Source organism: Nostoc sp. S13, from assembly GCF_029379315.1.
GTDB lineage: Bacteria > Cyanobacteriota > Cyanobacteriia > Cyanobacteriales > Nostocaceae > Nostoc.
In genome coordinates, this window is record NZ_JAQYWQ010000046.1 from 1 (window position 1) to 48196 (window position 48196).

The 48196-nt window shown below is 40.9% G+C and carries 40 protein-coding genes; 27 read left to right on the top strand and 13 right to left on the bottom strand.

Features of this window, described 5'->3' with window-relative positions; genetic code table 11:
• Window positions 1–200 precede the first annotated feature (200 nt).
• Window positions 201–908, bottom strand: a complete 708-nt coding sequence (gene rpe, locus PUQ00_RS15920) for a ribulose-phosphate 3-epimerase (protein ID WP_300418341.1) — start codon at window positions 906–908, stop codon at window positions 201–203.
• Between the two features lie 150 nt (window positions 909–1058).
• On the opposite strand from rpe, the gene PUQ00_RS15925 reads away from it, so the two are divergent.
• Window positions 1059–2654 (top strand): S8 family serine peptidase, encoded by a 1596-nt coding sequence (locus PUQ00_RS15925; RefSeq protein WP_300418344.1) that lies wholly within the window; start codon window positions 1059–1061, stop codon window positions 2652–2654.
• A gap of 10 nt (window positions 2655–2664) precedes the next feature.
• Here the strand turns inward: PUQ00_RS15925 and PUQ00_RS15930 are convergent, their stop codons facing one another.
• Window positions 2665–3840 (bottom strand): DUF1822 family protein, encoded by a 1176-nt coding sequence (locus PUQ00_RS15930; protein WP_300418444.1) that lies wholly within the window; start codon window positions 3838–3840, stop codon window positions 2665–2667.
• Between the two features lie 147 nt (window positions 3841–3987).
• Window positions 3988–5154: a sigma-70 family RNA polymerase sigma factor gene (locus tag PUQ00_RS15935; RefSeq protein ID WP_300418347.1), complete on the bottom strand. Its 1167-nt coding sequence runs from the start codon at window positions 5152–5154 to the stop codon at window positions 3988–3990.
• Between the two features lie 184 nt (window positions 5155–5338).
• On the opposite strand from PUQ00_RS15935, the gene PUQ00_RS15940 reads away from it, so the two are divergent.
• The 4 genes from PUQ00_RS15940 to PUQ00_RS15955 all read left to right on the top strand — a co-directional run bounded on the left by PUQ00_RS15940 (window position 5339) and on the right by PUQ00_RS15955 (window position 12987).
• Complete coding sequence (locus PUQ00_RS15940; RefSeq protein ID WP_300418350.1) at window positions 5339–5767, top strand: hypothetical protein; 429 nt, start codon at window positions 5339–5341, stop codon at window positions 5765–5767.
• 228 nt (window positions 5768–5995) lie between these two features.
• Entirely contained in the window at window positions 5996–6337 is a 342-nt protein-coding gene (locus tag PUQ00_RS15945) for a hypothetical protein (RefSeq protein ID WP_300418353.1), read from the top strand.
• Window positions 6338–6570: 233 nt separating this feature from the next.
• Window positions 6571–7755, top strand: coding sequence for a radical SAM protein (locus PUQ00_RS15950; RefSeq protein WP_300418356.1), 1185 nt, complete (start codon window positions 6571–6573; stop codon window positions 7753–7755).
• A 3-nt stretch (window positions 7756–7758) separates the two neighbouring features.
• Window positions 7759–12987, top strand: a complete 5229-nt coding sequence (locus tag PUQ00_RS15955) for a caspase family protein (RefSeq protein WP_300418359.1) — start codon at window positions 7759–7761, stop codon at window positions 12985–12987.
• Here PUQ00_RS15955 and PUQ00_RS15960 read toward each other — a convergent pair.
• Entirely contained in the window at window positions 12941–13282 is a 342-nt protein-coding gene (locus tag PUQ00_RS15960; protein ID WP_300418362.1) for a hypothetical protein, read from the bottom strand. The two genes, PUQ00_RS15955 and PUQ00_RS15960, sit on opposite strands and share 47 nt — an antisense overlap.
• 705 nt (window positions 13283–13987) lie before the next feature.
• Here PUQ00_RS15960 and PUQ00_RS15965 point away from each other — a divergent pair.
• The 3 genes from PUQ00_RS15965 (at window position 13988) to PUQ00_RS15975 (ending at window position 17419) form a co-directional block, all read left to right on the top strand.
• A complete protein-coding gene (locus tag PUQ00_RS15965) occupies window positions 13988–15793 on the top strand; it encodes an ATP-binding protein (protein WP_300418365.1) in 1806 nt (601 codons plus the stop codon).
• A gap of 301 nt (window positions 15794–16094) precedes the next feature.
• Window positions 16095–16973, top strand: a complete 879-nt coding sequence (locus PUQ00_RS15970; protein ID WP_300418368.1) for a phosphodiester glycosidase family protein — start codon at window positions 16095–16097, stop codon at window positions 16971–16973.
• Window positions 16974–17107: 134 nt separating this feature from the next.
• Window positions 17108–17419, top strand: a complete 312-nt coding sequence (locus PUQ00_RS15975) for a threonine dehydratase (RefSeq protein ID WP_300418371.1) — start codon at window positions 17108–17110, stop codon at window positions 17417–17419.
• A 550-nt stretch (window positions 17420–17969) separates the two neighbouring features.
• On the opposite strand, the gene PUQ00_RS15980 is transcribed toward PUQ00_RS15975, so the two are convergent.
• Entirely contained in the window at window positions 17970–18179 is a 210-nt protein-coding gene (locus PUQ00_RS15980) for a hypothetical protein (protein WP_292834571.1), read from the bottom strand.
• A 538-nt stretch (window positions 18180–18717) separates the two neighbouring features.
• On the opposite strand from PUQ00_RS15980, the gene PUQ00_RS15985 reads away from it, so the two are divergent.
• From PUQ00_RS15985 to PUQ00_RS15995, 3 genes are all read left to right on the top strand, one after another.
• Window positions 18718–19767: an adenosine deaminase gene (locus PUQ00_RS15985; protein ID WP_300418376.1), complete on the top strand. Its 1050-nt coding sequence runs from the start codon at window positions 18718–18720 to the stop codon at window positions 19765–19767.
• 574 nt (window positions 19768–20341) lie between these two features.
• Window positions 20342–22072, top strand: coding sequence for a DNA mismatch repair endonuclease MutL (gene mutL / locus PUQ00_RS15990; RefSeq protein ID WP_300418378.1), 1731 nt, complete (start codon window positions 20342–20344; stop codon window positions 22070–22072).
• Window positions 22073–22105: 33 nt separating this feature from the next.
• Window positions 22106–22390, top strand: a complete 285-nt coding sequence (locus PUQ00_RS15995; protein WP_335029471.1) for a hypothetical protein — start codon at window positions 22106–22108, stop codon at window positions 22388–22390.
• Window positions 22391–22451: 61 nt separating this feature from the next.
• Here the strand turns inward: PUQ00_RS15995 and PUQ00_RS16000 are convergent, their stop codons facing one another.
• Complete coding sequence (locus PUQ00_RS16000; RefSeq protein WP_300418380.1) at window positions 22452–22634, bottom strand: CsbD family protein; 183 nt, start codon at window positions 22632–22634, stop codon at window positions 22452–22454.
• Window positions 22635–23036: 402 nt separating this feature from the next.
• Between PUQ00_RS16000 and PUQ00_RS16005 the strand changes: the two genes are divergently transcribed.
• Window positions 23037–23924: a TIGR02587 family membrane protein gene (locus PUQ00_RS16005; protein ID WP_300418382.1), complete on the top strand. Its 888-nt coding sequence runs from the start codon at window positions 23037–23039 to the stop codon at window positions 23922–23924.
• On the top strand, window positions 23921–24319 hold the full coding sequence (locus PUQ00_RS16010) for a TIGR02588 family protein (RefSeq protein WP_300418384.1): 399 nt from the start codon (window positions 23921–23923) through the stop codon (window positions 24317–24319). The genes PUQ00_RS16005 and PUQ00_RS16010 overlap by 4 nt, the downstream gene beginning before the upstream one ends.
• Window positions 24320–24566: 247 nt before the next feature.
• Here the strand turns inward: PUQ00_RS16010 and PUQ00_RS16015 are convergent, their stop codons facing one another.
• The 4 genes from PUQ00_RS16015 to PUQ00_RS16030 form a co-directional block, all read right to left on the bottom strand.
• Window positions 24567–25334, bottom strand: coding sequence for a ChaB family protein (locus PUQ00_RS16015; protein ID WP_300418386.1), 768 nt, complete (start codon window positions 25332–25334; stop codon window positions 24567–24569).
• 150 nt (window positions 25335–25484) lie between these two features.
• Window positions 25485–26024, bottom strand: coding sequence for a Dps family protein (locus PUQ00_RS16020; RefSeq protein WP_300418388.1), 540 nt, complete (start codon window positions 26022–26024; stop codon window positions 25485–25487).
• A gap of 859 nt (window positions 26025–26883) precedes the next feature.
• Window positions 26884–27240, bottom strand: a complete 357-nt coding sequence (locus PUQ00_RS16025) for a hypothetical protein (protein WP_300418391.1) — start codon at window positions 27238–27240, stop codon at window positions 26884–26886.
• 535 nt (window positions 27241–27775) lie between these two features.
• Window positions 27776–28876, bottom strand: coding sequence for a glutamate--cysteine ligase (locus tag PUQ00_RS16030; RefSeq protein WP_300418393.1), 1101 nt, complete (start codon window positions 28874–28876; stop codon window positions 27776–27778).
• A gap of 225 nt (window positions 28877–29101) precedes the next feature.
• On the opposite strand from PUQ00_RS16030, the gene PUQ00_RS16035 reads away from it, so the two are divergent.
• On the top strand, window positions 29102–29779 hold the full coding sequence (locus tag PUQ00_RS16035) for a Mo-dependent nitrogenase C-terminal domain-containing protein (RefSeq protein ID WP_300418397.1): 678 nt from the start codon (window positions 29102–29104) through the stop codon (window positions 29777–29779).
• 75 nt (window positions 29780–29854) lie between these two features.
• Window positions 29855–30883, top strand: a complete 1029-nt coding sequence (gene obgE, locus PUQ00_RS16040) for a GTPase ObgE (protein ID WP_300418400.1) — start codon at window positions 29855–29857, stop codon at window positions 30881–30883.
• A gap of 119 nt (window positions 30884–31002) precedes the next feature.
• Here obgE and PUQ00_RS16045 read toward each other — a convergent pair whose 3' ends face one another.
• Window positions 31003–33714: a PAS domain S-box protein gene (locus PUQ00_RS16045; protein WP_300418403.1), complete on the bottom strand. Its 2712-nt coding sequence runs from the start codon at window positions 33712–33714 to the stop codon at window positions 31003–31005.
• Between the two features lie 394 nt (window positions 33715–34108).
• Between PUQ00_RS16045 and PUQ00_RS16050 the strand changes: the two genes are divergently transcribed.
• The 3 genes from PUQ00_RS16050 (at window position 34109) to PUQ00_RS16060 (ending at window position 35995) form a co-directional block, all read left to right on the top strand.
• A complete protein-coding gene (locus tag PUQ00_RS16050) occupies window positions 34109–34714 on the top strand; it encodes a VWA domain-containing protein (protein WP_300418405.1) in 606 nt (201 codons plus the stop codon).
• A gap of 251 nt (window positions 34715–34965) precedes the next feature.
• On the top strand, window positions 34966–35571 hold the full coding sequence (locus PUQ00_RS16055; protein ID WP_300418408.1) for a VWA domain-containing protein: 606 nt from the start codon (window positions 34966–34968) through the stop codon (window positions 35569–35571).
• Between the two features lie 28 nt (window positions 35572–35599).
• Entirely contained in the window at window positions 35600–35995 is a 396-nt protein-coding gene (locus tag PUQ00_RS16060) for a hypothetical protein (RefSeq protein WP_300418410.1), read from the top strand.
• Window positions 35996–36241: 246 nt separating this feature from the next.
• Here PUQ00_RS16060 and PUQ00_RS16065 read toward each other — a convergent pair whose 3' ends face one another.
• Together PUQ00_RS16065 and PUQ00_RS16070 are read right to left on the bottom strand one after the other, a co-directional pair.
• Window positions 36242–36589: a helix-turn-helix domain-containing protein gene (locus tag PUQ00_RS16065; RefSeq protein ID WP_300418413.1), complete on the bottom strand. Its 348-nt coding sequence runs from the start codon at window positions 36587–36589 to the stop codon at window positions 36242–36244.
• A gap of 441 nt (window positions 36590–37030) precedes the next feature.
• Window positions 37031–37648: a LuxR C-terminal-related transcriptional regulator gene (locus tag PUQ00_RS16070; protein ID WP_300418415.1), complete on the bottom strand. Its 618-nt coding sequence runs from the start codon at window positions 37646–37648 to the stop codon at window positions 37031–37033.
• A gap of 1264 nt (window positions 37649–38912) precedes the next feature.
• On the opposite strand from PUQ00_RS16070, the gene PUQ00_RS16075 reads away from it, so the two are divergent.
• The 9 genes from PUQ00_RS16075 to PUQ00_RS16115 all read left to right on the top strand — a co-directional run bounded on the left by PUQ00_RS16075 (window position 38913) and on the right by PUQ00_RS16115 (window position 47917).
• Window positions 38913–39332: an AraC family transcriptional regulator gene (locus PUQ00_RS16075; protein WP_300418418.1), complete on the top strand. Its 420-nt coding sequence runs from the start codon at window positions 38913–38915 to the stop codon at window positions 39330–39332.
• 180 nt (window positions 39333–39512) lie between these two features.
• A complete protein-coding gene (locus PUQ00_RS16080; RefSeq protein ID WP_300418421.1) occupies window positions 39513–40925 on the top strand; it encodes a cache and HAMP domain-containing protein in 1413 nt (470 codons plus the stop codon).
• Window positions 40926–41023: 98 nt separating this feature from the next.
• Window positions 41024–41812, top strand: a complete 789-nt coding sequence (locus PUQ00_RS16085) for a MinD/ParA family protein (protein WP_300418424.1) — start codon at window positions 41024–41026, stop codon at window positions 41810–41812.
• Between the two features lie 41 nt (window positions 41813–41853).
• On the top strand, window positions 41854–43047 hold the full coding sequence (locus tag PUQ00_RS16090; protein WP_300418427.1) for a hypothetical protein: 1194 nt from the start codon (window positions 41854–41856) through the stop codon (window positions 43045–43047).
• A 123-nt stretch (window positions 43048–43170) separates the two neighbouring features.
• On the top strand, window positions 43171–44265 hold the full coding sequence (locus PUQ00_RS16095) for a cyclic nucleotide-binding domain-containing protein (protein WP_300418430.1): 1095 nt from the start codon (window positions 43171–43173) through the stop codon (window positions 44263–44265).
• A gap of 126 nt (window positions 44266–44391) precedes the next feature.
• Window positions 44392–44553: a hypothetical protein gene (locus PUQ00_RS16100; protein ID WP_300418432.1), complete on the top strand. Its 162-nt coding sequence runs from the start codon at window positions 44392–44394 to the stop codon at window positions 44551–44553.
• A 57-nt stretch (window positions 44554–44610) separates the two neighbouring features.
• Window positions 44611–45138 (top strand): hypothetical protein, encoded by a 528-nt coding sequence (locus PUQ00_RS16105; protein WP_300418435.1) that lies wholly within the window; start codon window positions 44611–44613, stop codon window positions 45136–45138.
• A gap of 394 nt (window positions 45139–45532) precedes the next feature.
• A complete protein-coding gene (locus PUQ00_RS16110) occupies window positions 45533–46969 on the top strand; it encodes an MBL fold metallo-hydrolase (protein ID WP_300418438.1) in 1437 nt (478 codons plus the stop codon).
• 213 nt (window positions 46970–47182) lie between these two features.
• On the top strand, window positions 47183–47917 hold the full coding sequence (locus tag PUQ00_RS16115) for a class I SAM-dependent methyltransferase (protein WP_300418441.1): 735 nt from the start codon (window positions 47183–47185) through the stop codon (window positions 47915–47917).
• Window positions 47918–48196: the final 279 nt, after the last annotated feature.

Consider the following 48196-nt stretch of genomic DNA (forward strand, 5'->3'; position numbering starts at 1 on the left):
GTCCGCGTTCGCGCAGCGTCTCGCAGAGAGCGTCTTGATTCTGACTCCTGAATTCTGACTTCTGAATTCTTCTTCAAATAGCAACTACTGGAAGTTCAAAACTTGAATAGCTTCCAGTTTTTTTATTTATATGTAAATAAAAATCAGGTGAGCAATTTGCCCACCTGATTTTTGTGGAGTATAGTTAATCTAAAAATGAATTAAACCTTGGCTAATTCTGGGGAAGGACGCTTGCTATTGCGAATTTCTGTAATCGCCTCAGCATAATCTTTAGCGTTAAATACAGCTGAACCGGCGACAACTGCATTAGCTCCCGCTTCCAAAACTTGCCAGGTATTATTTGCCTTGAGTCCTCCATCCACTTCAATCCAAGGGTCAAGACCACGTTCATCACACATTTGACGCAGCTTGCGGATTTTGGGTAATACACCAGGGATAAAGCTTTGACCACCAAAACCAGGATTGACGCTCATAATCAGTACTAAATCGCACAAATCTAGAACGTATTCAATTAGCTCTAGAGGGCTACCAGGATTAAGTACAACTCCAGCTTTCTTACCAAGCTCTTTAATTTGCCCCAAGGTGCGGTGCAGGTGCGGGGAAGCATTATGCTCGCAGTGTACCGTGATATGATCGGCACCCGCCTTAGCAAATCCCTCTACATACTTTTCTGGCTCCACAATCATCAAGTGGACATCTAGTGGCTTGGTCGTAATCGGACGAATCGCCTCCACAATCAGAGGACCTATTGTAATATTGGGTACAAAACGACCGTCCATTACATCAACATGAATCCAATCTGCTCCAGCCGCGTCTACAGCGCGAATTTCGTCACCCAGACGACTAAAATCGGCTGATAGGATAGATGGAGCAATTACAATAGGCTTTTGAGATCGGTTTTGGGTCATGGCTAGTGGGTTTTAAGCGTCCTCGTCTGTACTCATTGTAACAAAACATTGAGCAAGACTCATAATTTCGATCTTGGCTTTTTTGGGGAGTGGGGAGTGGGGGAGATGGGGGAAAATGACAAATGACCAATGACAAATGACAAATGACAAATGACTAAAAAACTAACCTGGCTAATTTGGGGATTAACTGCTTCCTGTCTAAGTGCGCCGGTAATTGCTTCAGCTTTAGAATCTGCACTAGGAACTAATGGTATTGATGCTCTGAGGCTACACCAACCTCCTTATAATTTAATCGGTCGTAAGATTGCTATTGGTCAAGTGGAAATTGGCCGACCGGGAATGTTTGGCTGGGATAAGGCGGTGTCTAAAAATCGCGCCATATCTTTAGCGGCGGTGTTCTTACGCAATGGCCCAGCTAAATCAAATAGCGGTGTTGACTCCCACGCTTACAATGTCGCTGGTGTGATGGTGAGTCATGACAAAGCTTGGCCGGGAGTTGCTCCGGGAGCGCGATTGTATTCGTCTGCGGTGGGTTCTACTAAAAACATGGGTCAGCCAGAAGAGTGCTTATCGGCCCAGTACATAGCATTGCAAAATGGTGGCGATGTCCGTGCGATTAACTTTAGTTTTGGTGAACCTCTGAGCCGCGACCCTCGACCGGATGCTACTTTAGACGGCAATGCTTTGCTAACTTTATGTGTTGACTGGTCTAGTCGCGTTCATGATGTTTTGTATGCGATCGCAGGCAATCAGGGTAAGGGTGGTATTCCCATTCCTACAGATAATTTTAACGCAGTGAACGTGGCCTTTTCATCCCGCAGAGGGGGAGTTTTTAACAAAGTAGACGTGGCTAATCTGGCCGGTGCTAATCAAGGAGTGAGTGGAAGGCTAGCGGGAAGGGAATTTGATCTTGGTGGGCGTCGTGCTATCAGTTTAGTTGCTCCTGGGAATAACATTCCTTTGCTCAATCCAGATGGCAAATTGAATAAGGTTACAGGGACAAGTTTTGCAGCGCCTCAAGTTACGGCTACTGTTGCTCTGTTACAAGAATTTGCTGACCGACAGCTCCGGGCAAAACTGCCCCACTGGAGCATCGATTCTCGCCATCATCAAGTGATGAAAGCTGTATTGCTGAATTCAGCAGATAAAATCCAAGATAGCGGTGATGGCTTACGGTTGGGTATGACTCGAACGCTAATTGATAAACAAAATCAAAACTGGCTAGATTCTGATGCTTATAAAGATCCAAAGATTCCCTTGGATGGCCAAATGGGAGCGGGTCATTTAAATGTATTTCGCGCTTACGAGCAATTTAGTGCTGGTCAATGGCAGCCATCAGCTGTGGTGCCAGCTATTGGTTGGGATTATCGCACAATCGATGTTGGAGCATCTGTTGACTATATTTTAGCAAAACCGTTAAAGCAGGGAAGTTTTGTTGCTATCACCCTAAGTTGGGATCGATTGGTGGAACTCAACGATAAAAATAAAAACCAGCAATATGACCTGGGCGAAAGTTTTCGCGATCGCGGTTTGAATAATCTCGACCTATACTTAGTAAAAGCTAATGCTCAAAATTCAGATACTGATGCTGTTTGTTCCTCAATCAGCGCCATCGATAGTGTAGAACATATTTTCTGCCCCGTTGCTGCTGCTGGCAATTACAAAATCCGCGTCCAGTTTCGTCAAAAGATCAATGAAGCGACTCAGCCTTATAGTTTAGCTTGGTGGAGTGTACCTATAAATTGAAACAGGATTGTTAAAACTTGAGTATTTCCCGATCATAGTTGTCGGGAAAAGGTTCTATTTCCCAGACTATGCTTTCTCCTGCTTCTAAGGCAACTTCTACGTAGAGTTGTTCTACGGCCGTTGTGGCTACATTTTCGTTATTGGGAAAAGGCTGTAAATCTTCAGTGAGTAATCGGAGTTTAAAACCACCGGGAATAGCTGCACCGACGGCGGCGTTACGTAATTCAAAACGCCAAATAGTTGCATTTGGATCATTTTCTGGTATAATTACAAGCTCATAAATTTGACCTGCGATTGCCAACCGACGAGAGAGAATAGTACTTGGTTGTGTGTCTTGGGTACTCCGCGCCCCAGCAGCACTCAGTTGTAAATCAAAGCTTCCCCAACCGACAGCCTTAGCAACTTGAGAAATACCGCTTTGCAACCATTGGAGAACTGACCACTGTTCAGGTAATCCTAAGCGTCGTTGATATAAGTTTTGTCGCCAACCGCTATGTTGAATTAATCCAGCCCATAGTTGAAAAGGGATTTCTTCTCGGGGTATAAGTATTTCCGGGTTTCCCAGACGGGCAATTAAATTTTGTGCTTGTTGTGGCGATAAGCTTGGAATCTCTTCAAGGGTGCTACGCGTAGGTTCTTCTGGACACAATTGACGCGCTATAGCTAAAACGCTGATGTCGTTGATTATATCAGTAGCATCCAGGGAATAAGTGCGATCGCTGGCATCATAACTGCCTTGATTTTTAAGTTTTTCATGGCTACAATAACCCCAAACCCTAACATAGCCTTCGTCTGGTTCGACTTGCACAGCTAAATAATAATCACCTACCCAACTAGGAATATCCACCCATTCTTGGGGTACTCGCAATTCACTTAAATCAATTGCCTCGCTAGGAATCAATACTAATCTGATTGCGTCAAGCGTGAGTGCAATTCCATTAACCAGTTCCCAGAAACTGGGTAAAGCAGTGGTAGTTGGCCAAACCTTTGTCTGTGGTGTCCAGTCTTCTTGCAACCATAGCAAGATAGCACCCAGGCAAAGTTGATTAATATAAGCTTGATAGCGAGAATTAGCATTAGAAAAAGCTTGATTGTCCAAATCCGCTTGGTTTTGGGTAATTGTCGGGATTTCTAAAACCAGATGTGTTGAACTAACGAAAGTAAATACAGTGGTGTCAATGGTCATAGGAATTGGGCATTGGGCATTGGGCATTGGGCATTGGGCATTGGGCATTGGGAAAGAGGAGGCAGGAGGCAGAAGTTTTTTATTTTTTATTTTTTATTTTTTATTTTTTATTTTTTATTTTTTAATTTTTAATTGACTTCTCCCTCGTCATACACCATAGTAATTTTTCAACCATTCCTCCATTAGTATGTTTATACTTTTAAGTAGGTCTGAGGTGACGGAAATATGCAAACTATCTTTACTCCAGTTAGCTAAAAAGCGTAACAAAGTTTCTTGGGCTTTTTTTAGTCGCCGTGAGATAGTATATTGCTGTATTTGTAATTGTTTGGCAATTTTGTCTTGAGTTAGTTCTTGAGCATAATAAAGTTGTAAAATTTCTTGTACTTGCGGTTCAAGTTGAGCGATCGCAGCTACTAATACTTTGTTAATCTCAGTTTGTTGAAAGTTTCTTGTTTGTTCTTCTTCTTGGGCAAGAATTTCATTAACGAGAGATTCTTGTTGTGTTCCGGGAATATTATCAAGCCACTCCCACGAATCATCGCCACCTTTAGGGATATTCAGAGAGTCAACGGTAAAATAACGATAGCGGCGTGCGGCTTTAGCAGCAGTTAAAAGCCACTTTTCTAAGGTTTGGGAATTGACTTGCTGACTACTTTGTGAATTATAAGCTTTAGCGATCGCCTCCCAAATTTCATTGTCTGGTTGAGAAATTTGGCGACAAGTACCTTTTTGGGTTGGGATATATATAGTTTTGAAACAGTTCCAAGCGAGGACATAAGCATTAATATCCTCTGGCAATAAGCCGGCATTTTGTAAAGACTCTACCAAAAACTTTTTAGTGATTTTTCGTAATAGTCCCCAATCTGTACAAATATCAATTTCACGATTTTGGCGTAAATTTTCCCGGATAGCACTGCTAAAGATGGCACTAGCGTAGTTTTTTAATATAAAGCCTTGATCTGCATTAAATCCTTTGAGGACTTTCTCAACTTGAGCGATCGCAATTTGAAAACAGTCTGATAGGTTGTACTGAGTACTCGCAAAACTGTTAACTGTTTTTTGGGATGCCCAATAACAGGATTCTTGCAAGTAAGCTGCCAGATGCTCTTTAGCCAGTAGCTTCGTTTCATGAATGAGCCAAAATTTATACCAGTATAAAACCCAAAAATGTTCCGAAGTTTCTTGAGGCGTGCGGTTGAGACAATTTTGGATACTGCGACGTAACTTTGATTCCGTCGCCCAACGACTGAAGCGATCGGCGTTAAATTGCACAAAAGTTGAAAAGATTTCAATAATGCTTTGCCGAGGATGCATAAAAAATTGGAACCCAACCTATAGGAAGAGTGAAAGCGTTAAACGATGCCTACACAAACTTTACTACAAGGGGTGAGGATTATATTTCGACTTGAATGAAATATTTAATACTTAGCCAAATGGTAATCGTGTCTACTTATCAATAAGTTACAAAAACAATTACGAATAATGGAGTGTGACTAAAATGTTGAAACGTTCTTTGAGTCTTATTGCTGCTACTGGCATCTTAACTACTGCTTTGATCAGCCCTGCTTTAGCTGTACCTGCTGACTTTATTGGTACTTGGGTAAATAAAGATGTTAATACTTCTAATATTACACGTTTAGTAATTACCTCAGGTGGTGGCAATAAATTAAAGATTCAGGTGTTTGGTAAATGTCATCCTAGTGATTGTGATTGGGGAACTGCACCATTACTTACCTATGGTATTAATGTCCAAGATACTAATCATAAATATGCAACAGCGAACTATAATAAAGGCTTTGCAAATTCCTTTCTAACCTTGGGATCTGCTCGTCAAGAAGTACTGTTGCAAGGCTACACGCAGTTTTTAGATAATAGCGGTAGGCAAAATTACTATTCTCGTGAATATTTTCAAAAGCAAAAAGAGTGAGATAAGTAATCACTAAAAATCAGCATCAATTATTAATCTAACTTTCTCCCAGCATTAAACCTCGCCTGTGCGGGGTTTTTCTATTTGTATTCCCGATTGAATTATTCCCGAAAAATAATTTTCAAAAATTTTCCCCAAGATTGCATAAAAACATCAAAGCAAACCTATTGAGTAAGTGAAGGAGTTGAAACCCACAACAACATTACTAACTTCCAGGACTGACAAAATATGAAACTTTCTAGAAATCTCTCTGGTGCTTTACTTCTAGCTTTAAGCATTGCTGTTCCTTCAGCATTTATTTCTACAACTGTTAAAGCCCAACTAGTAGTAAACAAAACACCTTTAGAAGTTAATCGTGTCCAAACACCTATTAAGTTTGCTCCCAATGTGATTAATAAAGTGGATGTATTACGTCCAGGCGGTTTAACAGGTAAGGATGGTTTCCGAGATGCTTTTAGAGATTCTTTCAAAGAAAAGGGCAAACTGAATAATCCTCTTAATGTTCTAACCCAACCAGCCGCACCTGCTTCAGCAGTCAATACTTTCCGCACTTTGAATAAAGTCCGCTAGAAAGATATCTATCTTTCTAGCGGACTTACGCAGAAGAGATCCCCCAACCCCCTTAAAAAGGGGGCTTTCAAGTTCCCCCCTTTTTAAGGGGGGTTAGGGGGGATCGAGGTTTCAAGCTTTGATTGCGTAAGTCCTGTTTCTAACGATTAATAAATACTTCTCCCTGAAGAAAACAGTTATATTTCCTCTCCTTCAGGGAATTTTCCCCATTTATAATTTATCAGGATAAAGTCATGAATGCCAGCCCAAGACAGGTTCAGTTTGTTATAAAAACATCAAAGTTTTGTAACTTACGTTGCCGCTATTGCTATGAATATGCAGAATTAGGAAATAAAGCAGCGATCGCGCCTGAACAATTGGAACAAATGTTCCATAATATTGCTAACTATTATCGTCAACTTGACTTTCCCGTTGATATTCAATTTGTTTGGCATGGTGGCGAGCCTCTATTACAATCACCAGACTATTATTGGCAAGCATTTGACCTTCAACGCCAGATGTTTGGTGAATTAGCCAACAATATCACAAATGCAATTCAAACGAACCTAACTGTACTTAACCCCGAACGTATTCGCCTATTAAAAGATGGATTTGATGAGGTAGGCGTGTCCATAGATTTATTTGGGGGATTGAGAGTTAATCGTTCTGCTATTGATTCTCTAGATACTGTTTTAAAAAATATGGATCGTTTGAATAAAGCAAATATCCCCTTTGGGTGTATCACTGTTTTAACCAAACTTAACTTGCCATATCTGCGAGAAATTTACAACTTTTATCAAACTATGAATCTCTCTTTTAGGGTTTTACCTTTATTTAAAGGTTCTTTTGATGGGCAACATCAAGGTTTTGAGATTTCTGCCCAGGAAACTTTAGATGCTTTTTGTACTCTAGTAGATTTTTGGCTAGAAGATCAAGAGTTTGTATCAGTTGTGCCCATAGTTGATTACATTCAGCAGGTTATTCATCATTACACTCCCAATTCTTCTTTAATTTTTTATGATAAAAGAGAATGGGAAAACATTTATTTAGTAAATACAACAGGCGATATATATAGCTATGCTGATGCCTATGAAATCGAGCGTAGTCATGGTAATATATTCACCACACCTTTAACAGATTTAATAGTAGGAGAACGCCACCGACAAATCATTATAGAAGCTGAAGAACGGATGGCAGCAACCTGTAGTAAATGTACTTACTTTGGTAGTTGTAGTGGTTCTCCAGTTGCCGAAGGTAGTCGACAATATAATGATATTGATGAATCGGGCGCGATTCGCTGCATCCTCGAGCAAGGAACGCTGCAACACATTGAGTATCGCCTCAAACAAGCTGGAATTATTAATCCGCAGACGGGAAAACTAGATATAGAACAAATTAAGTTACCTGCTTTTGCCCCTTCTTTAGCTACTGCTGTGTAAAAAATGTCACCAATTGGGATCACCAGTCGCTCAACTTCAATCAAACAAACTGTAACTCCTAAGCTGTGGCTAATGTTGGTGGGAGTCAATCAATATCAAGATGAGGGACTACCCAGCCTTAGTTATTCAACAGTAGATTGTCAGGGTTTAGCAGAAGCATTGGTAGATGCAGCCGCACAATTTACCCAAACAGAGGTCAAAATATATCATGATTTTGCCCCGCAACCACCATCTTTAGAAAACATCCGTGCCAGTCTCCGGGAAATTACCACTGCGGCTCAACCTATTGATACTATTTTATTTTATTTTTCTGGACATGGGATTGTAGAATCAAACACGCAGCAAGCATTTTTGTGTTTGGCAGATACGAAAAAATCTGATCTCCAAAATACAGCTTTAGCTTTACAAGAACTTTTACTATTGTTGGGTAATAGTGGAGCGCAAAATCAGCTTGTTTGGCTAGATGCTTGTCATAGTGGCGGGATGACACTCAGAGGTACAACAATCGAACCATTGCTGAATGCTACACCAAAACTGGTTGAAGTATTACAACGGTGTGCTGCTAAAAGTAAAGGTTTTTATGCTTTGCTTTCCTGTGATAATAACCAGCAATCTTGGGAGTTTCCCGAATTGGGACACGGGGTGTTTACTTATTATTTAATGAAAGGGTTGCAAGGTGAGGCAGCAGATAGCCAAGGCTTAATTTATGTAGATAGTTTGTATCGATATGTATATCATCAAACTCTCCAATATATAGATAAAAGTAATCAACAATTGCGGCTGATTAATCAGCAGAAAAAAGCTAAAGGAGAAACTCAACTTTTTCGAGAATATCCGTTGCAAACTCCTAAACGAATTGTTGAGGGAGTTGGAGAACTAATTGTCGGCAAAGGATTAACTAAGGCAACTCTTGGGGTGCATCGCCGGATAGGAATAGTAGTAGAGGGATTATCAGTTAGGAAAACAACACTAGATATTAGCAAATTTCTCGGAAGTGCTGGGGGTTTTGCACTAGAGTATTTGCCAGCAACAAAAGTATCTGCTGATCATATCAAAGAAGCGATCGCTCGTCATTTACAACAACCAGCATCAGAAGTTGTTCTGCTTTATCTGCGGGGACGAATTGAAGAAACCGACGCCGGTGAATGGTTATTGCTGGGAGAAAATATCCGCATCAAGCGTTCCTGGTTGAAACAACAGCTACGCCTCTGTACATCTCAACAAATTGTCATCCTCGATTGTCCTGTAGCTAATGCATCCTTGCAAGATTGGGTAGAAGATTTGCAAATTGACTCCCACCAAGGACAATGTTTAATCGCCTACGCCTCACCTGCTGACGCACCCGAACGCTTCGCGCAAAAATTTTTTGATACTTTGATGGCGGCTTCACAAGCAGATGGACTCTCAGCCGCCGGAGCGATCGCTCAACTACAATTATCCTTGGCAGGTAGCAGTGTGACTCTTTACATCTGGCTATCAGGCACACAAGGCATTATCGAAATTCTCCAAGCAAAAACTTACAGAAACACACCAGAATCAACCACAGGATTGGATTTGGGGGTATGCCCTTATATGGGGCTAAGTGCTTTTTCTGAAGAAGATAGCCAGTATTTTTACGGTAGAGGAGCTTTAACTCAGCAGTTAATTCACCAACTACGCGATCGCTCTTTTCTAGCTGTCATTGGTGCTTCTGGAAGCGGCAAATCTTCAATTGTGCAAGCTGGTGTAATTCCCCAACTGCGATTGGGTAAACAAATACCCAGTAGCGAACAATGGTGGATTAGAAGCATTCGTCCAGGAGCAAATCCTCTTGAAGCTTTAGCGCGGCGGCTGGGGGGAGCAGAGGGGCAGGGGAGCAGAGGGGCAGGGGGGCAGGGGGAGAATTATTCTTCTTCATCTTCCCATCTCTTGTTAGAGGGAATATTTCACCAAGGCGTAGAGGGATTTGTTTACTGGATACGCAACCAACCTCATCGAGTTGTGGTATTAGTGGTAGATCAGTTTGAGGAACTTTTTACCTTAGCTCCAACCCCAGACAGAGAGCTATTTTTAGAATTATTGCTGGGAGCGGTGCAATATGCTGGCGATCGCTTCAAATTAATTATTACTTTACGCGCAGACTTTATTGCCTCCTGTTTAGAAGTACCAGCGCTGGCTAAAGCTTTGCAGGATTTAAGCGTGTTAGTTCCACCGAAACTAAGTTTGGATGATTATCGGCGGGTAATTCTTAACCCGGCTCAACAAGTTGGGTTAAAAATAGAATCAGAATTGGTGGAAGTATTGTTGCGGGAGCTAAATCACTCACCAGGAGATTTACCGTTACTGGAATTTGTTTTAGAGCAATTATGGCAACATCGAGTTGCTGGTGAGTTGACTTTACAAACCTATCAAGAGCAACTAGGCGGAATTAAAGGAGCATTAGAGCGATCGTCTCAGGCTGTTTACGAAAGTTTAGATCCCCAAATGCGGGAGTGTGCTAAATGGATTTTTTTATCTTTGACACAACTAGGTGAGGGTACAGAAGATACTCGCAGGCGGGTACATAAATCAGAGTTGATAGTCAAAAAATATCCAGCCGCATTGGTAGAAAAAACCCTCACCGCCTTAACTGCTGCCAAGTTAGTGGTGATGAATTTAGAAGAAGAAGTAACAAAAGGACAAAGTAGACAAGGAGAACAAGAAAAAATTTCTCCCCCTGCCTCCCCTGCCTCCCCTGCTCCCCTACTCCCCTGGTTACTGAGCGCAGTCGAAGTATACTCCCCTTCCCCCATAACAGTAGAAGTTGCCCATGAAATCCTCATCCGTCATTGGTCAACTTTACGCTGGTGGTTAGAAGAAAACCGCGATCGCTTGCGAAAACAAAGGCAAATTGAGCAGGCTTCCCAATTGTGGCTGCAACGTAGTCAGCAAGCTGATTTCTTATTGCAAGGAGTGCGACTAGCCGAGGCAGAAGATATCTATATTAAATATACCGACGAACTTTCGGCTGATGTGCAACGGTTTATTGAAGCTTGTTTATTACAAAGAAAACAACAGCAACTACAAGAGAAAACCAGACTCAAGCAAGCCCAAAGGGCTGTAGTTGCACTCAGTGTTTTGGGATTAGCGGCTATCTGTTTTGGCTCTTTAGCCTATTGGAAATCCCAAGCAGCCCAATTGCGAGAAATTGAAGCATTAAATGCCTCATCTCAAGCTAATCTTTTATCACATCAGCAGTTAGAAGCATTGATTGCCAGTGTCAAAGCAGGTAAACAGCTAAAAAACACTCTTGGCGCACCAACCGATTTGCAAACTCAGACTCTGAGTGTTTTACAACAAGTAATTTCTGGAACCCAAGAACGCAACCGCTTGGAAGGGCATAGCGCTGAAGTATTCAGCGTGAGTTTCAGTCCTGACGGCAAAACAATTGTATCCGCTAGCAACGACAAAACAGCCATACTTTGGAGACGTGATGGTACAAAGCTCCGAACATTAACAGGGCATACTGGTACAGTGCGGAGTGTCAGTTTCAGCCCAGATGGTCAAATGATTGCAACTGCTAGTTTTGATCATACCGTTAAGCTGTGGAGAACTAGCGACGGTACTTTAATTAGAACATTAAACGGTCATACTGCGGAAGTTCTGAGTTTATCTTGGTCTGGCAACGGTGAGACGATCGCCACTGGGAGCGCCGATCGCACTGCTAAAATTTGGCAAGTTAGCGATGGTCATTTGCTGAGAACTTTTAGCGGATATAGAGATTTTGTTAATAGTGTAAGTTTTAGCCCTAATGGTGAAATTTTGGCGATCGCTAGTGCAGATAAAACTGTTAAACTTTGGAGTGTTAGCGATGGAGTGTTGCAAAAAACACTACTTGGGCATAGCGCCGGAGTTTCCAGTGTCGCTTTTAGCCCCGATGGTCAAATAGCTTCAGCCAGTGAAGATAAAACCGTGAGACTGTGGCGTAGAGACGGCAGCTTGCTGAGAATCATTGCAGCCCACAATGCAGAGGTTCTCAGCGTCAACTTTAGTCATGATGGTCAAACCCTAGTTTCCACAAGCGCTGATAGCACAATCAAACTTTGGAGTTCTAAAGACGGCTCTTTACGCCAAACTTTACTAGGACATAGTATTGCAGTCTACAGCGTCAGTTTCAGCCCAGATGACCAGACTTTAGTTTCGGCTGGTGCTGATAAAACTGTTAGACTTTGGCAGCGAGATGATCCTCTATTCAAAACTCTGACAGGACATCAAGGTAAACTCTATAGTGTAAGTTTTAGCCCCGATGGGCAAACTCTAGCCACCGCCGGTCAAGACACTACTATTAAACTTTGGCGGACTGATAACGGAACTTTGCGTCAAACCCTAGAAGGTCATAGTACTTCAGTTTATGGACACAGTAAGGATATCTACAGTTTAGCCTTCAGTCCTGATGGCGAGACATTAGCCTCAGCTAGTCAAGACTATTACATCAAACTTTGGCGGACTCGTGACGGCTATATGATTAAAACCCTCCAAGGGCATCGCCGCGAAGTCAATAGTCTCAGCTTTAGCCCAAATAGTCAAATTCTGGCAACCGCTAGTGCTGATATGACTATTAAACTTTGGAATATTCAAAAAAAAGCTTTAATTAAAACTCTCCAAGGACATTCGGCTGAAGTTTTGAGCGTTCGTTTCAGCCCTGATGGTCAACTACTCGCTTCAGCTGGTAGAGATAACAAAGTTAAGCTTTGGAGAGTTAAGGATGGTAAGTTGCTGTACACCCTATTGGGACATACCAACGCTGTCAATGCCATTAGTTTTAGCCCTGATGGTCAACTACTCGCCTCGGCTAGTGACGACAAAACTATCAAACTTTGGCAAGTTAGCGATGGAACTTTACAACAAACTTTTGCAGGACATACTGATGGTGTATTGAGTGTCAGCTTTAGTGCTGATGGCAAGATTATCGCCTCAGCTAGCGGTGATGGAAGCATCAAACTTTGGAACCGTGATGGCAGAGAACTCAAAACTCTTCCAGGTCATACTGATGCAGTATTGAGCGTCAGTTTTAGCCCTGATGGGAAATTTTTGGCTTCTGCCAGTTTTGATGGTACAGCTAAACTTTGGCGTCTTGTTAGCACAGAACTGCAAACCCAAGATTTAGACAATCTACTGATTCGCAGTTGTAATTTGCTAAACGATTACCTGAAAACTAACCCTAAGATTAGCGACGAAGAACGGGGTTCTCTATGTTCAGATTTACCGGGGTAAAATTGATCGTATTTTGTAAACCTGTACCCAGGTTTTGCAAGAAGATATCTTTGCGAGGAGGTTTGGGCCCTGGGCCTTTTACCGGCTTGCTACTACCGGTTGGCCCCGGTGATTCGCTATCCCCTGGATTTCTGAGTTGATTAATTGCAGGAGCTTGAAACCCTGGTTGTAGCAAAACTGGTTGTAAATTACCAACTTTGGGTGTAATAGGTTGTATAGGATTTGCCAAAGTGGGTAAGGTAGTGAATAATATCGTTGGTAACGCGATCGCTAAACTCAAAATTTGCTTTTGCATATTAAGTCTTTTTCCTCTTTAGTATATACTTAAAGCTGAAGTATTAGGGAGCCTGTCCCTTTGCAGATACTTAGCTACAAACGCAAGTAACAGCATTCCAGATTTTAGGTTTAAAACCCTTCAGTTACTTCATAGATCCAGTTGAGTTTTTTTATGCACTTTTCTGAGTATTCAACTTTTGGACAAAAAAGAAGTGTTCGCGTAAATTATCCGCGAACTAAAAATCTAGGCATCATAAATTACCCCAGTTATTTTTCAAACTGAGTCAAACGAAGTTAAACGCCTAAACGTTAAAGAATTGCTGCCCTAATCGTTTAGACTTGCGCGTAAGTCCTGAAATAATTCCAAAACTAGAACAGTTCTATCCCAAAAACACTTCTATTTAGCGCTCTATAATTATTTATTACAATTCCAAATAAGAGATGTTGCAATGCAACATCCCTACAAATGTTATGGATAGGCAACTTATCTGATCCAAACTGCATTGACTATACTACTGCTAAAAATGAATTTATGTTAAAAATTAGCGGATTTCTTTGTGACTATTATGTATAAATCATCATCCCCAAAAATTTAAATATTTACAACTATAACAGATTGTATTTTAATACCCGTGTTATCAAAATTGTTAAAATATTCTCAGTATTTGTTTTTAATCTTTAATCTTAACTGATGGAGGTAAATTGCGGCAGAAAGAGCGATCGCATGACCAAAAAATGGTATCGAGTCCAAAAGCTGAAAGTAGTATTCATCCTAGCATTGGCAGTTATATTTATTAATGCTGTAGTCTCATATAGCAACACTGTTAAGCTGATGCACAACCAGCAAGGGCTGACATACTCTTATGAAGTTATTACCCAACTTGAAAGTATTCAATCTCTACTCAAAGATACTGAAACTGTACAACGTAATTACCTAATTACAGCAGATGCAGATGATTTAAAAACCTATCTTGTAGATTATCAACAAACTAATAGCAAGATTCAGATTCTCAGCAAGTTAACTGCTAATAACCATCAAAAGCAGCAGTGGATTTATTTGCTGGAACCGAAAATTACCAATAGGCTCAACATTCTGCAACAAGAAATTTACCTCAGACAAAACCAGGGATTAGAAGCAGTTCGGCAGCAAATCTTATCTGATAAAGACAAGCAAATCGGCAAAGGAATCCAACAGCTGATTCACGACTATTTAAAGGCGGAACAAAATTTATTACACCAGGAAATGCAGCAGTCACAAGTAAGTTGCCAAAAGGCGATAGTGACATTTTTTATTGCTGCTATTGTGGATTTGGTAGTGGTGACGCTGGTATATGGCTTGTTATCGCGTTATATAAGGCAAGTTCAGCATACGGAACTGGCCCTATGCCAAAGCGAAAATCGTTTACGAGCCATGATAGATGCAGAACCAGAATGTATCAAGTTAATTGCCAAGGATGGCACCCTTTTAGAAATTAATGCCTATGGGCTGGCAATGATGGAAGTTGAAAGTGCTGATGTCTTGATTGGTAAACCAATTGATGCCGTAATTGTACCAGAGTATAGAGCAGCCTTTGCTGACTTCCATAAAAGTATCTGTCAAGGTAACAAGGGGACTCTGGAGTTTGAAATTGTGGGATTAAAAGGCACCCGTCGCTACATAGAAACTCATGCCGTACCACTGCGTAACGAATCTGATGCGACGTTTCTTCATTTGGCAGTGACGCGAGATATAACCCAGCAAAAACAACTCGAAGCTCAACTTCTGCGATCGCAACGTTTGCAGAGTATCGGCACTCTAGCTAGCGGTATCGCCCATGATCTCAACAATATATTATCTCCAATTTTAATGTCAGTTCAACTGTTGCAGAAGAAATTGCCCGATCAGCAGAGTCAGCAAATACTGCAAACTTTAGAAAATAATGTTAAACGCGGCGCTAATTTGCTCAAGCAAGTTTTGTGCTTTGCGCGGGGCGTTGAAGGCAAACGGACAATTGTCCAAATTCAAGCTTTGATGGCAGAAATCGAGGAAATTATCGCTCAAACATTCCCCAAATCTATCATCTGCCAGATAGATATCCCCAAAAATCTGTGGTACATCCGTGGAGATACAACTCAACTACATCAGGTGCTGATAAATTTAGTAATCAATGCCCGCGACGCTATGCCCAATGGCGGCGTTTTAAGGATTGCGGCGGAAAATGTGGTGATTGGTGAACATTCTGCCCAGATAAATATTAATGCGAAAGTTGGTTCTTATATTGCGATCGTGGTGACGGATACTGGGATGGGGATGTCTTCGTCAGTCCAGCAACGAATTTTTGAACCATTTTTCACCACCAAGGAGGTAGGAAAAGGTACAGGTTTAGGACTTTCTACGGCGTTGGGCATCGTTAAAAATCACGGTGGTTTTGTCAATGTTTACAGTCAGGTAGGCAGAGGCACTCAATTTACAGTCTACTTGCCTGCCTCAACATCTAAAGACGCACATTCGCTGTCTCCAGAATTGGAATCAGTTACAGGAGATGGCTAAGGGATAAGGTTTTTGCAAGGCTTGTTTCTTAATTCTAACAAGTGGATTCCATTGAGTAGGGCTTTAGAGAGCATTTTTACCATCAGCAAAAAATTAGCCATCGCCCAGTAACAGAAATGTCACAGAGTCAGCACGAATTAGTTCTATGCTTAATTCAGTTTTTAAAACTTCGATTTTTTACGGTTTATTAGGTAGTAACCGACGCGTAAAACTGTGAAGGTATTTTTCTGCTAATATTTTACAGATGTTGTCAAATACTATTAAATAAACTTTTTTTACCTAACCGCAAGTGAGTTTAAATGTGAGGAAAATCAAACTACTAGCTTTGATATTAATTAGTTTGGCAATAGTATTGTGGTTTAATTTGCGTTCCTCAACACCCTCAATACCGACTGTTGTATCTTCACCACCAAAAACTATCCGCTACTTCGAGCGTATTTTGCCTCAAAGCATAGCTCACATCCTGTTAATTCCAGCTAATAGCAAATTTTTGGTAACTCCTGCATTATCAGAGAAGGTAGCCACTGTAGAGGAATTTGCCCAGAAGCATCAAGCCGTAGCTATTTTGAACGCAGGCTTTTTTGACCCAGTTAACCAAAAATCTACATCCTATGTTGTGATACAAGGGAAGTTACTAGCTGACCCTAAGCAAAACGAGCGGCTGGTGAACAATCCCAACTTAAAATCTTACCTGCGTCAAATATTCAATCGCACAGAATTCCGCCGCTACTTATGTGGGCAAACAATCAGCTATTCGATTGCCCTACACAGTCAGTTACCACCAGCAGGTTGTCAGTTAGTCGATGCTATAGGGGCAGGCCCACGGCTGTTACCAGAACTGATGTTAGTACAAGAGGGTTTTGTGGATAATGCCAATAAACGAGATGCACTTGGTAGCAACCAACCCAATGCCAGAACTGCCGTAGGTATCACCCATGATGGCAGTGTTGTTTTAGTTATGGTGGCTCAAAAATCCTCGGCTCCCGCGAACTCTGGGGTGTCGTTGCCAGCATTAGCTGATTTTATGAAAACTCTTGGTGCTGATAAAGCGATGAACCTAGATGGAGGGAGTTCATCTTCGCTTTATTACAAGGGCAAAACCTTTTACGGGAAGGTTGATTTGGAGGGAAATCCTATCAAGCGTCCGGTGAAGTCGGTTTTGCTGGTTCAGGAAAACTAGTATTGAACAGTATCATTGCAGCGATTGTCCTTTGTTTGGGCTACACCTATCCACTGGTAGATTTTTGCCATAACAGCAATCCCGCGATCGCAATTGAGTCACAATGATAATAGGCAATCATTGAAGGTGCTATCATGCTTCGTCTACCTCAAATTATTCGGAACTTGTTCCTTCGTTTGGAAGGCTTGTTTGGTGTTTTATTCCAAAGTTTTTCTAATCTTATCGGAAATTTCTTTGGTTTTTTTGCCAAGCTTTTCGGATTTACTAGCTCTGGTTATTTCTTGGAATCTAATGAGCCACAAGCCATAAAGCAAGCTTCAGTGAAACAGCCAATTGAAAAAAATCAGGATAACACTGCTAAAATTCCCACCACTAACCGCCGTCATCCTAATACCAAAATTGACGACTATTACCTCAACATGGCTCGTGATGTGAAAAAGAACTAACAAAAACCATCAAATTGGAAGTTGATTTTAGTAATGCCTAGACGCAAAGCGGTGAAGCAGCGCAAGAACAGGGGAGCGACTGCTTTTAGCGAGTCAGACGCTTTGCGAACGCTATCGAGCGTCACCCGAAGGGCTTGTCGTTAAACATCGCCTACCGTGGATGCTTCGCACGATCGCACTCCAATTTTTTATCTCATAATTTTGTATATAATTTAGAAAATAAGCACAATTCTAGTTATATGCCTAGCTCTTGCATTTATTGGTAGCGCATGAGCATAGTATCAGTTTGTTCAAAAATTGCTGTCGCCTGCACTCGTATAATGTCAGGGCACTTTTGGGAAAAATCATCCAGCCACAATTAACGGATTTGGATGTGCGTAAGCGTAGCCCGCCGCAGGTATTAGCCTGAGCGTGCACCGTACCCCTGCGGGGAAGCAAGCTACGCCGAGCGTCTCGTAGAGAAGGGCATCGCAACTTTAATAAAATCAAATCCAGTTTGAGGCTAGAGAAGAGCTAGAGAGATTCTTGAGATTGAATATTTACTTGATTTTTAACTTACCAAATCAACCAAGGCATTGCTCCGAAAACGGACTATAGATGAAACTGAGCAGCCGCGATAATTCTCAGAGGTGAAGACTGATAGTGTGATATTAGCTTGACCAGGATCTAAAATGCGTTTTACCTTGCAGGTTTGCATTTTGTTGTTGCAGTAAGCAATAATGCGATCGCCAGCCTTGACATCCAACGCTTGAATTTTCAATTAATACCAACCTTGCCGGGAATTTGCTTAGTTAAAGGAAAAATATATTGCTACATTTCACTTGCTTAACATATAGCAATGTTATTTCAGTGTAACACAAAAAATCAGGTTTTTAATACTATCAATTTAATATTGATAATGTCAAGTTTATTTATGCTCAAAACACTATTAAATGCTGGATTTTCAGAAAAATAAGCATAAAATCCCGATCTTCGCGCAGCGTCTTGGTCGGAGCCTCTGTTGAACTAGGGACTAGTACCGCAAGGCGGAAGTCAAAAGTCACTTGTACTGAGCGTAGTCGGAGTAAAAGTCAAAAGAACTATATTCCAAGCTCTTGCACCATTTGAAATTGGTATGTTTATTTACGCCGTACTGTACTAGGGATTGGGAAGATTTGAAAAATCCAGACGGTGGGAAACCTCAGCTCCAACTTTTCTGGAGTTAAAGGAACATCTTCACTCTAAATTTTTTCGAGTCCAGATTTTTTCTGATGATGTTTTTGTTACAATTATTAAAATTTTTACTTAAAAATACCACTATGGCTTTATATGCTGAATTACATAGACACCTGGGCGGTTCCGTCGTACCGCGAGTTTTATGGCGATATTTTGAGCGGCATTCTTCGGAGTTGATTTCCCGATTTGCTGACTATTCAGAATTTGAAGATTTTTATACCCGCCCACGGAACACCCTAGACGAGTATCTAGAATTACACACTCTGGTAGAAAGTGTGCAAACTGTCGAGACTTTGCCTTACTTTATCTATCGCTTGGTGCGGGGTGCTTACATATTTGAAAATTTGGCTTATCTGGAACTGCGCTACACCCCCTATTTACGGACACCTGAGCATCTGAATCAATCACAGAGAATTGACAAAATGGCAGAAATTGTGCAAGTAGTAGGACTTGCCAGCCACCAGCCAGAATATCCGATTGTTAGTAGTCAAATTCTCTGTATGCACACGCGCCTACCCTATGAGGTGAACAAGGCGATTGTTGATTTAGCGGCCCAAAATAAACAGTATGTCTGTGCAGTAGATGTAGCCGGAGGTGATAGCTATTACGCCGATCGCTTAGAAGAATGGATTAGCTTATATGATTATGCGCGATCGCTGGGCATTAACACCACGGGACATCTATATGAAACCACTGCTGGTTGTTATCCAGAACTGTTACCCTACTTGATGCGGATTGGTCACGGCATTCAAATTCCCCTACTGTATCCAGAGTTACTTAATGATGTGGCTAAACGCGGACAATGTTTAGAGGTTTGTCCGACAACTTACCTAAAAACTGGTACTTTGCAAGATATACGTCAACTCCAATTAGTTTTTGATCGTTGTTTTGATGCTGGGGTCGATATCGCTATTTGTACTGACAATGCTGGATTACACAATGTGCGTCTACCGTTTGAGTATGAAAATCTCTTGACTTACAACATTATTAGTTTTGAACAACTACAAGCTTGTCAAGATGCGGCTTTCCGTCATGCTTTTGCTTGGCCTTACAGTCAACCTCCCGCATCGTTGTTAAACGGTTTGCTGAAACCTGAACCACCTAAAGTTTTGGCAATAAGGGATACTAATTAACGACCACCTTCCGACTGTGATTGTAGGTGTTGGCGATGCCCTTCTCTACGAGACGCTCGGCGTAGCTTGCTTCCCCGCAGGGGTACGGCACAGGCTCAGGGTAAGACCTACGGCGGGCTGCGCCTACGACGCGCACATCAACAATTGTAAAACCTGGTTAACCCCATTGCAAACGGGTCTTTAAGTCATGGACATCAGCAACTAAATTATTACTCATAAGCTTTTCCTGCTTATAACCCAATACAGTTCAGTTAAGCATTTCTTGCTTATCTTCCTTCTCTTCCTTTGCGTCCTTTGCAGTTCGTTAAAAAAATTGACTTTGACAAAGAGTTTTAGCCTTAACCCAAGCGTATTGGCTTATAACCTCACAAGCAATTTATCAAAAATCGGCTTTTAATTGAGTTTTCTTGACAATTAAGCAAAATTTCTCATAAATTCGCCTCCTCATCTCCCACCCGGCGGAAAGCTAAAGCTACATCTTCCCCAATCTTTTTTTTTCAATGCCTGAAGTTTGAATTTTGAATTGATTTCTCCCCTCCACTCCCCTGCCCCCAGAAGCTATAAACTATAATTTATGGCATCTACTATTCAAGCTCTACCAATAGAAGTCGTATATCTCATTACAGCTGGTGAGGTAATCGACTCTTTAGCTTCTGTGGTGCGGGAATTGGTAGAAAATTCCCTAGACGCAGGTGCAACGCGAATTGTGGTTTCTCTATGGCCGCAGCAATGGCGAATTCGTGTGGCAGATAATGGTTGTGGAATGAACCTAGATGATTTGCAACAAGCAGCCACAGCCCACAGTACCAGTAAAATTCGTTCTAGTGCCGATTTATGGAAAATTAACAGTTTAGGGTTTCGTGGTGAGGCGTTGCACAGTTTGACGACTCTGGCAGATTTGGAAATTTTGAGTCGTCCTGTGGGTGGAAAATTAGGATGGCGGATTAGCTATGGCGATGGCGGGGAAGTTGTGCAAGTTGAAGTAACTGCGATCGCACCTGGTACAGTGGTTACAGTTTCCCATCTTTTCGGCAATTGCTCATCTCGTCGTCAGGGATTACCCACAACAGCACAGCAAATGAAAGCGGTGCAAGCCACAATTCAACAAATTGCCCTATGTCATCCCCACGTCACCTGGCAGATTTGGCAAAATGACCGTCAATGGTTCACCATCTGTCCTGCCGCCACAACTGGGCAGCTGCTACCGCAGATTTTACGGCAAGTGCGACAAGGTGACTTGCAAGAAGTGAAATTAGAACTCTCCAACCCGCTAAACTCCTGTACAGACGCGATTAATCGGGTCTCTCCTCACTCCTCACTAAATTTAGTGGTAGGATTACCCGATCGCTGTCATCGTCATCGTCCAGATTGGGTACGTGTAGCCATTAACGGACGGATGGTTAAAACACCGGAACTAGAGCAAACGATATTATCAGCATTTCATAGAACATTACCACGCGATCGCTATCCAATTTGTTTCCTACATCTTGCCATTTCTCCCGATCAAATTAACTGGAATCGTAATCCAGCAAAAACAGAAATTTACCTGAACGAAATCATTTATTGGCAAGAGCAAATTACCCAAGCAATTAACCAAGCACTCAGCATCTCTTCTAGCAATCTCAAAGAAGCTGTCCACACAACACGAGTTAGTAAATTACTCAAAGCCGCAGAAGCCAAAGGCAGCTACAATTTCAATCCTCAAAATCCCAACGAAGATTACAAAACTCCTAATTCTTGTACAGACGCGATTAATCGCGTTTCCAACTCCTTGAAAGCTGTCGCTCAAGTTAGCAACACCTATATTGTGGCGGAACATTCAGGTGGGATGTGGTTAGTAGAACAGCACATTGCCCATGAGCGAGTTTTGTATGAGCAATTATGCGATGATTGGCAACTAGTTTCTGTTGAACCGCCAATCATTCTTTATCAATTGTCGCCAGCGCAAGTATCGCAATTACAACGTATTGGTCTAGAAATAGAACCCTTTGGCGAACAACTTTGGGCAGTCCGTAACATCCCCGCACCTTTGCAGCCGCGAGACGATTGTGCAGAAGCAATTTTAGAACTTAGTTGGGGAGGCGATTTACAAACAGCCCAAGTAGCCGTCGCCTGTCGCAGTGCCATTCGTAATGGTACACCGATGAATCAACAAGAAATGCAGACACTTTTAGATAATTGGCAACGCACTCGTAACCCCCGCACCTGTCCTCACGGACGCCCAATTTATCTATCCTTAGAAGAATCAGCTTTAGCCCGGTTTTTCCGACGTAATTGGGTAATTGGTAAAAGTCATGGAATTTGATGTTTTTGGTAACACATTATAATAGGTGTAAAGATGGAAACCACAACTAAAAAAGCAGCCTTATTGAAAGCAATCTATGAGCGAATAGAACAAGTTTCTGAAGATACTTTAGAAGATGTTTTAGAAATATTAGATATTCGTCAAAGCGAAGAAAAAGATATTAAAGATACACTTGCTGAGTTAAAAGATGCAAAAGTAAACGGCAAAGTATCTTGGGAACAGTACAAGCAAGAATTGAAATCGGAACTCTACCCTAACTCTTTCAGATTTTACGCCAATACTAAAACTCCACTAACTTTTAGGAAGTGGAGTAATTAATGTTAGACTATCAGCAACAATGAATCATCGCTAAAATTGCTATTTGACTGCACAAGCGAAATTAGTCTACAGCTTTCTTAATTTCGTCTTTAATGTTTTCTACAGTGTGAGTAACTTGGGCTTCAGCTTGCTTTGCTTGTCCTTCAGCTTTATCTTGTGGATTACCGGTTATTTCACCCACAACCTCTTGGATTTTTCCTTCAATATTTTTTGCAGTAGCTTCTACTCTTTTTTCGGCAGTCATGGTTTTTATTTCCACCTTGTAGTTGATTCAGCTATTAGACTTATCCGGAAATGAGAACTTTATTTGGCTGAAACCTAGCTCTGGAGAGGGTTTTAGAGGTTCCTGTTTTATATAAGCTAAAAAGCCAGCTATGTAAGGGTTTCAGCTATTTTGAGGTTTATTTGTGGATAAGTCTATTAGATAAACTAACAATAGTATATTGTTTTTTACTTCTATCAACCGACCGAATAATCGGGTAAATTATCTTAACCTAAGATAGATGCGGGATGCCATAGAAGGACGCGATATCAAAAAAGTATGAATACATCATAAATAAAATTAATTTATATTAAAAAAATAACTTTTCCCCAAATGAATGAACTATAAGTCAAAGCAAATTTTCAATAAAAGGAAAGTAAGGGAGTGCCAACAAAACGTCAAAAAAATGTCTGGAGGAGTGAGATTAATGACATCATTCGGGGTGCTTGTGGAGGTTTTTTATTTGGCATACCTTTGCTGTACACAATGGAGGTTTGGTGGATTGGATCACTGGCAAAACCACAATTGATGATGATGGCGATCGCATTGATGTTCACTGTGGTTTACTTTCTGAATCAGATAGAAGGCTTTCGGGAACGCAGATATACCTGGCTAGCTGATCAAGCCGCAATGGATACTGTAGAAGCGATCGCGATCGGACTAGCTTGCTCTACCTTTGTGCTGCTACTATTGCGAGAATTGACACCAGAAACTCCCCTAAAGGAATCTTTAGGTAAAATCATCTTTGAAAGTGTGCCCTTCGCTATCGGTGTAGCATTAGCTAACCAGTTGTTGGGAGATACTAGAAACAGCAATGCAGAAGGACAAGCAACCGATCAGGCAAACAACACAACCCAGAACCAAGGGGATGAGTTACAGGCCACCTTCGCCGATTTGAGTGCAACTCTGATTGGTGCAACTGTAATTGCATTTAACATTGCTCCAACAGATGAAATTCCGATGCTAGCAGCCGCAGCCTCGCCACCTTGGCAGTTGGCAATGATCGTTACATCTTTGCTGATTTCTTATGGCATTGTATTTCAGGCAGGCTTTTCTGACCAGCAAAAGCGTAAACAGCAAAAGGGAATTTTCCAACGACCATCGAGCGAAACCATTATATCCTACCTAGTATCACTGCTAGCAGGCGTTTTTATGCTGTGGTTCTTTCAAAAATTAACTTTTAGCGACCCCTGGACAATGTGGTTAGATCACACATTGATGCTGGGCTTACCTGCAACTATTGGCGGTGCAGCTGGCAGGTTAGCAATATGACTAAAACAGAACAACAACCAAAGCGCTCAATGGCTGAGTGGGTAACATTTAGCGTCGCCTCACTGATCCTAGCAATCATTGTGAGTCTGGTGGGCTACACTTGGCTGAATGAAAAAAATCAACCTCCCATGCTTTCTGTCACCAAAAAACAAACAATTCGGAAGATTGATGGACAATTTTATGTTCCCTTTGAAGTTGTGAATAGTGGAGGAGATACAGCTGAGTCAGTTCAGATAATGGCTGAGTTACTGATTAATGGCAAAGTTACAGAAACAGGAGAGCAACAGATCGACTTTTTATCTAGTGGCGAAAGTGAAGAAGGCGCATTTATATTCAGCCAGAACCCGCGCCAAGGTCAGTTAAATCTGCGTGTTAGTAGCTATAAATTGCCATAGAAAAAATTTAAAACTGCACACCAACGCGGACTAACATATATACATGTTGCAGGGAATATAGGTTATTTGTAGGGGCACACAGTTAGCTATGCGCCCCTAGAACGTAATTACTAGACATCTCCGAGAATGTAGAGACGCGAAATTTCACGTCTCTACAAGGGTTCTAGATAACGCATATTTAATTTCACCAGATGTCTACTAATTACCAACAACAGGCAAAGATATATAATTGCTGACACGCAGTAGTTTAAGCTTTAACTTTGGCTTTTGACCAGACACCATTTTCATCTTCATCATATTGCTGGTGAACAGTCTCCCAAGCAGCTTGTTCAGCCGTAAATTCGTCACTTTTCTGATCGAGTACAGCATTATAGCGCTCAATGAATGTACTCTGAGCTTCATCAGAAAGATGAGCGCGAACTTCAGGAGACAAGTCCTCTGGACTATTGCACTGTCCAGAACAAGAACGAGCCAGAGTTTTCTCAATCGTATGAATTTCTTCGCCACCAGCACTTTCGAGCAGCAATTGAAATTCGCCAGCGCGATCGCTCGGAACTTCTGCCATCACGAAAAATTCCCCAGCTTGTAAGCGGGTTTGGTAGATAGCCGCTTTATCTTCTGGCATCCCTAAAGTAGTTAGAACCGATACTAAACCGGCACCTGCACTACCTGCGATCGCTCCACTAGCAGCCCCCAACAGTACTGCACCTATGGGCCCTGCTGCCACTATTGGGCCGACAAACGGAATAAACAATACGCCTACACCCGTGAGCAAACTGAGAAAGGAACCAAACAAGGAACCAAAAACTGCCCCTGTTCTCAAACCTCCCAGAATCACATCTTTTTTACTAATAAAGCCAGCTATTCTCGTTTCTGACTGGAAGTTTCTGCCCATAACCGAAATATGATCTCTAGGCACACCCCTGTCTAATAAACGTCGAATCACATCATCAATTTGCTTCTGATCTTTGAATACAGCAGAAATAGTACGTTCTGCTTTATATACTTCTGGCACTTAACTAATCCTGGTATTATGTTCTTTTTGCAATGAATATCGTGAATAGGTAGATGCACGCAGATTAATCCTTTCACGCCAGTTGAGGGAGAAATCAATCCTCCCTCAACTGGTTTGACACTCAGCTATCCTCTACTCAGACGTTATTAGCTACACACCTACAGGTGTCTTAGCCTCTGATGCTGGCTTTCTACCATCGGGGTCTAGTGCTTCCCCTTCAATAAATGAACGCAGCATCCAAGCTATCTCTTCATGCTGTTCTAGCAGTCCAGTTAAAAAGTCAGCAGTTCCCTGATCGTGGAACTTTTCACCAGACTGATCCACATGGTCTCTTAAGTTACGAATAACTTGCTCGTGATCATCAACTAGATTAGCTACCATCCCTGTTGCTGTCGGAACACTACCAGCATGTTCCTTGAGGGTAGCAATCTTGAGAAATCCTTCCAATGAGCCAACTGGGAAACCGCCCAAAGCACGAACCCGCTCTGCCAAAGCATCAATATTTAGAGTCAGCTTTTGGTAGTGTTCTTCCCAAAGCTGGTGCAAAGAGCGGAACTGAGGGCCAACGACATCCCAGTGGTACTTTTTGGTTTTCACCAACAGTAGATAGGCATCTGCCAAATCTTGATTCAACAGATTAATTACACTTTGACGCTGTTCTTCTGTCAAACCAATGTTTATCGAACGCATTGTTTTCCATCCCTAAGCAAACTTATTTACTAATTTATCAAATTTCCCACATAATCCACATCAACCAAAGGAAATATTAAGAGTTTAAATTAATTATCACATTACATAATTATACCTATGCCATAATAGGTAGTATTAAGCCAATAATTTAGTAATTAGCGAACTTTATTAATTTTTTGAGCTACAAATATATATTAAATATAATTATCAATCAAGAAATCTGTAATCAAAACTACAGCAGATTTCAAGGAAGGTGAAGTACACAACGATTCGTCTCAAAGCCAAGTATAAAGCCTATTTTACTGGGAATATCCAAATTTTGCCACAACATGTTTGTCATTGCCAACGAGACGCTCTGCGAACGCTCCACTAGGTTGCGTACCCTGCGGCAACGCCAAGGGCGAACGCAATCACAATTTATTACCTGGGTTTGATATTACTTATACATTAGACATCTGGTGAAATTAAATATGCCTTATCTATAACCCTTGTAAAGACGCGAAATTTCGCATCTCTACATTCTTTTTCGGAGATGTCTATTTGAGATGCTCACGTTTTACTTCTGTTAGCGCAGCGGGGCGTAGCCCATTCTGACTCCTGAATTCTGAATTCTGCTGTATCTAAACGCAGTTTCATCAAAAATGCTCAGGGTCAACATAATTTTATACTTAAACCACATCTATTTTGAGAACCATAGTTTTAAAAGTAGTGGGAGCATCTTGCTGCCCGCACTACTCCAGGTATCAAAATAGACGAGGTTTAATTGAAGTTGCCAGCTTAAGATTACTAATCAGCAATGGGTCACTGCTTTTACGCAATCACCCATTACTACCGAAAAATTACCAAGGTATTAACTCTGTTATTTACCTGTAACTTTGTCCAAAAAATTCTTTAGATTTTCTTCCGTAGATGTTGCACTCTGTGAATTTTCAGGACGCTTTTGCTTGTCAATATCAGCATCTCCCTGAACCTCATTTAGTCCTTTGTTGGACTCGTCTTGAACCTGTTTCAATCCTTGTGGTGGTTCTTTCGCGGCTTCGTCAGTTTTGCGCTGAATGTCAAGCAGTTGTGTAGTACCTTCGGTAGGGTCACTTTGGTAGCTATCGATTGCAAAAGCAGGAAAAGCATTAGATAGCAATATTAAGGCACAAGTAAAAGCTACAACTAGAAAACGTACTGGACGGAAGATAGATAAAACCGAAGCAATAATCTTCATTTGAAATCCTCGATAACAGTTTTAACAACGCAGAACTTTCACTAAAAGGGCGGAAGCTCATAACTTTATTTGGCAAACTTGAGCAATAATAAAACTAACAAGCTGCGCTTAAATCTGGAAGTTCTTCAGAAACGAACCTGACGAAGAAATTGCCTTTGTATTTCTGCATCGAATTAGTCAGGTATAATAATCAAATACCACCTTAATTCTTTAGCAAAAGAACTACATCTTATACTGACATTTTTCTTTTCCGGTTCTCTGTTTCTACTTTTACTTTGAAAAGGCTAACGTCTGCATCAATCTCTAGAATGAACTTTCCTAAATCTTTAATTGCAATAAAATCAGTCTCTAGGTATATCGACTTAATATAGTCTTAGTAGATTAATAGCTCTATTATTTATGTTTAGTTCGCTCGACTTTATCCAATTAAATAGTTTTAATGACTATGCACATTAGAGGATATTTGTAAAGTATCACTTTCTCTAAATATCCCCTTTAACCCATTTTTAAGGGGAGGGGTAAATAAATCTTTCCTTTAAACTTGATAAGTCTGCTTTATTACCTCTTCGATTGAACTTAGGCGATGAAACATTTCTATTAGTTCATGGGATCTTGTTTTTCGCTTCGCCAGCAGCACTTTTAACGGCGTTAAATAATCAACATCTGGGTCATTTCCCAAGGCAACCTCGGCTGCTTGCAAGACTTTTGTCGCATTGCCAAAGATAGCCTCGTTGTCAAACCCTTCTTTTGCAGAAAGTTGATGTAATGCTGCATCGGGTACAGTTGCTCTACCTCGCAAGGTTTCATCTAACACCAAACCTTTGAATAATGTCAGCAAAGCTGCATAGATGAAAAAATCATCACAACTATCACAAGCTTTAAATTCAATGCGTCCCACTTCAGCCGGAATGCGGGCAATTTTTGTCAAGGAAGGTATGCTATTAATCAGTTGTTCCTGTTCCTGAATAAAAACCAGAACTGCTGGTCTTTTTCCGGTTCTGATAAACGTTCGTACCGATAGCCCATCCCATAAACCTCCGTTATAAAAAGGGGAACTATAACTAAAAGGGACGATATAGGGGCTGTAATAAGTTAACTTTCTGCCAATATCAATCACATCTTCAGTAGACATATTTGCCACTGAAATATTTAAATCTGGCCCGTATGTCACCATGTGAATATTAGCAGTTTGTTCGTCAGGATAAGCCTGTAGCTGTTTGATTTCATAATCGTTTAATGGGGGTTGAGGTTCAAAAACCGGATTGTAGGGATTAAAACTGACTAAAACTGGTGATAAATCAAAGTTAGCAGCAACCTCACGTAGCAAGTGAAAACTTTCTGATAATTCAGTAATAGCGCCTTGAATATCTGAATGTATAGTTGTTCTAATTTCAATACCTTTGGCATGACAATCTATCACCTTGTCGGAATCAGCAAATCTTTCAAATCCCTCAATATACCATCTCTTCATCTTAATACCCGCATCCCCGACTCGTAGTTGAGGATAGTCACTGGGGTATATAGGTAGCCTTTCAATAATTTGATTGAAATCAGCAAATTTTGTGTGGGTAAAATCAGCAAACTTTCCTTTTTTGTTGAGGAAAGCAACTTCATGCTCAATACCAAAGAAAAACATTATTTATACCTTAATTGTTTATTGAAGTATGTGCGTAGCCATTTATGGAGGATAAGTTTAATTAGAAAAATTCTCAAGATTACTCTCAGATGGATTTTACCCCAAGACCGACTGTTGCGATTTGAAAACCTCTCTAGTTTATTTTTCTCTGCTGCCCCCACTATCTTCATAGTCACTGGGTAGGGTAGCTTAGTAGTGACTGAGGAAAGCTTGAGACGTGAGTTTATGACAAGTACCGTTCAATCCCCCTACAGCAGCGAACAGATTGCCGCTTGGTTGCGTGGACTGCTCACCATTGCTTGGGCAGATGGTAATTTTGATGCTCAAGAACAGGAATTAATTGCCAGTATCACCAAAGATGAATTAGCTCCTAAGATTAAATGCGAGTCACTAGAGGTAATTACGCCAGAAGAATTAGCCGCAGTGTTGGGTAAAGGTACGCTAGCTGCGGAAAATTTCTTAAGGACAGCGATAATGGTAGCGATCGCAGATGGTACTTATTCTCCCAGTGAAGATCAGGTTTTGCAACAGTTCTGCCAAGTCTTGGAACAGCCGGAGAATTTACTCCAAGCCCTTCGCCACACCCTAGAACGCCCACAGCAAATTACCCCGACGATCCCCGGCTCTAGACTTACAAAGCGGCAAATTAATGCATTACACCCCCTGCGTGACTGGCTGGATAGGCTAGATATCCAAGACCCAAGAGTAGCCCGCTTTTTGTGTAAAATGATTCCCTCCCAGTGTCCCTTTGAGCGGGATGTCACCCTATTTGGACGCAAGATTGTCCACATCCCGCCGATGTGTAAAGTTAACCCGTTGTATGAGCAGCTGGTGGGCTTACGTTTCCGCGCCCTCTCCTATTTGGCAGATAAATGCGGTGAAGATGTTTCACCATATATTTAGTTAAAGTGATAGAGTGAGGAGTTATAGTTTTTAACTCCTAATTCCTAACTCCTCACTTTTGACTATTATTTAAGTATGCAATTTATCGACCAAGCAGAAATTGAAGTTGAAGCCGGTAAGGGCGGCGATGGTATTGTCGCCTTCCGGCGGGAGAAGTACGTGCCGACTGGTGGCCCCTCTGGTGGTAATGGGGGACGAGGCGGTTCGGTATTTTTCCTTGCCGATGAAAATCTGCAAACCTTGTTGGATTTCAGATACAATCATCGCTTTCAGGCAGAAAAAGGTACTCGTGGCGGCCCTAGTAACTGTACTGGGGCAGGAGGAAAGGATTTGATCATCGAAGTTCCCTGCGGTACGACCATTTATGATGCTGAAACTGGCGAATTGTTAGGGGATTTAATTGAGCCTAAGCAGACTTTGCGGATTGCCCAAGGTGGTAAAGGCGGATTGGGAAATCAGCATTTCTTGAGTAACCGTAACCGCGCCCCAGAATACGCCCTTCCAGGATTACCAGGAGAAATAAAGCAGCTGCGCCTGGAATTAAAACTTTTGGCAGAAGTGGGGATTATTGGCTTACCAAATGCTGGTAAATCCACTCTAATTTCTTCTTTATCAGCTGCACGTCCAAAAATCGCAGACTACCCCTTTACTACCCTGATCCCAAATTTGGGTGTAGTGCGGAAACCTACTGGCGATGGTACTGTTTTCGCCGATATTCCCGGACTAATTGAGGGAGCAGCCCACGGGGCAGGGCTGGGACATGATTTCTTGCGCCATATCGAGCGCACGCGAGTGCTACTTCACTTGATTGATGCTACTAGTGATGATGTGGTTAGAGACTATAGCATAATTAAGCAAGAATTACAAGCTTATGGACAGGGTTTAGCAGAACGTCCGCAAATTTTGGCGCTGAACAAAATTGACGCAGTTGATCGGGAAACAGTGGATTTGGAGGCGTTAGCTACCCAACTTAATCATCTCTCCTACGCCCCGGTTTTTGTGATTTCAGCCGTTACCCGCACCGGGTTAGAGCCGATGTTACAGGAAATTTGGGGAATTCTTGACCAAATGAAGGTTCCTGAAGAAGTGGAGGTATTTAGATAATTACTAATTCGTAATTCATAATGGCCCAAGTTTTCAATCTGGCGTTTTTAAACGTGGGTGACTGAAGATTATTGCCTGTTTTCTTTGAATCACGGTAGGAAAGCTCTTAAAATTACGAATTATGTTGACAGATGCTGAATCAGGGGAATGTTAATCACAAACTCAGCGCCTTGTCCTGGCTGCGAAATACATTCTAAGGAGCCACCATGTCTTTCTGTAATGATCTGGTAGCTGATGGCAAGTCCCATCCCCGTACCTTTGCCGATGGGCTTGGTGGTAAAGAAGGGGTCAAATAGTTGTTTTTTAACATCTTCTGGTATTCCCAATCCATTATCGATAATCCTAATTATTACCTGATTTGGCTTTAGTAGTTGGGTACAAATGCGAATTGTCGAAATTGGGCATTGGGCATTGGGCATTGGGCACTTGTACTCAGCGTTGCCGTTGGCGCAGCCCCTCGTAGAGAAGTATTGGGCATTGGGAATTGGGTATTGGGTATTGGGTATTGGGTATTGGTTATTCCCCTTATCTCCCTCTTCTAAAGCATCGATCGCATTTGACAAAATATTCATGAATACTTGGTTTAGCTGCCCAGCGTAACATTCAACCAGTGGTAATTGGCCGTATTCTTTGATTATTTCAATTGTCGAGCGCTGGTCATTAGCCTTGAGGCGGCTTTGCAAAATCATCAGAGTGCTGTCGATTCCTTCATGGATATCAACAGCTTTCATTTCGGCTTCATCTAAGCGCGAAAAAGTTCGCAGGGAAAGCACAATCTCCCGAATGCGGTCTGCCCCAACGTTCATCGAGTTTAGTATTTGTGGCAAGTCTGACTTCAGAAAGTCTAGTTCGATTAGTTCTGCAAAATCCTCAATTTCTGGCACAGGTTGAGGATAATGACTTTGGTAGAGTTGCAAAAGTGCAAGTAAATCTTGGGTGTATTCTTTGGCAGGGTTGAGGTTGCCATAGATAAAATTGACCGGGTTGTTGATTTCGTGTGCCACTCCTGCGACTAGTTGACCTAAGCTGGACATCTTTTCACTTTGAATTAACTGAGTCTGGGTGTGTTGAAGTTCGCGGAGTGTTTCTTTGAGGTCTTGGGCTTGTTGTCGAAGTTGGGCTTCCGACTTTAGCAGGGCTTCCTTGGCTTGTTTGCGTTCTGTAATGTCCCTAGCAACAGCTACCTGACAGAAAGGCTCTCCTGTTTCAGGATGTTTAACCATAAACAGGCTGCAATCAGTGGGAATTTCTATACCTGTTTGAAAATGTCTATGGCGAAACTCGCCTTGCCAAAAACCATGTTGAGATATTAAAGGAATAATTTGCTCTATCAACTCTGCAAAAGCTTCTGGCGAATGAAAATCATCCATAGACTTGGTTTTGGCTGCTTCCAGGCTACTAATTCCCACCATTTTGAGTCCGGCAGGGTTCACATGCAGAATTTGCCCTGACATTGAAGCAATGCCAATAAAGTCGCTGCTGTTTTCAATCAACGCTACAAATTTTTGCTGTTCCTCTTCAGCTCGTTTGCGTTCTGTGATTTCTAACACCATTGAGGCAACGCCAATAACTTGGCCATCAGGAGCTACTAACGGGTTGTTATACCACTCACAGACCATCGTCCTGCCATCTTTAGTGACATTCTCGTTGACACTAAAACTTCCTCCACGTTGGCTTAACAGGGCACTGATAATCTCATTTACGTGTTTTCTAGCGTTTTCAGGTACTATGATCTCAAAAGGATTTCCCAGCATTTCCTCTGTGGTGTATCCAAAGATTCTTTCTGCTGCCCGATTCCATGTCTCAACCTGAAAATTGGTATTCCATTCAATAATTGCTAAAGGTGTTTGTTCAATCACCAACGCCAGTCTTTGCTGTGAAGCCCTAAGTTCTGCCTCTGCTTGCTTGTATTCGCTAATGTCGCGAAAATACCAAATCCTACCGTAATAATCTCCTGAAGATGATATCTCACCACAAGCCCCTTGCTCTTTACACACGGGTGCAGAATAGCGCTCAAAAATCTTTCCAGATTTCAGGAAAATTTCATCACGGCTGCTTTCTTGTGGATGCTGGTAAAGATACTCCACCTTAGCCAGAAATTCGTCTGGATTGATTAGTTGGTCTAGTACCCATCCCAGGAGTTGGCGATCGTCGCGTGTTTGGAGCAGTGCCGCAGGAATTTGCCATAGCTGAGAGAATTTATGATTGGATGATTCAATCGTACGATTTTGATTAATAATCAGAATTCCGTCGATAGAAGCTTCTTGTTGAGCTTGCAGTAAAGCATTAATGCGGTGTAGGTCTGACTCTACTTGCTGGTCTGGTTTTTTCAGGGTTTCCCGAAGTGCCTCACTCTTTTGCATGAGTTCAGTAAAATCAGTAACTCTACCAGTCACACCCAGAACTTTCCCGGCTTCATTCTGTAAAATGATGTCTCGAATACTACCTACCAAAAATTTATTACCAGTCTCATCCTCAAAGCAAGACTTTTTTGTAGAGATGAGATGGGCTATACCCTGAGCATCGGTAAAAAGATCCTGGTTTTCATTAGTAATATTTGCGGTGAAAACCAGTTCATCTTTTTGTCGGAATACATCAGCTTCTGCTTGAAGAAAAAAATCATAGTCTGACTTGCCAATTAATTCTTCTCGGCTATGACCGACGAAATCACAGTAGGCATCGTTAAGTAATACCCAACGATGTTGACGGTCTTTGACAAAAATTGGATCACAGATGCTATTGATCATTTCATGCAGAAACGCTAGGGAGAAGTTTTGCTGCTCCGTGTTTTGTTTTTGCGCGGGGTTATCTAAGAATCTAGGATGGTTCATACCCGAATTTATCTCTAAAATTGAGCTAAACAGCTTTTATTTAGCTCCGTGTGGGTCAGCATGAATAATATTTATTATTCCCTGAATAAATACGGTTGCAACAACTAAAGCAATCTCTAACTTTTGGTGTTTCCAGGGGACTGGGGACTAGAAAGATTTTGTTCTCTGCGGGAACAAAGACGCACTAGCGATGCCTGCGGTGGTCACTGAGCTTGCCGTACCCCAGCTACGCGCAGGGTCTTGTAGAGAAGTGCGGGCTGTTCGGCGTCGCATTCATCAACTGTGGCGCGGCTTTTTTTGATTAGCATGATTGATACAAATGCTTAAAAGCCTTGCTTGCTCGTAAAAAAACGGAGTTAAACTAGAACCACAGGGTAACAATCAGAAGAATATTATGATGAGCGATCGCGACTATACATTAATCATTGACAAAAGCGGTAGTATGTCCACACCCGACCAAGTGGGTGGTAGAAGTAGATGGGAGATCGCCCAAGAGTCTACTCTCGCCTTGGCAAGAAAGGCCGAACAGTTTGACCCCGATGGGATCACTGTTTACTTGTTTTCCGGTAGATTTAAACGCTACGATGATGTCACTTCAGCCAAAGTCGCACAGATATTTCTCGAAAATGACCCTTCTGGGACGACAAACTTAGCAGGTGTACTTCAGGATGCCCTAAATAATTACTTTCAACGCAAAGCTGCCCGTAAAAGCAAGCCAAACGGAGAGACAATTTTAGTCATTACTGATGGTGAACCAGACGATCGCAAAGCTGTGTTTGAAGTGATCATTCATGCTACTCGCCAGATGGAACGTGATGAAGAATTAGGAATTTCGATCATTCAAGTCGGTTCAGATGCCCAAGCAACTAAGTTCCTCAAAGCTTTGGATGACCAGTTGCAAAGTGTCGGCGCTAAATTTGATATTTGCGATACCGTCACTTTAGACGACTTAGAAGAAATGAGCCTTGTAGATGTATTGACGAACGCAATCACTGACTAATGTGTTAATCACCCATAGTCCAATAAGCAATTTTAGATTTTAAATTTTGGATTGAAGGATTCAAAATTAAAACCTGGTTTAAGAGCAACTAGTTTCAACTAGGGAAAAATCCTAAATCCCAAATTCCTTTACCAATACCTACCTTTAGGTTAACGGTTAATCTTAAATCTCAAATCGTTCGACTGAGCGTAGCGTTCCGTAGGAAAGTCCAAAATCCAAAATTGATTGACTCTTAACTGGAGAATTGAATAATGCTAGAAAATCGTGACTATACCTTAATTATCGACAAAAGCGGTAGCATGGCCACCCAAGATCAAAAGGGTGGTAGAAGCAGATGGGTTGCAGCACAGGAATCTACTTTAGCTTTAGCTAGTAAGTGTGAGCAATTTGACCCAGATGGCATCACTATCTATGTATTTTCTGGTAAATTTAAGCGATACGAAAATGTGACATCCAACATAGTAGGCCAAATTTTTCGAGAAAATGATCCCTCTGGTACAACTGATTTAGCAGGTGTGTTAAAACACGCAACTGATGATTACTTACAACGGAAAGCAGCCGGTCAAACAAAGCCAAATGGTGAAACAATTTTAGTGGTTACTGATGGTGAACCGGACGATCGCAAAGCAGTAATGAAGGTGATTATTGAAGCTTCTCGCCGTATAGATCGGGATGAAGAATTAGCTATTTCCTTCATTCAAGTCGGTACAGATCCGCAAGCTACCCGCTTTCTCAAAGTTTTAGACGATGAACTCCAAAGTGCTGGTGCTAAGTTTGATATTTGTGACACAATTACTATGGAAGATATGGAAGATTTGAGTCTATCGGAAGTGCTACTCAATGCCATTAATGACTAGCTATACTATATTATTAGGAATTACAAAAATGGATTCCATTGATCAGCTGTTAGCTGAACTCCAAACTGAATACAAAGAAGTACAACCTCAACAGCAGCAGTCAAAATCAGCCACAGCCAAATCGTTTATTCCACCATCGCCCAAGTCGGCATCTTTAATAGATAACCTTTTGGCAGAAGTTCAGGCTGATTTTGCAGAACAGGATGCTGCTATTGAGTTAAAAAGACAGCAAGAACTAGAACAGGAACGAATTCGACAAGAACAACTCAAAGCCAAACGAGTAGAGGTTTTGAAAGTGCAGGCAAAAGAATGGTTAGTCAAACTAGATCCACTTTCATCCGAAGGACTTTGGTTTGAAAGGTTTGCTGAAAGTTACTCCTCCAAATTAGAGGCAGCGATTGAATATTTAAGAAGCAATGAATAAAATAATTCGTAATTCGTAATGACGCTCTCTACGAGACGCGCAAGGGACGCGGACACAAGAAAGCGTGACGAAGACAGTAATTCAGAATTCGGAGAAATCTGCTAGCTAAAATTTTAAGTTAGCAATTATTATTTATTACTTATAGCAATCCTAAATGAGTTACGAACAAAACGAACCCCGACTTCTTAAAGAAGTCAGGGATCTAAACCTCTCGGTGTCTGCAAATCAAATATGATTCCTATATCCTTAATATTGATGGTGATTTATTCTAGCTAAATGTTGAACAGCCCATTCATGCATAGCATAGAGAATTGGTTGCAAAGTTTCTCCTAAAGGTGTTAGAGAATATTCTACCTTGGGTGGAATTTGGGGATAAACTTCTCGATGAATAATACCGTCTTCCTCCATTTCTCTGAGTTGCTGGGTTAGCATCTTTTGCGTAACTCCAGGTAAAGCCCGTTGCAATTCACCAAACCGTTTGACACCAGTCATTAATTCTCTAATAATCAAAACTTTCCAGCGTCCGCCAATCACCTTTAGGGTAGTCTCTACTTCACAAGTCAGTCTGCGATGGTTTTCTGCTTCAGCTTTCATAGTTTTTTTGTAGTCAGAACCTGACTCAGGTTTACTAGGTAGTACCGCTAGTTATCTGATTATTACTTGTTTTAGGTAATTTATTTTTCGGAAATCACTTTAATAAAGATGAACTATCTGGGCAGATGTTTGATGATGAGTTAGACCTTGCTTACGCAGTAATTAAGGGTGTTGAAGCTCGGGTAGAAAGAGGAAGCTACAGTACAGAACGTGTAAAATTTAACTCTGCTTCTCTTGGTTAAATTTTCGTTACATAGTTAACGCGATGTGGAACTTATTCTTGGAATCCCTCTCCAAACCTCTTCCCGAAAGGTCGAGAGGCTTTGATTCTTGCTCCCCTTCCCTGGCAGGGAAGGGTCTGGGGGTTAGGTTTTAAAGAAAGTCGCACACGGCGCATAGTTATTATTTTTCATACCCACCTACTTAGTAATCAGGAGAGTGTTAAGCAGACGTAATGCCTGAAGTTGCAAGGGCAGAGCAAAGTAAGCGATCAATTTCTCCTATATCGGACTGAAGAGTTTGGTCGTTCATAGCTGATTGAGCAACGCCTCCAGGTTGACTAGTTGCCGACATTTGTTCTTGTATTGTGCGTAACTGGTGTAAACGATTAATTAGTGAAGAACAGCGATAAACCATAGCGGAACGACTATCTACTTTTAACTTAATAAAAATCCGGCGTAGGTGGGCAGAAACAGTCCACTCGCTAATTTGAAGTTGGTTAGCAACTTTTTTATTAGACCAACCTAAACCAACCAGAGCAGCAATTTGCAACTCTCGTCCTGTTAGAATACTAATTAGGCTAGGATCTATAACCTCTGGTGTGTTCTGAGTTTTTACAATTGCATAGCAATGTCCATCAGCTTCAAAATGCCCAACCACAGAAAATGAAATAGCGTCAATAATGATATCTGAAGTAAACTGTTGGTTATTTTCTGTAGGCGCTTCAACAGCAATAATAAGAAAACTAGAGTTGTTTATGAAAAACTTACTAATGACATAGGAATCTGAAACTAAGTTTGCAGCAAAAATACTAAAAGTTCGATCAATGTGTACTTGCATGATTTCCCTAACTCTAAATTTAGGTATTAAGGGCTTTAGCTTGATGTGTAGCTAGCAGGCTGAATGGTCTTTAGCCGAGAAAATATGCAGAAACTTTTATGATCAGGAACTTAATATTTTTAGAATCTAGATGAAATATGAAAAAAACCGTTTCAAGGATTTTCCAATCCCTGAGATTTTTGTGATTTATGTTTATCGAACAGAATAAAGGTGCCAGTCGTCAGAATACAGGAAAGGTATTCTGTACGACTGGTGGATGAATAATCGGGTTTAAGACCGCCACCAAATTTTCTTGTTTTGTGGTCAACAAGAAAGTCGCGGGTCTGAATCCCCGACTGATAGCGTCACGCTTTCTCGTGTCCGCGAGCGTCTTGATTCTGACTCCTGAATTCTGACTTGTGAATTCTTCTTCAATACTGCTATTTCAGGTTAATACGGCACGTTTTTGCTTTTTATTCACAGCCGTAAAGATGTACAGAAGAATCCAAGAGTGCGATCTAAAAACATGAAGACTGCGGTAACACAAATGTATTAATAATCAGGCTGTCTAAAAATTATACTGGATAGTCGCTTCAGGATAATGAGAATACTGACATTATACACTAGCCTCTAACAACTTGATCAAGCTCAAAAAATGATGTAATTAAAATTTAAGATTTTTAATTCAAAAGTTAAGAATTATATATATACAAGTTAAGTAATATTGCTGATAGAATAACTATACTAAGTACCAAAACCCTCTAGGGCCTATCCAAGACTTATTTTGCAAATTTGGATTGTCTACCCTATCTTGAGCTAAAGAAGATGGGCTAATCGGGAAGTTTTGGGTTAACGTATCAGTTTTTAGAGATTGTGGTACAAACAGATGCAAGACTGCTAAAAAGCTTAATTTATCGAACCGCCAACGCGCAGCGTCTCGCAGAGAAGAACGCCGAGAATTCGTAGATTATGCGTAAGTCCTAATAATTTTAATGTGTATTCCAGGCTGTATTTATTCTCTGAAAAGAAAGGTTGCCTAGTTCTAATGCCAACAAGATAAATTAGAAAGGTTTTAAATACAATGCGTAAAATTTTGCTCCCCTTCAACTGCTAGTTCAAATTAACTAAGTATAAAAACTTAGATAAAACAAGTGACTTGCAAAAATTCTAAAACAGCAATATCACTATAAACAAAGTATTTTTTCTGCACTCTCAAGAGAGTCAACAGATTTCTTAGTAAGTTAATCAATCTAGGATGATTGCTGTTTAAACAAAAAAAATATCTATGAAAAAGCACTATACTGCTCAATTTCAGGTAGTTGCAGAACAAGCCCTTGCCGATGCTGCTAAACTACCAGACAACCTAGTATCCATATTTCCTGTTAATCCTCAACTAAGTCAGATCTTTCAATTTATTGAGGCAAATTATAATCAACCAATTAGCTTGTCTGACGTAGCTATGGCAGTTGGTTACTGTGCGGCTTATTTAACCGATTTAGTACGACGTCATACGGGACATACGGTGAATGATTGGATTGCTGTGCGTCGAATGGTAGCAGCACGCACTTTACTTCTAGAGACTGATCAGTGTGTAAGCCAAATTGCTCAAATAGTGGGCTATCAGCATGAAGGTTATTTTTTCCGTCAGTTTCGCCAACATCATGGGATTACACCTCAAGCTTGGAGAAAGATCCAACGCAGCTAGAGTAGTAGCAGCCAGTAGTCTTAATTGGAGCAGAGCAATAATGCTGTAAATCTATTTTAATATTTGGCAGATATAACTTTCAGACCGTAAAGTCTAAATCAATTTTAAAGTATCAGAATGTTTCAGTTTTTTTGAGATTTATGTTAATGTTAAACCCCCAAACTTGCAAGCATCTTTAAAATGAAGCACTTCCATCGGTTTCTTTACGCACCTGCCTGGTCAATCGCTGCCAAAATTTCGGTAGCACTAGTTTGTGCTGTAGTGATACCGATGATCTTCACTGCCTACTACAACTTGCAACAGAGTTTAAACTTTGTTGAGGCTGGCGAATACCGCAAACTCGAACTATTAGCCAGCAGTAGTGCTGGTCGCTTTGACCAGCTAATTATTGATCATCATCGTGTTGTTGCCCAAGTCAGTAGCGATCGCCATGTGATAGATTTCCTCGCTGCTGATCCATCAGAAAAGCGAGAAGCCTACCGCCCCAACCTGCAACTAACACTAGAAAACATCCTCCGCTCTCATCCTGATATTGATGCTGTCTTGCTGATGGATAGAAAGGGTCAGTGCCTCGCGGCGACAGATTCCGAATTCATTGGTCTAAATTATTCCACCATCCAGGGTGACTTTTACGGGTTTAGCATCTTGGTGGGCGAAACAACCAGAAGTCCAGGAATGTTCTTCTCCCAGCCCGTGCGATCGCCCGATGGGGAAATTGTGGGAGCTACTCTACTCTTGATTCGAGGAGAAAATATCTGGACAACTATTAATGCATTAGACGTAGGCTTTCAGAGCAATGTCTTCCTAATAGACCAACACGGGGTAATCATTAGTCATCCCGATCCATCTCTTCTCTACCATAGCCTTCTGACCCTACCAACTAAAACGTTAAAGCAGGTTGTTGATCACAAACGCTACGGTGTGGATCAGGTTCAGAGTTTGGACATTCCCGACTTAAAGGTGATGGTGAGAGCTACACAGCCGGGACACGCCACCTATCAATTACCGCGATCGCAGATACAGCAGATAGTCGGATTTGCAACTTTAGCAACGCAACCTTGGGTATTGGGAGTCAGCCAATCCAAAGCGGAGTTTACCATTCCTTTGAATCGCCTGATTTGGCTCAATAGCAGCAGCGTGGTAATAGTCGGCGGAATTACAGCAATCATCGCGTTGCTCTTAGGGCTAAGTATTTCCCGACCGATTCGCGCCCTCACCGTCGCCACCCAAGCGTTGGAAGATGATGATTTTGATTCTCATGTACTGGAACTACATCACAACTTGGCTCAATTTGCTCACACCCAAGATGATATCGGTCAATTAATGCGTGTCTTTTTAGAGATGGCTGAGTCAGTCAGAATGCGAGATCAGCGTCTAAAAGTGCAAGTACAGGAACTTTGCATTGAGATTAACGAAACCAAAAGAGCTAGCCACGTTGCCGAAATTACTGAAAATGAACACTTTCAACAATTACAACAAAAAATCCAAAAGCTCAGAGAACAGCAAGTGACACAAACCGAAACTGAGACAGAGTACTACCAAAGATTGCAGAATCAGGTGCAATCCCTCAAAGAGCGATCGCACGATCCGTGAGCCATTGAATTTATCGATTAGCGTTGATGGCAAGACTGAAAATTGGAGAGATATTTAAAGGGAAAAATGATTCTTGATTAATGACTACGAGGTAAATTATGGCACAGATTATCGCAGTTCATTCATTCCGTGGTGGCACTGGCAAATCCAACTTGATTGCTAATATGGCGGCTACTATGGCCTTGCAAGGGCAACGTTTAGGCATTATTGATACTGATATTCAATCACCAGGAATTCACGTAATTTTTGGGATTAATGAAAACAAAATGGAACGCACCCTCAATGATTATTTGTGGGGATACTGTAATATTAAAGATACTGCCTATGATCTTACTGAAGCTTTAGCTGTAGAGCAGGGAAATACAAGTACAGTTAAGGGCAGTCTTCATTTAGTTCCTTGTAGTATTAAAGCTGGTGAAATCGCCAGGGTTCTCCGGGAAGGATATGATGTCGTTCGACTCAACGATGGTTTTCAAGAACTCATTCGTAGTCTGAAATTAGATTATTTGTTAATTGATACACATCCTGGTTTAAATGAAGAAACCTTACTTTCTATTGGGATTTCTAATGTTTTAGTAATTCTTTTACGTCCAGATAATCAAGACTTTCAAGGAACTGCCGTGACAGTCGATGTAGCTCGGAAGTTGAAAGTACCAAAAATGTTGTTAGTTATCAATAAGGTGCTGCCAAACTTAAATTTTCCTGACTTGCAGCAACAGGTAGAGAAAATCTATAACTCTCCTGTAGCTGGGATTTTGCCTCTTTCAGAAGATATGGTACAGCTAGCAAGCAAAGGTCTTTTCTCTCTACGCTATCCTCAACATCCCATCAGTCAAACTATCAAAGGAATTACGAATCAGATTGCTAGTTTAGTCGTTAGTCATTAGTTTTTTACTTTTATCCCTTTATGAGGGCGATGTCTACGCTTATGAGCGATCAAAAATCATTTCGTACTGATGTCCTTACCTACTTTGGAGCCACTGCTGCACAGGTAGAAGAACTATTGGTATACAATCAAAACATCTTTGATCACAACACATTAACCCATAAAGTCAACTTTCCTCTGACTTCTGAACCGCATATAGCTGCTTGGGAAGAATACGCTGTTTTAGCAAGAGTTATAGGAGTATTTGAGCTACTCAAACAGCGATTAGTACAATTCCAATTTCCCATAATAGAAGGTATTAGCCAGACTGAAGCGTATCAGTCTGCTACTCGTCGGGGTGTTGTGACAGATGGGATGACTCTTGCAACTGGCTTAGTCTTGCAAGAACCTGAGAAACTGCAATTAATACTACATCAAAGCTTGGCTGGAACCATCCCAGTATTATTAACTGGAAACCGAGAAGACTTTGTTTGTTTAGTTCAAGCTTTGACAAAGCGAAATGAACCGCAGCCAGTCCCAAACTCTATGGGAGCCTGTATAGTTAGCGGTTTTAATAACTGGGATAGAATTCGCCAATATCGCCAACAATGGTCGGCTGAAAATTCTGCTAATTGTTCTCAAAGCAGTTGGTTAGCAGAGTTTGGGCGGTTAATACCACAAAAACAGCTTTATCAGGATAAGTTTATTATTTTGAGTAATAGTTCTTATAGTAACGTTTCAGCCAAAGATATAGGACTTGAAGAAGCACAATGGCAGCGTTTATCCTTGACAATTCGGCTAGAACACGAATGTACTCACTACTTTACACGTCGGTTTTTTAATTCCATGCGAAACAATATATTCGACGAGCTAATTGCTGACTACAGAGGGATTGTAGCCGCTATTGGGACTTATCGAGCCGACTGGTTTTTGCACTTTTTAGGGTTGGAGTCTTTTCCTAATTATCGAGAGGGAGGTAGACTGCAAAATTACCTCGGTAATCCGTCACTTTCTGATGGGGCTTTTAAGATTTTACAGGCATTAGTGAAAGCTGCTGCTGAAAATTTGCAGTCTTTTCATGTTGAGTATGTGAGCCAGTTGAGAGATGCTAACATTCAACCCCTAATGTTAATGGCATTGATCCACTTGACGTTAGAAGAATTAGCTGATCAATCAGCTGACTTTCGTATTCAAAAAATATTAAATAATCTGCTGAATATTCAATCCTCAGACAGGATTCAAGTCAAGGTCATTTAATTCTAGATCTTGCCTATATTGACTGTTCTCCTTTATTTGTGTCCTTTGTAGTAACTTGTGACAAGCGTCTCAGCATCTACGTTTTTGACAATTACCATTAGTAAGACATAGGAAAATTGATTTATGACGGAAGTTTTACTTAAAGAATTAACTAATAGTGACATTGATTGGATGATTGCTACAGGTCATCAAAGAGAAATAACTGCTGGAAATTTACTTATCCAAGAAGGAAAAACTGCCGATTCTCTACATATATTACTGGATGGAATTTTAACAGTTAGCGTTTCTCAACCAGACAACAATCCTTTGACTCGTGCTTTTGCAGCAATCGAAGGTGGTGAAATCTCAGGTCGGGAAATTGCGAGATTATCCAGTGGTGAAGTAGTGGGAGAACTACCATTGATAGGTAATCGCCCAACCGCTACAACTATTAAAGCTGTAGAAAAATCGCTGGTGATGTCAATTCCTCAACAGAAATTGGCAGCAAAGTTGCAGCAAGACGTTGGTTTCGCTTCGCGCTTTTATCGGGCGATCGCCATTATGCTTTCAGATAGATTACAAAGTATCATCAATCAACTTGGTCGTAGCAACTTGGCGCAAGGTCAGCCACTGAGAGATGTGCTATTTATTTTGGGAGAATTACATGATAGTGACATTGATTGGCTGATGGTTTGTGGGACTGTGCAAAAAATTCCTGCTAATACCACACTCATTCGTGAAAGAGGGACTGTGGATGCACTATATATTCTTTTAGATGGAATAATGTCTCTGTCTATTACTGAAGATGAACGTAATCCTTTAGCACGTGCTTTTGCTGCGATCGAGGGTGATGAAATTTCTGGTAGAGAAATAGCAAAATTATCGAAAGGCGAAATCATCGGCGAAACACCCTTTATTGATGGTCGTTTACCTTCTGCAACTGTTAAGACTATTCAAGACTCGATTTTGTTGTCGATTCCCCGACAGGAAATGGCAGCAAAGTTACAGCAAGATGTAGGATTTGCATCTCGTTTTTATCGGGCGATCGCAACTTTGCTTTCTCAGAGATTGCAAGGAATGCTGAGTCAACTTGGTTATGGTAGGCGGGTTTATAGCCAAGGTTTACCGTTGGTTGAGAGTGCGGAATATGACGATGAGTTGAATGATAGCGTTTTAGATGGTGTGGCGATCGCGGGTAAAAGATTTGATTGGATGTTAGGACGGTTAAAAGTAAGTTGAATTGCTACCTAAAAATTGTGCATTGTATTTAAAAGTAGCTTTGTGGCAAAATTTTAGCGGAATATTATTTTTGCATCTCGTTTTTATCGGGCGATTGCAACTTTGCTTTCTCAGAGATTGCAAGGAATGCTGAGTCAGCTTGATTATGGTAGGCGGGTTTATAGCCAAGGTTTACCGTTGGCTCTTAGTGCAGAATATGACGATGAGTTGAATGATAGCGTTTTAGATGGTGTGGCGATCGCTGGTAAAAGATTTGATTGGATGTTGGGGAGGTTAACAGTAAGTTGAATTGCTGGGTATAGAGTCGAATTTACTCTGTATATTCCTTATAAGCATTTACAAACTATGCTACAAACAACAAACTCCCAAGTAGAAATTCGCAATAACTTTAAGGTAATAAAAGAATTAAAGCCTGCTGTTACCAAGGCAGGTCTGCAACAAAATTCTCAGAATACAGAATATTTTCCAAGAGCAATTAGTAAGCAACAGTTAGTTACGGGCATTGATAGCATTCTGAAGACGTGTGTTTATCAGAAAAAAGGCATGAACCCAAGAATTTTTTGTCGTCGGTGGTTTGGACTGGAAGACATGGATAATGATGGACGAGTTCGCTATACAGAAAACCTGATTTTAGCAATGGAGTCTGAACACGGTTACAGGGAGAAGTGCATCAACTTAATTGCAAGATTATTGAAAATTAAACCTAATACTATTCATCGTTGGGGGAAAGGAGTTGAATTTGACAAAATCCCTCCAGATAAGCGAGAACAATACGAAACTTATCTTGGTTATGTTGACACTATAAGGGTGATGACCTTAAGCATTGCTGGAATCAATGAAGATTTGTTACCAAAAATTTTACACCACTTATAGTTGAAGGGTTTTTTGATAATTGTTTATACAAATTTAACAATAACACCTAAACACTGTATGTCATACAGAAAAGGCTTTAGTCAGCTTAGATAAGGTTCTATATTGAACTGAATTACTAATAATAAACCAGTTTATGCTCGCTGGTTGATTAAGACGATCAAAAAGTCATATACAGGAGATGATATCCATAAAAAAGCAAAAACTTAAACTTTGAAAAAGTTTGCTGTTAGGAAGCACGAAGGCTCAAGCCCAAACCTATAGTTTTTTTATATATGTTCTCTACAATACAATACCAATTTTTGGGTCTTCTAGAAACTCCTGATTACGTGTTGGTTTAATATTCTCCATTGCTTCGTACTTATACTAAAAAACTTAGAAAAAATAGAGGTGAACTATGGAAATTCAAATGATTGGACATGCTTCGATATTTGTGGAAACACAAGATTGCAAAATTCTTATGGACCCTGTGCTATGGTCTCCCTATTGCCAAGGAATAGAAGATGTATTTCCCAAACGCGAAGTAATTCATGAACTACTTCCGGAATTTGATCTACTGATCATATCTCATTGGCACTCGGATCACTTTGATATTCGCTCTCTTGCCAATCTACCGAAAACAGTCGATGTCCTGATTCCTCAGGATAAAAAGTTAAAAACTTATCTGACTGAATTGGGATATTCACACATCTATACTTTGGGAGATTTTAGTGAAGTTAAGATTGGCTCTACCAATATACTCACTACCCGCTCAGAAAACCGTGTGCCTGAGTATGGGATAGTATTTGCTGATCCATCAGGGGTTTTCTGGAATCAAGTAGACTCGCACGCTAGCCTAGATACAATTCGTTTCGTAAAATCTCGCTATCCACAGGTTGACTTTTTATTAGCACCCTGGGAAACAATGTTAGAGACTAAATACCAATATAATAAAAGTTTGTCTTTTCCTTACTCTGCATACAACAAGCGTCTTGGGAACATCGGTGTGATTCAACCAAAAGCGATTTCCCCTGGCTCTTGCGGTTTTCAAAAAATAAATGGGTCATCTTGGCTAAACCAAATTTTATTTCCAGTAACACGAGAACAATTCTGTAAAGATGTAAAGATGGTTTGCCCAGAAATAGGAGAAAATGTATTTCCTCTCGATCCAGGCGATATCCTGATATTCAAAAATAGCGAATTTAGCTACACAAAAGAAATGTGTAAATTTGTCAAAAAATTAGAGGATGAGCGAGAGATATTAGATTTTTCACCTGTGAATATAGAGGGTAAGCTAATCGACGATAATCCAGATAACTATAATCTTAGTGATATGAGAGAGGCAATTGAACAAGAAGTCTACTTTAATCTCCCAAACTTTATTTTGGAAAACAAAAATTCCTTATTTTTAGAACATTGTCGATGGAATGTAATTTATCAACTTGAAATAGTTTTTCCTGACTCCTCTCGCAAATGGTCGTTTGATTTTTCAGAACAGAATATTCGACCACAATCAGGTCGCAATCCTTTTGCTAATTTGTTTACTATCATTACCGCCTCCAGTTTTTACAGTCTTTTAAAACAAGTCAAAGCGTGGGAATATATTTCTCTAAGCGGTTACCATCGCGGGTTTAAAAAAATTTATATACCAACTCCTCATGGAATTATTCAACCTGCTGATGAGGAAATAATAGACCCAATCCAACTCAGATTTCCTCTTCAGGAAATTTTTGAGAGTATTCAGCATCGAGAAGTAGAAAAATGGAAGCAACTCAATGGATCTACCTCAATCTTAAATGAAAAAAAGACTTTCATGATGAAGATAGGAAATACTCTTGTTAGATTAGGGAAGTAAGGTAGTAATTAATAATGTAAAGATGTAGATAAAATTAGTTTTTACCTTAGTTATAGAAATAGAATAAATGCTAATAAAGCCTCTTGCATGCAATTAAGCTTTGAAAGTGAAAAATGATTATTTCTACTCTGATCAATTTAGTACAGGCTTTCAATCAGTAATTTACTCTAAGTATTAATCTGCCCTCTCATAATTCTTAAAAAAGTCAGTAATATGAACAATAATAAATGGGCTTCTTTACTAACGCTTCGTGATGAAATTGGTTATATCTATGGAAGTGAAGATCTCGCAGTACTTTTTTACAGCTTGGCCAGGCGGGAACGCCCCAATCGAATCGTAGAATTGGGCACTGGACTCGGTGTCTGTTCATTCTGGATCGCTCACGCTTTACAAGAAAACGGCTCTGGCCATTTATGGACGTTTGATAATGGCTTGAATTTTGAAAGGAAGTTTACAGATTATTTTCACGAACGACTTAAGACGCTAGGGAAATTGTTGGGGCTTCAAGCTTTATCCAGTGAGCTTTTAAGTTATAGTGATTACTTTACTGAGATGACCAATTTCCTAGAGATCAAAAATCACGTCACACTTTTGCAAGAAAGCATTGATTTTCAGGATGAAATTATTAAGGCTCATTGGCCATTTTTGGATGAACCTATTGACTGGTTATTCAGTGACATTATGCATGGGCCTGAAGCTATACTCTTTCTGCTAGCAGAGTTTTTACCGTTTCTTTCTAGTTGTAGTTCTATTTTTATTGACTCAGCCTCAACATTGCTGACTTCTTATTTGACCCTTGAGCGAACTGTTGAGCAACTTAATCGTGGTTGTATTCCGCGTCAATTTCTAACAGTAGGTTGCGAAAAACGACGAGCCCGTTTGCTCGAACTTGTTCACCAAAGGAAATTCACACTTATTCATCTCACTGAGTGCAAGGATCGAGCTTAAAATAGTACTGCATGGATTCGGATTGAGCCTATCGACTTCATACCATATCCACAAACTAGAATGCGTTACTAAGTAAAACGTCATATAGCAGTCCTAAATGATTCGTAAACTTCTTTCCTTCTTGTCTTGGCGCTCTTCTCTACGAGACGCTACGTGAACGCGCAGCGTCTCGTAGAGAAGGCGGCTTGGCGGTTCGATAATCTTTACAACTCAAATAGGATTGCTATAGGACTCCTATTTGATTTCTGAACAAGACTAAGAGAGAATACGGAGAGGTTT

Coding starts and splice junctions, on each gene's coding strand:
- rpe (WP_300418341.1), bottom strand. CDS start 908: ATGACCCAAAACCGATCTCAAAAGCCTATTGTAATTGCTCCATCTATC.
- PUQ00_RS15925 (WP_300418344.1), top strand. CDS start 1,059: ATGACTAAAAAACTAACCTGGCTAATTTGGGGATTAACTGCTTCCTGT.
- PUQ00_RS15930 (WP_300418444.1), bottom strand. CDS start 3,840: ATGACCATTGACACCACTGTATTTACTTTCGTTAGTTCAACACATCTG.
- PUQ00_RS15935 (WP_300418347.1), bottom strand. CDS start 5,154: ATGCATCCTCGGCAAAGCATTATTGAAATCTTTTCAACTTTTGTGCAA.
- PUQ00_RS15940 (WP_300418350.1), top strand. CDS start 5,339: ATGTTGAAACGTTCTTTGAGTCTTATTGCTGCTACTGGCATCTTAACT.
- PUQ00_RS15945 (WP_300418353.1), top strand. CDS start 5,996: ATGAAACTTTCTAGAAATCTCTCTGGTGCTTTACTTCTAGCTTTAAGC.
- PUQ00_RS15950 (WP_300418356.1), top strand. CDS start 6,571: ATGAATGCCAGCCCAAGACAGGTTCAGTTTGTTATAAAAACATCAAAG.
- PUQ00_RS15955 (WP_300418359.1), top strand. CDS start 7,759: ATGTCACCAATTGGGATCACCAGTCGCTCAACTTCAATCAAACAAACT.
- PUQ00_RS15960 (WP_300418362.1), bottom strand. CDS start 13,282: ATGCAAAAGCAAATTTTGAGTTTAGCGATCGCGTTACCAACGATATTA.
- PUQ00_RS15965 (WP_300418365.1), top strand. CDS start 13,988: ATGACCAAAAAATGGTATCGAGTCCAAAAGCTGAAAGTAGTATTCATC.
- PUQ00_RS15975 (WP_300418371.1), top strand. CDS start 17,108: ATGCTTCGTCTACCTCAAATTATTCGGAACTTGTTCCTTCGTTTGGAA.
- PUQ00_RS15985 (WP_300418376.1), top strand. CDS start 18,718: ATGGCTTTATATGCTGAATTACATAGACACCTGGGCGGTTCCGTCGTA.
- mutL (WP_300418378.1), top strand. CDS start 20,342: ATGGCATCTACTATTCAAGCTCTACCAATAGAAGTCGTATATCTCATT.
- PUQ00_RS15995 (WP_335029471.1), top strand. CDS start 22,106: ATGGAAACCACAACTAAAAAAGCAGCCTTATTGAAAGCAATCTATGAG.
- PUQ00_RS16000 (WP_300418380.1), bottom strand. CDS start 22,634: ATGACTGCCGAAAAAAGAGTAGAAGCTACTGCAAAAAATATTGAAGGA.
- PUQ00_RS16010 (WP_300418384.1), top strand. CDS start 23,921: ATGACTAAAACAGAACAACAACCAAAGCGCTCAATGGCTGAGTGGGTA.
- PUQ00_RS16020 (WP_300418388.1), bottom strand. CDS start 26,024: ATGCGTTCGATAAACATTGGTTTGACAGAAGAACAGCGTCAAAGTGTA.
- PUQ00_RS16025 (WP_300418391.1), bottom strand. CDS start 27,240: ATGAAGATTATTGCTTCGGTTTTATCTATCTTCCGTCCAGTACGTTTT.
- PUQ00_RS16030 (WP_300418393.1), bottom strand. CDS start 28,876: ATGTTTTTCTTTGGTATTGAGCATGAAGTTGCTTTCCTCAACAAAAAA.
- PUQ00_RS16035 (WP_300418397.1), top strand. CDS start 29,102: ATGACAAGTACCGTTCAATCCCCCTACAGCAGCGAACAGATTGCCGCT.
- obgE (WP_300418400.1), top strand. CDS start 29,855: ATGCAATTTATCGACCAAGCAGAAATTGAAGTTGAAGCCGGTAAGGGC.
- PUQ00_RS16045 (WP_300418403.1), bottom strand. CDS start 33,714: ATGAACCATCCTAGATTCTTAGATAACCCCGCGCAAAAACAAAACACG.
- PUQ00_RS16050 (WP_300418405.1), top strand. CDS start 34,109: ATGATGAGCGATCGCGACTATACATTAATCATTGACAAAAGCGGTAGT.
- PUQ00_RS16055 (WP_300418408.1), top strand. CDS start 34,966: ATGCTAGAAAATCGTGACTATACCTTAATTATCGACAAAAGCGGTAGC.
- PUQ00_RS16060 (WP_300418410.1), top strand. CDS start 35,600: ATGGATTCCATTGATCAGCTGTTAGCTGAACTCCAAACTGAATACAAA.
- PUQ00_RS16065 (WP_300418413.1), bottom strand. CDS start 36,589: ATGAAAGCTGAAGCAGAAAACCATCGCAGACTGACTTGTGAAGTAGAG.
- PUQ00_RS16070 (WP_300418415.1), bottom strand. CDS start 37,648: ATGCAAGTACACATTGATCGAACTTTTAGTATTTTTGCTGCAAACTTA.
- PUQ00_RS16075 (WP_300418418.1), top strand. CDS start 38,913: ATGAAAAAGCACTATACTGCTCAATTTCAGGTAGTTGCAGAACAAGCC.
- PUQ00_RS16080 (WP_300418421.1), top strand. CDS start 39,513: ATGAAGCACTTCCATCGGTTTCTTTACGCACCTGCCTGGTCAATCGCT.
- PUQ00_RS16085 (WP_300418424.1), top strand. CDS start 41,024: ATGGCACAGATTATCGCAGTTCATTCATTCCGTGGTGGCACTGGCAAA.
- PUQ00_RS16090 (WP_300418427.1), top strand. CDS start 41,854: ATGAGCGATCAAAAATCATTTCGTACTGATGTCCTTACCTACTTTGGA.
- PUQ00_RS16095 (WP_300418430.1), top strand. CDS start 43,171: ATGACGGAAGTTTTACTTAAAGAATTAACTAATAGTGACATTGATTGG.
- PUQ00_RS16100 (WP_300418432.1), top strand. CDS start 44,392: ATGCTGAGTCAGCTTGATTATGGTAGGCGGGTTTATAGCCAAGGTTTA.
- PUQ00_RS16105 (WP_300418435.1), top strand. CDS start 44,611: ATGCTACAAACAACAAACTCCCAAGTAGAAATTCGCAATAACTTTAAG.
- PUQ00_RS16110 (WP_300418438.1), top strand. CDS start 45,533: ATGGAAATTCAAATGATTGGACATGCTTCGATATTTGTGGAAACACAA.
- PUQ00_RS16115 (WP_300418441.1), top strand. CDS start 47,183: ATGAACAATAATAAATGGGCTTCTTTACTAACGCTTCGTGATGAAATT.